This is a genomic window from Paenarthrobacter sp. YIM B13468 (assembly GCF_042788025.1).
Lineage (GTDB): Bacteria > Actinomycetota > Actinomycetes > Actinomycetales > Micrococcaceae > Arthrobacter > Arthrobacter aromaticivorans.
The window spans coordinates 1-45,023 of the sequence record NZ_JBHZPI010000034.1 but is presented as its reverse complement, the minus strand read 5'-3'; the positions used below and the strand labels follow the sequence as shown (position 1 = coordinate 45,023).

Sequence of the window (45,023 nt, the reverse complement as noted above, 5' to 3'; positions counted from 1 at the left end):
AAACCTACGTAGGAATCAACCTCCCCGAACCAAACAAACAACCAACCCACTGACTCCACACAGCTTGACAGCCTGCGCCTTTCTGCGGATCCTCTCTCACATCCAATGGCCTTTCGGCTGACGTTCTCTCACATCCAACGGCCTTTCGCCTGACGTTCTCTCACATCCAACGGCCTTTCGCCTGACGTTCTCTCACATCCCGTCGCGTTTGGCACGGTCCTCTATCACGTCCGTCGCGTCGGCTGAATAGCTGTCCCGTACTAAAGGCTCGACGTCGGCACCCACCCCGGGTGCCGACGTCGGGCCTTTCTTCGTGAAAGTGAGAGAGCGTTCCGAAATGGGCCACACGATGTGAGAGAAGATCCGGGGAAAAGGGTTTGGATATGAGAGAGGATCGCGGTATTTCGGCGCTCAGTGCAACCGTGTATCGCCCATTGCAACAAGCGTAATCAGAGTCGCGCCCACCGTAGCCGCCCAGAAGCCGTCGAATTAGTTTCAAAAACACTCTTGACCGTGATGCGGCACACACGTAGTCTGATGCAACAGCGTTGCTTCTAATGCAACCCCAATTTTCTTGGTGGACACATGAGTAATGAACTTTCCTCTGTGGCAGCCGCGGGAGACCGGTCCAATGGCGGACGCAGTACCTCTCCCGAGTCAGGCCCCAATCACACAGTCAGCAAGGACACGCGCCGACGCGTCGTCACTGCAAGCTTCATCGGTAACTTCGTCGAGTGGTTCGACTACGCCGTCTATGGATACCTGGCCGGTATCATCTCCACGGTCTTCTTCCCCGAATCCGATCGTCAAACGGCTCTGCTTGCAACGTTCGGTGTTTTCGCCGTCAGTTTCTTCGTAAGGCCGCTTGGCGGATTCATCTGGGGCCATATCGGAGACAGGCTGGGCCGGAAGCAGGCGTTGTCGCTCTCGATCGTCCTGATGTCCGTGGCCACATTCTGCATCGCACTGATCCCCGGGTACGCCACTATCGGCGTCATGGCGCCGATCCTGCTATTGCTCGTCAGGGTTGTCCAAGGTTTCTCTGCTGCAGGCGAGTACGCCGGCGCGTCCGCCTTCCTGGTGGAGTACGCGCCGTCGAATCGCCGCGGGCTCTATGCCGCCGTCGTACCTGCCAGCACCGCAGCGGGACTCTTGCTGGGATCCTTGCTGGCCGCCCTGCTGAGTTCAGTCCTGACCGCAGAGCAGCTCAACGAATGGGGTTGGCGCCTGCCATTCCTGTTGGCGGCGCCTATGGGCTTAATAGGCAGATACATCCGGACCAAGCTCGAGGACACCCCTGCCTTCCGTGAACTGTCCGAGAAGGAGACTGTGAAGGCGCCGGCGCTGGCGATGTTCAAGACCTACCGGAAACAGCTCGTGATCGCTACGGGCGCAGTGCTGCTGAACGCGGTGGGCTTCTACGTGATCCTCAGTTACATGCCAACTTACCTGTCGGTTGAACTGGGCTTTGGGGCGGCGGAATCGTTCCTCGCTACAACGATCGCCCTGGCCAGTTACATCGGCTTCATCTTCCTGACCGGTATTGCGTCGGACAAATTCGGCCGCAAGCGCATGCTTATCACGGCATCTGTTCTGTTTGTGGTGCTGACCGTCCCTGCGTTTATGCTCCTGGATACGCGAAACTTCCTGGTCATCGTCCTCGTCCAGATCCTGCTGGGCGGAATGCTCACCCTCAACGACGGCACCCTGCCGAGCTTCCTGGCCGAACTCTTCCCAACGAAGGTCCGCTACACGGGATTCGCCGTCAGCTTCAATCTTTCCAACGCGTTGTTCGGCGGCACTGCTCCGTTCATGGCAACCCTCCTCATCGGCATGACCCACAACCAACTGGCCCCAGGCTGGTACCTCGTGGCTGCCGCCCTTGTTTCCCTCATCGCAGTCCTGTTCGCCGCCGAGACTTCCAAGAAGCCACTGCAGCAGGACTGAAACCAACCACCCATTGAAAGGAACCACCATGACCATCACCGAGAACGAGCCCATCAACGACGTAGCCAAGCTCGAGCGTCTCAAGGTCCTAAACAACGGCGAGAAGGTCTCCCTGACCTTCTCCGACGCAGAGTTTGAGCGTCGCCTTGCCGGACTTCGCAGGATCATGGCCGAGAAAGACCTCGACGCCGTCATCCTCACCAGCTACCACTCCATCAAGTACTACTCCGATTTCCTCTTCACCTACTTCGGCCGCTCCTACGGCATGGTGGTCACCAAGGATGACACGGTCACCATTACGGCAAATATCGACGCCGGTATGCCTTGGCGCCGCAGCTTCGGCGACAACCTCGTGTACACGGATTGGCGCCGTGACAACTACATCCACGCCATCCACGAAGTCCTGCGCACCCGCGGCATCAACCCCCGCCGCCTCGGCGTCGAAGACGACTCCCTGCCGCTGGACAACCGCAACAAGATCCAGGCCGCATTCTCCGGAGCAACGCTGGTGGATGTCGCCCAGGCTGCGATGCGCCAGCGAATGATCAAGTCGGACGAAGAAATCGCAGTCATCAAGCACGGCGCCCGCATCGGCGATCTTGGCGGCGAGGCCATCCGCAACGCCATCACGGCTGGAATCACGGAGTACGAGGTCGCCCTGATCGGCACCGAAGCCATGGTCCACGAAATTGCCCGGACCTTCCCGGACTCAGAAATCCGTGACACGTGGGTCTGGTTCCAGTCCGGCATCAACACCGACGGCGCCCACAACTGGGCAACCACGCGCAAGATCCAGGAACACGACATCCTGTCATTGAACTGCTTCCCGATGACCAGCGGTTACTACACGGCACTGGAGCGCACCCTGTTCTATGGCGAACCGGACGCGCGCTCATTGGAGCTGTGGAACATCAACGTGGAGGTTCACAAGCGCGGCCTGGAACTCATCAAGCCCGGCGCAGTCTGCAGGGACATCGCCGCCGAGCTCAACGAGATCTACGTTGGTCACGGGCTCCTGGCCAACCGCACGTTCGGCTATGGCCACTCGTTCGGCGTCTTGAGCCACTACTACGGACGCGAAGCAGGCCTTGAACTTCGCGAAGACATCGACACCGTGCTGGAACCGGGCATGGTGGTTTCCATGGAACCGATGATCACCGTCCTGGACGGCCAACCAGGCGCGGGCGGCTACCGCGAGCACGACATCCTTGTGGTGGGCGAAGACGGTGCGGAGAACATCACCAAGTTCCCCTTCGGCCCTGAGTACAACATCATCGGAGCCTAGGTGGCGCGGCCGGTGGACGCAGTGCACGGCGTCCACCGGCCCAGCCCTGTCCGTGTCCGCCACCTTCGGCCAAATATAGTGAACCCATGACTCCCACGGAATCCAACGACGTTTCAGGCAACGGCGAAGCCAAAGGTACCTCGGTCATTGTCAACGCCATCGCGGTCCTGCGGAGTTTCAGTGCCGAAGAGCCGCTATTGGGGGTCACTGAAATCGCAGGGCGAATTGGCCTGCACAAGAGCACAGTTTCCCGCATCCTGGCCACGTTGGAGCAGGAGCACTTGGTGGAGCGCGACGTCGATTCGCGCAGGTTCCGCTTGGGGCTGGGAATGATCGCCATGGCGGGCCCACTCCTGGCGGAACTCGAAGAGCGGCGCGTGGCGTATCCGGTGCTACGCGAATTGACCGAACGGACGGGGGAGACCAGCGCGCTCATGGTCTGGAACGGCACCGAATCCATGAGTGTGGAGCAGATTCCCAGTCGGCACCAGGTCAAGCATTTGGCTCCGTTGGGTGTCCGCTACAACGAGGCACTCAGTTCTTCTGTTCAGGTCTTCCTGGCCGCGGAGGACGAGGATCGCGTTCGCAATCTACTCCGGAGCGGCGCGATCACTCTTCCTGGCCTCGATGAGGAAGCCATGGAGGCGTACTTGCGGCGGCTGGAGGACTCCACGAAGCGCGGCTGGGCAGTGAACTTTGGCGAGACGTCCATCGAGGAAGTGGGTGTGGCCTCGCCTGTCTATGACCACAGGGGAAACATTGTGGCGTCCGTGCTCATCCCCGCACCAAAGTTCCGGGTCTCGCAGGACACGCTTACCAGTCTCGGCGAAGCTTGTGCCGACGCCGCGGCCAAGGTCACAACACGCCTTGGTGGCCGCGCCCCGCGCTGAGGCCCCCGCGCTGAGCCTCCCCCGCGCTGTGCCATCTCGCGAAAGCAGAACGGCGACCGTCCCCGCGAAGGGGACGACCGCCGTCGTTCGTTGAACCGACGTCCGCGAGGTTACATCCTCCGCCGTGCCGTCGTTGTCTCGTCCATGGCATCCCTGCCCAGCCAAGCACCGAGGCCGATCATGGCCACGCCAAGAACGAAGTGCAGCCAGTTGTCAGCGGTGTTGAACGGAACAAAGTTGGCGCCGGTTTCCTGGTTGATGATCAGGCCGTAGATCCAAAGAACGAGATATACGGCGCCGCCACCAATGAGGAACAGGCGAGCCATACGAGCTGTCCTGGCCATGGCCAAACCGGCTACGCCAAACAGCAGATGGACGATGTTGTGGAGAATGGATACTTGGAATACTCCAAGCAGCATGGCGCCGGATTCATGTCCCGCGAAGGTCATGGCGCCGTAATTGGTGGTGATACCCGGGATGAAGCCCAGGACACCCACCAGCAGAAATACAATGCCAACGCCCATGGCGGTGTTGTGAAGCGTCAACCCCATCGCATGATGGTGTTCGGTGGGGTGCGAAGCGGTGGTCATGAAGTCCTCCCTTTCACGCTGTTAAACGGCTCTTCTCATGGAGAACCGTCCCGCGGCAAGGGGTGTCGGAAAACCTTGCCGACGCCGCCATAATACTCCTGAAATGCCTCCAATTGCAGGGGAATGGCCAGTCAGCTGACAGTTAGCATGGGTTCATGAGCCAGGCTCCCAACGGCGATTTCCAATCGATCTTCCATGACACCCGGGATCTCACTCCCTTCCGCGATGGATACGTTCGCACACCCGTCCGCGGATTGGCCGACGGCGTGGGTGAAGTGCTGTCCGGTGTCCTGACTGGCCGGGATCCTGCCCGCCTTTCTGTGCTGGGCGATGTTCCCCGGTTGAAGCGCCTGTCCACCAAGCAGGCCAAGGCAATGCATGAGGCCGTCTTCACTTCTAGCGAGCCTGATCGGCTTATCTCCCTGGGTCGCGTCTACCCGGGGTGGGCGGGCTTGTGTTACGTGATGGCGGGACTATTGGCGTACAAGCACGGCGGTTATCTGCGGGCCTCCGAGTTGCTGCGGCGCGGCTTAACAACAAGGATCGACGACGACGCGAGCCAGTTCTCGGCCCTCTACCTCGGGCAGGTGGTCACCAGGGTTGAGGTGGCCGAACGCATTGAAGTTCCGGTTTTGTTCAGCGAGGAGTCCGTGTTCCTCGCGCTGGCCCATTGCCTTCGGGAGATGGGAATGATCGAGTCCGCGTTGGAAGCAGTGGTGGGTTTGCCGCCGTCGTTGCCTTCAGCCCTGGCACGCTGCACCGCAGCGTTTGCGCTGGACCGGCACAGGGACGTAGTGATGTGTACGGAGGGGTTGTTGAATACGGATGATCTCTCGGCAGCCTTGCTTCTGATCCGGGCTAGGTCGCAACGGGCTCGTGGCGATTTTGAATCGGCCCAGGCGGCGCTGAAGGAGGTCCTTCGCCGTAGGAAGACCAGCCTGGCCTTGCGAAATGACGCCCTGACCGATCGCGCCCTTCTCGCCTTGGACCAGGGGCGGCGCACGCTGACTCCGCGTTCGAAACGCCCCGCCCCGCCAGCAGAGCTGGAAGCCTTGGAAGTGATCCGCAAGGACGCCGAGATGCGTCGTTTGTGGGAGAACGACTTCAGGGAACTCAGCGGGGAATAAAGACCATTGTGGAGGAGCTGATGCAAGCGTAGCCTTGTAATCAACCAAGTGATTGATAAAGCATTTGGTTGACAACGAAAGGTCGCGCAGGGTTATGGATTCAGACGCTCTGGACAAGGCGTTCATGGCTCTTGCTGATCCCGTCAGACGGGGAATTGTTGCCCGGCTGTCCCGGGGAGACGCAACGGTCAATGAATTGGCGGAGCCCTTTGCGATCACCAAGCAGGCAGTTTCAAAACACATCCAGGTCCTGGAGCACGCAGGGCTGGTGACCCGGTCCCGTGACGCCCAACGCAGGCCGGTGCACTTGGATTCAGCCGCCCTCGAAGAGCTGACGGCATGGATAGACCAATATCGACTGATCGCCGAGCGTCGCTTCCGGCTGCTCGACGAAATCCTGGCCGAGTCCGGCCCCGGGGTCCTCCCAGGGCCACAACAACAAGATGAAGAGGAATTGAAATGAGCAATCCAACGGCAATCACTGCTGATGACGGCGTTCCGTTCGTCGATACTGTCCGCGAATTCGATGCACCGGTCAGCGCAGTGTTCAAGGCACACGTGGACCCGGATCTCCTGGCCAAGTGGCTTGGTCCGCGGGACGCGAGACTGAATGTCACCGAATACAACGCCACCACGGGCGGTAGCTGGCACTACGAAAGTGGCCACGAAAACGCGATGTACGGATTCCGTGGGGTCTTTCACACCGTAGACACCGACGAGCTGATCATCATGACCTTCGAATTCGACGGCGCCCCGGGCCAAGTGGGCATCAGCACCACCAGGTTCGAGGAAATTGACGGTCGCACCAGGATCGTCGTCCACGAGGTCTACCCATCGGTGGAAGCGCGTGACATGGCCCTCGCCACAGGCATGAATTACGGCGTGATCGAAGGGTACGAGCGACTGGATGAGGTACTTGCCGCCTAAGCCCGGCTCGCCACGAGGGGAAGGAGTTGCTCCGTCAACAACACTGCTCCCAGCCCAATCATGATGATTCCGCTGGCCAGCGTCACCACGCGCGCGGCGCCTGGACGTGAAGCGAGCAGCCTCCGCGAGGTCAACGCGACCCCGGTGTACACAAGCCCGGCGAGGATCACGAACGTTAGTCCCAGCAACCCGGACTGAACAGGAACAGGCAGTGCGGCTTCGGGGCTGACGAATTGCGGCACCAGCGCCACAAAGAACAGCAGGCCTTTGGGGTTGATGCCACTGGTGCCCATGCCTTGGAAGAACGTCCGGACCTGGTTTCCGGACTGCACGACGGCGCCTTCCGCACTAAAACTCGCACCTCGCCATGACCGGATGGTGGTGAAGCCGAGCCACAGCAGGTATGCAGCACCGGCAATCGTGAGCCAGCCCAGCAGGCCGGGTACTCCCGCCAGCAGGGCTGCCAGTCCGGCCGCCATCAGCACCGTGTGAATCACATATCCGCTGCAGAGTCCCGCTACGGCCGGCACGAAACTATGCTTCCTGAGTCCAGCTGAAATCGAGTAGGCCCAATCGACGCCGGGGGTGCAAGCCAAGGTGACTGACACAAGCAGGAAGGCGAAGAACAATTGCGGGTTCACGGTCTCTCCAGAGTTTTCGTTGGTAGGAAAACTCTAGGGAAAATCGCCTGATAAGTGTTCCCTGATTTATCCCAGAAACTGGGTATCTGGGTAAGATCATTGCGTGATTGACCACATTGACAGAAGTATTTTGCGCCACCTCCAAGAGGATGGTCGAATGACCGCCACTGCCTTGGCATCGAAGGTCGGATTAACAGTGGCTCCGTGCCATCGAAGACTCCGGGACCTGGAGTCTTCCGGGGTCATTCGGGGCTACCGTGCGGACATTGATCCAGCAGCGGTGGGGCTTGGTTTCGAGGCAATCGTGTTCGTCACGCTCCGTCAGGTGGAACGCACCATCATGGCGGAGTTCGAGGAACGTGTGGCTTCAAGCCCCAACATCGTTGAGGCGCAGCGGCTGTTCGGCTCTCCCGACTATTTGTTGAAGGTCATCGCGGCGGACCTTCCTGCCTACCAGCGCTTCTACGACGACGAACTCGCGGCCCTTCCGGCTGTTGAGCGTCTCACGTCCACCCTGGTGATGAAGAATCTGAAAACCAACGTAGGTCCACCGGTCTGATGGCAACACAGCGGATGGACTGCCTGTGAAACCGGCAGAGCGGCGACTCCGCAAAGTAAGCTTGGCCGCCGTCGCTGGGCGCGCTTGGACTTCTCCACTACCTGCGGCCGGGGAGCGGGTGTTTCCGCTGTATTCGTAAGGCCCCGCGTGCGGGCGTCCTAGCTAATACCAGTACCGGCGCCCAGCCAAGATGGGGCGATTGAGCGCGCCGAGAATAAGCAGGATGAGGCCGATGGCCAGCACAATCCAGCCTATGGTGACGAGGATGCCAATGTTGAGTAACCAGCCGGCAATCAGAAGAACAAGTCCCAGGACGATCATTTCTTTCCTTTCGCGTTGTCGAGCAGACTAGTCATTAAATAAGCACCCTGACTAAATCAAGATTACCTGAACCGGCAGGAAATGGGGATGCTGCTTTGTTTGCCGAGGCGGCAGGTGCCTTGGACAGGGTGGTGCGCTTCAGGCCGGTCTATTCCGTGATTTCGTGGATGCTTGCTCCCTTTGTCCTGGAGCGTGACAGCATGCTCGATCTTGGCTGGATCGACCACGGACGTGTTTGAAGGAGGTGCCATTCGCGTCGGTGCTGCACTTGAACGAAGGCTGTAGCTTTAGAGCCATGGAATGGTACGAGAACCGGCGGCAATTGCCACCGCCCTCAACGCACCAAGAGGTATGGTCGCCTGCCGCCCATCGCAGGGTTCATCCTCGACGCAGTAGCGCTTTTAGGCTGGGTTCTGCTGGTGCTGATCGTCGTCCAGCCTTGGGATTTCTCCGTCCCACCGCAGAAATGACTTCCAAAACTACCTGATAAGGAGACCAGCTACTAGGGCGATAGCCAAGGCTGCGATGACAGCAAGCGTGAAATACTTCATCGCTTCCATGGAGCTCTTTTTCACGGTGGCGCCGGCCAAAGGCAACGTCTCCTGCCACGCCTTGATTGCTTCGAGCCCCCGGTAGTAGGCGTATTCCATGGCGACACCTCCAGCGACGCCGGCGGCTGCTCCTATACCGTCCGCGGCGCTCATGGCCGCACCAGCAGAACCCAACCGACCCAGGTTGCTGTCATTACCGGAGTTCCCGCCTGAGGCCGTGCCAAGTTCAGCCAACTGTGCCCTGGAAGGACTGGGAGACATTGATGCTCCAACGCCGACAATGTCGTGTTGTTGGCCATGAGCCTGCACCACCATGGTTCCCCAACTGGTGAAGCGGACCGAAGCATGGCTTACCGGCAGAGCGAATATCGTCCGCAGCTCAGCGTTCTGCATACTCAAGACGCCGGAGGGATCCAGGCTCAAAATGACGGGAACTGTCGCAGCTCCATTCACCTTGCTCTTTCGCCAGTAAAGCAGCGACTTGACGGGTTGAACCGGGGATTGTGTCTGGGGACTATCCATGCTCTCCAGAATAGGGTCAGAGGTCTGGAGCCCGGACGCGCCCCACCGTGAACCCCTGGTTCAAAGGAATATGGTTGCAGTGATCCCCCCGCCATCGTGCATTTCACCGTGCGGGTCATACGTGCATCGTCCAAGTCGGCAACTGCAAGGAACGCGTAAGCACGTTTCGTGGGTACGGTGATCGACCGATGCTTACGGGCGCACTGGAGTTCAAATGGAAGAATTCGAGGATGACAAAGGCTGCTGCGACTATCCCTGGCCGACTTCGGCCCACCCTTGACGCCTTGGTGTCCGCGTGCAGGCACGACAACAGGGTGCGCTCAGCCTGGCTCGAAGGCTCGATCGCGCAAGGTGTGGCCGACGACTGGAGCGACATTGACCTGCATCTGTTGGTCGAGGAGTCGGAAGCGTTCGACGCACAAGTCTGGTTGAGCGCGATCGTTCCGCTTGTTCTGGCTGACGCGATCCCCGGGGTGCCAGGAGCGTTGATATGCCTCACGCCCGACTGGATCCACATCGACCTCGTTCTCCACTCAACCACTGAGAATCTGCCGGATTGCCAGCGTGAGGTGCTTTTGAATCGGGACGAGGAAAGGGTTACGAGCACGGTCGGGACCCTGGCCGGTCCTGCCGACCCCTACTTCCCTGAACAGCAAGTTCGGATCTTCCTGTACTTCATGGGGACAGCCATCGCTGCCCATCACCGCGACGACCTGATAGCCCTGCTCCATGTAACTACGATGATGCGAGATCGGCTCCTGATTCAGTTGATGCTTGCGGAAAACGGGGTAGAGGCAGAAGCGGGAGCCAAGAGGACTACGCGGCGTTTGAATGCCGAACAGATGGACTGTCTTCGTTCCCTGCCCTCCACCGCGGTCAGCGAGGCATCCTTGCTCCAGGCGCTGAAAGTGATCGCAGCCGAGTACCTAGGGCGGGCACATCGGCTGGCGCGCAATTGCCACGCTGTGTGGCCAGATGAGCTCGAACTCGCGACCAAGCGCTTGTGGGCCCGCGAGCTCGGCTTCATCCTCTAGCGGCTAGCCGAGCGTCTTTCCCTAAGTTGAACCAGTCCCATCCTTCCGCTGCAGGCATGTCCCTGTGAGGGATCCTTCACCGGGGAGCACCGCCGCAGTCCTGCAGTGGCTGGAGTGGGCAACCTTGTACCGGCACGAGCAAGCAGCCGCCGCCCAAAGTGAATTGAGCTGAGAGGATAGGGACCATGCGAGGAACTGTGTGGGCGTGGGCCAGTGCCCTGATTGGGGCTGCAATTCTGGTGTTGATCTTCTTCTACGGCACCGAATACGGAACATGGGTCGACGAGGCTGGCCCCCTTAGCGTTGAGCCCCCAACCTTCATCCTTCCGTTCGCCATCGGCGGACTTGGCTTTGTGCTCCTGATCGGTGGCGTCATCGCGGGCTCAACCGGAATGCTGAGCGCCGAACGTTCCGGCCGCAAAGCTAAACACTAACGCTAGCGGTCGCAACAGGGGCAATGCGCTCCTACTCCGTTGTAGAGCTCAGAAGTTAGAGCCTGTGCCCGCCAAGGGATCCTTGGGTTCTTGCGGACATCAGTCATGTGCGTGCCCAAGCAGGACCGGCGTGACGGCCTGATCCAAGACTGCCCACGACTGACTCGCTCAATCGTTCTTGGTCCCGGCCAGGGGAAACTGATCGCAACGGAGGTCAGGGCATGGCCACGAGGCATGCGGACCCAGGGTGGGCGCGTCGTCCCGCCGCTTCCGGTAGGGCTTCTTTTTGGGGAGCCATAATTGCCACATGGCTATAAGTACGGGCGGCATTGTTGAAGATTGGGGTCCGCCGCGCTTGGCGCTCGAGGAGGTTCGAAAGCAGGTGGCGAACTTCGCCCCTCGCCAATCGGACCAGGATTACGTCGTCGACATTGCATTTCGTTCATGGCACCTAAACAGAGAGCCCGAGTTCACCGGCGTTCAACCCGCCATGGTCGGGCGCAAGCAGCGGCGCTTTATTATCTGGCATTCAGTCCCCAAAGGATTGAATACTGCTGCAGCCGTTCGTACTTGGCTGGCCAGCGCGCTTCCTGAGACGACGCGGCTAGTCCGTGAGTATCTCCCTCAGAAGTCGAAGTCCTACCCTTCTGAGCAACTCGCAGCCGAGATCGACGGGTTGCGGGAGATGTTGCTAAGAACGGACTAGGTCGACCATTCCAGAAGTACATTCATGCGTACCTGCAGTTTCCGCCCTCGTGCACTGCAGTGCTGCAGGAGGGAATGGAGCGTCCGGTGAGGCATCGGCTTACGGCCGGTCGTTGTCGAGTTGATAGCACCGGGCAGGAAGTAGACAGGTAGCGCTAGAATCGCAGGTCCTTCTTCATACACTCTGGCCGCGAGTAGCATCTGGGCGATGAGCCGCCAGGAAGGTTCGTCGGGGACTGGCTCCCCCAGGTTTGCGAAGTAACCATCCATGTCACGCGTCCAAGCTGACAACGCCTCCAGGAAGCTTTCGAGGTCGTTATTCTCCCAGTTTCCAGGATCTTGTCTTAGTGAGTTTGCCTTTTCCTTCGATGGAGACTTCGAATCTGTCTCTGCTTCTATTTGCCCGAATCCAATAGGTGTTCCGGTCATGATCACGTCTCCCGGGAGCAGCGTAAATCCGTGCGATATGGCGGAGACCAGTTCGTAGACGTTGTGAACCATGAGCGCTGTAGTGGCGTTTTGCGCAGTTGGCCGTGGAACTGGACTTGAACAGGCAGGGCTGTGATGTCGAGATTGGTTTCGATCCAGGGACCTAGGGGTGAGGAGGTGTCGAAGCCTTTGGCCCTGGTCCATTGCCCGTCAGCGTTTTGGACGTCCTTGGCGGTGAGGTCGTTCCCGCAGGTAAAACCAAAGATGAAGTCCTTGGCGTCGTCAGGTTCCACTTCATTACAAGGCTCGCCTATGACGACGCAGAGCTCGGCTTCGAACGTTACGTGTGTAGGGAACTTCGGTAGTACGACGTCCTCGCCCGGCCCGACGACTGCGGTGTAGGGCTTCATGAAGAGCTAGCGGGTGACCTCGGTCGGCTGCTTGCTTGTCCAGGTCTTCCGCGGTGACGGCAAAGTTCTTGACGGCCCAGATGATCTTGCTGCGGGCCGTGATGGGTGCGAGCAGACGGACGTCGGCCAGGTTGTAGGTCTTGTTGGTGAGGCTGATGCCGTCAAGAAGCGGATCCCCGATGGCGGTGATTTTCTCGTGGCCGGGCTGGCCGGAATCGGGCGATGCGCATGGATGTCCTATGCGTCAGGGCCGGGCGGCTCGGGTGTGGTGCATCGGCGCCCCGCTGGATTGGCGGGGGATCAGGGTGGGCGTTGCACGCCGGATTCGCGGTTCTGTGCCGGGATTGACGATGAGATCTATGGCCGTGGCGGCGATCTGGTCCAGCGGGACGCTGACCGAACTGAGGGGTGTGGGCAGGCGCGCGGACAGCGGCGTGTCGTTGTAGCCAACCAGAGCGAGAGCATCGGGGATGGTGATGCCGTTGTGCTGGGCGGCTGCCATGATACCCATCGCGATGTTGTCGTTTGCGGCAAAGATGGCCGTTGGTCGGTTTCCGGGTCCTGCGGCGAGGAGGGTTTGTCCTGCGGTGTAGCCGTTTTCGATGCCGTACCCGGCGGCGACCATCCATTCCTCCCTTATTGAGATGCCTGCTTCCTCAAGTGCCCTCCGGGCACCTGCCAAGCGTGCCGTTCCGGTAGAAGTGAAGTCTGGGCCGGTGATTACGGCGATATCCTGGTGGCCCAAGTCAACCAAGTGCCGGACGGCGAGGTAGCCGCCGACCTCATCATCACCGATTGCGGACGGGCTTTCCCCGTCGGTACGAAGGACAAGCGCGTGTGCCACCTTGCGGTGACGCAGGAGTTTTGGCAGTTCATCGCCGAGCCGGGCGGTGGCGAGGATCAGCCCATCGACGTTCCGGTCCAGCAGTGTCTCGGCTGCACGGCGCTCATCTTCGGGATCATCGCCGCTGCTGGCCACCATGGCAAAGTAACCGCGCGCCGCTGCGGCGCGTTCCACCGCTTCGAACATCAGCGCCATGACCGTATCGCTAAGACGCGGTACCAGCACTCCGAGGGTGCGGGTTTCTCCCCGGCGAAGGCTGGAGGCAAACGAATTCCTGCGGTATCCGAGCTCCTCGGCGACTTTCCGCACATGGGCCGCGGCGGCCGACCGTGAGGTGGTGCGCTCGTCCAAGGCGCGGCTGGCCGTGGAGATGCTCACGCCGCTGGCTGCAGCGACGTCTTTGAGCGTGACGATAGCTCCAGGGGCCGGCTCCATTGCGGTTCTCCTCTTCAGCAGGGGCGTTATGGACACTCTATTCCTTCTTCTTGCAAACGTTCTCTTGACAGTGAGCTGCGACACGTGCAAACTTGAAAACGTTCCCGCAAACGTTTTCATTATAGCGGAACTACTGACCATCAAAGAAGACAAGAAGGTAGCTGCAAATGGCACTCGATCTCCGCGGACTCAGCCCCGCACCTGTCACCCCATTCACCGAAGATGGCGCTGTCGACTTCGCTGCGATCCAGCGTCTGGGTTCGTGGCTCGGATCGATTGAGGGCGTGAAGAGCCTCGTCGTCCTGGGGCATGCCGGCGAAGGTACGTTCCTCACCGAGGAAGAGCAGTTGGACGTTATCCGCGCATTCGTCGCATCCACCGACGGCCGCGTACCGGTCGTGGCCGGCATCACCAAGGAGGGCAACAAGACCGCGGCCCTCGAGGCCAAGAAGGCCGTCGAGGCCGGTGCATCCGCTGGCCTCGTTTACCCCTCGCATGGGTGGCTGCGCTTCGGATACCAAAAAGGCGCACCCCAGTCGCGTTACAAGGAGATCTACGAAGAGTCCGGCCTGCCGCTGATCCTCTTCCAGTACCCGGACAACACAAAAGCAACCTACGACCTCGACACTCAGCTGGAGATCGCAGGCCAGGAAGGCGTCTTTGCAACGAAGAACGGTGTCCGGAACATGCGCCGTTGGTACACCGAGATCCCCGCGCTGCGCGCCGCATACCCCGAGCTGCAGATCCTGTCCTGCCATGATGAGTACCTGCTGCCGACCATGTTCGATGTCGACGGTCTGCTCGTTGGCTACGGCAACATCGCCCCTGAGCTGCTCGTCGAACTGATCGAGGCCGGCAAGGCCCAGGACTACCCGCGTGCCCACGCCATTCATGAGCGGCTCCTCCCGGTGACCCGGAACGTTTACCACCGCGGCTCCCACATGGAGGGTACCGTCGCCTTGAAGTGGGGCCTCGTGAACCGCGGCATCCTGGACCACGCCACCGTGCGCACCCCGCTCCTGCCCCTGCCGGAGGGCGCCGATACGGAAATCGCAGCCGCCTTCGCCGAAGCCAACATCGGCAAGGTCACCACGGCCGCTGCCGTCTGATCCCGAGTTGCCCCACGGGGCAACGAGAGGTCCTAATGGGCGGCGGGTCCCTCGGCCCGCCGCCCGTGCCCCAGCTTTTGCTCTCCACCCCGGGCAATGACGCCCCCAGCAATGTCGCTGTATAAGGAGGACTCGCCGATGCGCGAGCAGAATAAGACCATCACCCGTTCAGCTCACAGGGAAGAACAGATGGCAACCCAGCAAGGAAACCAGCCAGCTACCGCTCCGAAGCGTCGCACTTTCCTGGGCTACCTGGCCCTGATGGGCCCGGCCTTCGTCGTCGGCGCCTGGCAGTTCGGCCCCGGCAACCTCACCACCGCTGTACAAGCCGGCAGCCGCTTCGACTACAGCCTCGTCTGGGTCATCGCAGTATCCACCGTCATGATGATTTTCTTCACCGACATGAGCGTCCGGCTCGGCATCGTCACACCGACTTCCTTGATCACCTCCATCAAAGACCACCTGGGCAAATGGGTCGGCGTGCTGGCCGGTTTCGGGGTCTTCGGCATCACCTTGATGTTCTCCGTCGGCAACGCCGTGGGCTCCGGCCTCGGCCTGTCCTTGGTCTTTGGAGGCTCTCCGGTTCTCTGGACGATCGTCTGCACAATCGCCGTAGGCATTGTCCTAGCCTTCAAAAACGTCTACGGCGTGGTTGAAAAAGCCCTTCTGGTAATCGTCGTGCTCATGGGGCTGGCCTTCATCGCCAGCACTGTTGTGGCACAACCGGACTGGTATCGCGCCCTCGAAGGCGCTGTTCCGACCCTGCCGGCAGGAAGTGAAATTCTGGTCGTCGCACTGGTCGGCACCAACTTCTCCATCAATGCCGCGTTCTACACCGCCTACGGCATCAAAGAACACAAGCGCACCCGAGCCGATTACCGCGACATCACTCTCGCGGACACCATCCCCGGTATCGTCGCACCCGGCATCATGACCGCACTGGTGATCATGGTTGCCGCCGCGGTCCTCGGCAGGACCGGCGGCGAAGCAGGCACGATCAATGCCCTCGCCTCCATCTTCACGCCCCTCGCCGGTCCCGTGGGATCCATGGTCTTCGCTCTCGGACTCTCCGGTGCGGCGTTCTCCTCCATGATCGCCAACGCCACTGCCGGCGGCACGATGGTCTCGGACGCGCTCGGCCGCGGCGCGAAAGCCGGGTCCCCCATGGCCCGGATCTTCACGGGCATGATCCTGGCCTTCGGCCTGATCAGCACTCTGTTGTTCCAGTCCTCTCCCGTTGGCCTGATCGTCATCGCCCAGTCCCTCACAGTCCTCATCGCACCCCTGCTGGGCGTCCTCATAGTCGTCATGGCCAACAAGGCCTCCGTCATGGGAGACCTGCGCAACAAATGGTGGCAGAACCTCTTCGCCGCCATCGGCATGATAGCCATCATCGCCTCCTCTATCCGCCTCATCACCACACTCATCGGCTAAGACGCCCCCACCAAAAGTAGTGCCCCTGAGAACTACAGGGGCACTACTTTTGTTGCTACCTAAACGCTGCGGCGATCAGGGGGCAGATCTATGGCGTGCGATTCAAACGGATCGCGCGGAAGCCGGTGGTTCACCGAACACGAAAGGCTTCCGACCCGGTCTCCACCGGTTATGCGGCATGGCCGACGCAGTAGTAAGTGCCGGCGACGACTGCGGTTGTTTTAGGTGTTGGTTCCGTGGTTCGCAATAGGCGGGACATAGACTCCCTTTCATGCGCGTGTTCGACATCACCTTCAACTACAAGGTCGACAGCCCTCCAGGAAAGGACCCGGATTCCCATAGTCCGCTGCTCAAGGCTGACCATCAGTTGCTCTGGACTAAGGAGCTATGCGACGGGGAGCTGTTCAACGTGCAGGTCCCGGCGGACCCAAAGGAGCGTCGTAAGAACTACCTAATGTTCGAGCAGACCCCCGACAAAAGGTTCACGTTCGGGAGTGATGCCGTCACGAACTCCTACACCAAGTGGGGGAAGCCGAGGAAGTTGGTTGAAGCTAAGGCCGAGTTGAGCGAGGAGCAGCAGCACCGCTATTTCAACCCGCCGTACACGATCGGCAGTGCCATGATCTGGCCCGTCAGGAAAATACACCGGCCCACCCTGAACACCGCCAGGGGAATGAGACTACGGATCGCGGACCGGATGGACCTAACTCTGGAATGCATCCGGCGCCACTACGCTGCCGAGCCAGGCAGTCCCCTCGCCGATGTCACCACTAAGTACGCGGACTTCTTCAAACTCTTCTGCACGTTCAAGCAGTTCGTGGAGTTCTTCCACTTCCAGGACCTCGTGACGCCGGAGGGAAAGATCGACTTCTTCCTAGAGGGGGACGAGAACTTCAACCGTCCCGGAGTCCCGACGACGAAGGACGAGTACATCAGAGTGCGGGAAGCCTCGCTGAAGTTCATAGCGCTGCGGGGCAACCGGATGGCCGACTGGGTCGAGAAGAACCACCCCGACATTAAGGTCCGCTGGCGGTAAACAACGCTTACCCAGCCGCTGACGACGTTGCGAGGAAGAGGCGCAGACCCCGGACACTCAGGCGATCCCACTAACGGGCCGATGCGGCAGCCCGACGGTGCATCGTGTCTAGACCCTCACCCGATATTGTTGCGGAAACCGAAAAGGATCCTGTGGACCACAGCGGTAAGTGGCGCGGTTTCCGCAGCACTTTATGGCTGGCGGACGCACGCAAGCGGATCCACACCTGGACACCTGGGCAGGTGCACGAGCACAGTCGAAGTGTTCCCGATTCCTCGTATATGGTCGCGAAGAGTGAAGCGCCCGCCACTGTTCCCCCAGAAGTTGTAAGCCATTGATCTGCCCTCATCCTAGGTGGGTGCCGTAGGTGCTCCCTATGTGCATAACTTCGATACATCCAGGGGCCTACGCTGGGTCCTCTTTCAGCAGCCCGGTAGTCCGGTAAGGAATCACTTCGCGCAGGAACATGCTGGTGGACGTACGCACGATTCCCGGGCAGAGCCTGATTTCCTCCGAGACGCGGTACAGGTCATCCGGGCTCTTGGCTACCACCCTGATGATGAGGTCGGTATCGCCCGCGGGAGCGTGGCATTCGAGTACCTCAGGGATCTCCCGTAGCGCGGCAATGGCTTCATTGAGGTGGCTTTGATCGAGTTCGGCGCTGACAGCAGCGGCCACACCCCGGCCAAGTGACGAGGGCAGCACGCGGCTGCTGTTGGGGCGCAATGCTCCCGATGCCGTCATCCGCTCCAGTCGGGACTGGACGGTGCCGCGTGCCAGGTGCAGCTTCTGGGCCAGAACCATGATGGGGACGCGGGGATCCTCATCAAGTGCGGCAATGATCCTGCGGTCCGTCGCGTCGAGTTCCTGCAAAATGACCACTTCCTGACTGCGATTTCAACTCTGATTAGTCAGATCGACTACTCAATGCCATGTCTATTGCACCTACTGTATGCGTACTGCTGAAATGGTGACAACGAAGCAGGGCGAGGCTACCGCCGGATCCCGCAGGCAGCAGGCACCTGGAACACCACCCGGACCCCTGTACAGGTTTCCCGCAAGGAAGCAGCCGCTGATTGACTCTTGTTCACAGCATTGTCATTCTGCACCCGCCTGTCCTAACGGGCAGCACAGCAAGAGCCCCTGAGCCACCGGATCGTTGCGGTAGCTGAGGGGCTCTTGTGGTGTGCGGGCACATAGGCTTGGACCATGACGTCTGCAGGCCGCTTCGCCCCGAGCCCTTCCGGGGAACTGCATGTAGGCAATCTCCGGACGGCGATCCTCGCCTGGCTCTTCGCCAAATCGACTAGCCGCGACTTCCTGCTCCGCGTTGAGGACCTGGACCGGGCCCGGTCCGGCGCGGAGGCTGAGCAGCTCCGCGACCTGGAGGCCGTCGGCGTCAGTTGGGACGCCGCCGTCGTACGTCAGACTGAGCGCGGGCCGCTGTACGAGGACGCAATTGGGCGCCTTACTGCCGAGGGCCGCACCTACGAATGCTTCTGCACCCGCCGGGAAATCCAGGAAGCGCCGTCTGCGCCGCACTCTCCACAAGGCGCGTATCCGGGCACGTGCCGCACGCTGTCCGAGGCCGAGCGCGAGATCCGCCGGGCGTCGCGTCCGGCCGCGATCCGCCTCCGATCGGAGGTCGCTGAGTGGGCTGTGGAGGACCAGTTGCATGGCAACTATGTGGGCGCGGTGGACGACTTTGTGCTGCGCCGCAACGATGGCGTCACGGCCTACAACCTGGCAGTCGTAGTAGACGATGCCGCCCAGGGAATCGACCAGGTGGTCAGGGGCGATGACCTCCTTCCGTCCACTCCGCGCCAGGCTTATCTAGCCACCCTGTTGGGCTTGCCAGTGCCGGAATATGCCCACGTTCCGCTGGTTGTAAACCACGACGGCGTGAGGCTGGCGAAGCGCGACGGTGCGGTAACCTTGCGCGACCTCGCCGCCGTCGGAGTAACAGCGGTGAGGGTGCGCGATCTCCTCCTCGAGTCGTTGGGATTACCGGCTGGTTCCTTGCAGTATGCCGTGCCGGAATTCGACCCCCGAAGGCTGCCGATGCAGCCCTGGGTGTGGAAAACGCCCAGGGGCTGAGTACAGGCCAAGTAGGCTGTCTGGATGCATTCACAGGTGATCGCCCCAGGTTTCGAATCCGTAGCCGAGCTCTTCCATAGTTTCCTCGAACGAGACCCTGAATATTCCGCCCAACTGGCGGCGTACCATCGGGGCGTCAAAGTGCTGGACATCAGCGGCGGGCCCCACATTCGTTCGGATTCGGTGACAGGTGTTTTCTCGTGCTCCAAAGGCATGGCAGGCCTTGTCATGGCTCTGCTCGTTCAAGACGGCGAACTGGATCTCGACGCGGAAGTGGCCAAATACTGGCCGGAGTTCGGTGTTGAAGGGAAGGCCTCCATCACTGTTTCCCAACTCCTTTCGCACCAGGCCGGGCTATTGGGCGTCGAGGGAGGCGTGCGCCTTGAGGAAGTCAACAACTCCGGACTCGCTGCTGCGAAGCTCGCCAAACTTCCGCCCCTGTGGAAGCCCGGCGCGGCATTCGGTTACCACGCCCTGACAATTGGCATTTTCATGGAGGAGCTGTGCCGTCGAATCACGGGATCCACTCTCCAGGAGGTCTTCGAACAGCGGATTCGATCCGTGACGGGTGCCCACTTCTACCTTGGCCTACCGGATGCTGAGGAAGACCGCTTCGCACCTTTCCGCTGGGCCGCCGACCCCACCTTGCCCTGGGTAGACCCCGCCAGCCACTTCGGTTTGGCGGCCAATGCTGCAGAGGGCGACATCCTGGATCTTCCGAACATCCGCGAGGTCCGCGCCGCGGGTATGAGTTCGGTAGCGGGCGTTTCCAGCGCTGAGGGGATGGCCAGGATCTACGCTGCAGCGGTGACGGGGTTGGCGGCAGGCGGTCAGGCCGCCGTCGCACCCTTCCTGACGGAGGAGACCATCCGCAGGGTTTCCGCTGAGCAGGTGTTTGGGATCGATCGCGTCTTCGGCGAGACCGGTTGCTTTGCCACTGTTTTCATGAAGTCGCACAGCCGCATGCCGTTCGGCAGCTACCGCGCGTTCGGGCACGACGGCGCCAGCGCGTCTTTGGGGTTCGCGGACCCGGTGTATGAACTTGGCTTTGGATACGTCCCGCAACAGGCCGAGCCCGGAGGAATTGGATGCCGCAATCTCCTGCTCAGTTCAGCCGTCCGGGAGGCAATTGCAGGGCTTTCGTAGTCCCGCCAGTGCCCTTTCGACCAGCCCTCAGGCTGGTCAGGAGCCCGCTGTCTGTGAGAGTTGCGCGGCTGGAACCCCCGCTGCCATGCCGGCCCACAGGGTGTCAGTGGTGGCAGCGACAACGTCCTCAACACTGTTGCCGTCCAGCTGCTTGCCTGCCGCCAGGAGCGCGGCGCCATGCAAGCTCACGAAGCACACCATGGCCAGGGTTTCCGTGTCGCCCGGGGCCAGGGCTCCACTATCCTGTGCCTCCGAAATGAGGGCGCGGGCCACGTGGATCCCTTGCTCGCCGATGTCCCGCAACTCAGTGCTGGAACCGGGGTGATGCTTGGTGGAGTACATGACGGTCAGGAGCGCCGGGTGGGAGACCGCGAAGTCCACATAGGCGTTGGCCATGCTTGCAAAGCGCTGACGAAGGTCATCTCCACTGCCGGCCGCAACTATGCGCTGGTTCATCATCTCAAAGCCAGCCAATGCCAAGGCATCGATGAGGGATTGCTTGTCGCGGAAGTGTTTGGCCGGCGCCCCATGGCTGACGTTGAGGTCCCGGGCCAACTGCCTCAGGGAGAGGCCGTCGACGCCGGCTTGCTCAATGGTTTCCATGGCACGCTCCAGCAGAGCCTCTCGCAGCTTGCCGTGGTGGTAGGGCTGATCCGTCATATCGATAGTCTAGCGGAGAAGTAGTCATTGACAACAATGTAGTCAGTGCCTACGATGTTGGCATTGACTACATTGAGCGGGCTTCACCGGAGCCGGCGCTTACAGATTGGAATTGCCATGACCATGACCTATTCGGGTACGACTGCATTGATCACCGGCGCCAGCTCCGGGCTTGGCGCTGAATTCGCAAGCCGCTTGGCCGCTCGAGGTTCCAACCTGGTCCTCGTAGCCCGCCGCGCAGACCGTCTTGAAGAACTGGCCAGGAAATTGCGGGCCGAGCACGGCGTAGCCGTTACCGTGCTTCCCATGGACCTGGGCCGTGCTGGTGTGGGCAAGGAACTCTTGGAGGAAATGGCCACGCGCGGAATCACCGTGGACACCCTAATCAACAATGCAGGCTTTGGAACCCGCGCTCCGTTGGTTGAGGAAGACCCGGAAGTCATCGCTTCCGAGATCGCACTCAATGTGGCTGCATTGGTGGATATCACCCGGGCATTCATGCCGGGCATGCTCTCCTCGGGCAAGGGCGCCCCGGTGAATGTCGCCAGCACCGCAGCGTTCCAGCCCATCCCCGGAATGGCCGTATACGGGGCAACCAAGGCGTTCGTCCTCAGCTTTACCGAGGCCGTTGCCCACGAGGCCAAGAGCTCGGGACTTCGTGTGCTTGCCCTCTGCCCGGGCGCCACCCGCACCGAGTTCTTCGATGTCCTCGGCAGCGAATCCGCGGCAGTCGGACGGATGCAGACCTCAGCGCAGGTTGTGGAAACAGCCCTCAAAGCGCTGGGCCGCCCCGGAACTCCGGCAAGCGTTGTGTCCGGTTGGGCCAACCGGATCGCAGCAGGTCTCGCGCAGCGCTTGCCCAGGGCGCTCGTAGTGGGCATCGCCGCCCGCGCTGTGCAGGAGTAGTGCCAGGGCAGGACTAGTGCACGGCAGCGCGGCGGGGTAGTGCCAGCACTTGGGTAGGCGCCGTGCGGGACTTTACGGATAGCCTGAAGAAAGGTCCGATCCCTGTTCGGTGCCTACATCAATCCGGAGGCCAGCATGACCGAACCACGCTTCACCGTTGAGACGGCGAAGATACTCGCCGAGGTGGCCCACAACCGCCAAAAGGACAAACTCAAGCGCCCTTATCGGGAGCATGTCTTGGCGGTGGGGGACGCGCTCGCCGACTTCGACGAGGACATCCAGATTGCGGGCTACCTTCACGACATCGCCGAGGATACTCCCATCACGCGGCAAGCCCTGTTGGATATGGGGGTCTCCGAGCGCGCCCTCGCAATCATCGAACGTGTCACGCGCCGCTTCCACGATGACCCTGACGATTATGAAGCAGGGATCCGGTTTGTGGCCGAAGACCACGATGCCACCTTGGTCAAAATTGCCGATAATGCCCACAATTCCCTCCCGGAGCGAGTCCAAGCGCTGGCAGAGAAATGGCCCGACAAGCCGCCCACGACCCGCTATGCCGACGCCCGTCCGGTGCTCTACACGGCCGTGCCGCGGGAAGAAGTGGAGTTGATCCTGCAAAGGGTCAACCCGTACCTGCTCCCGGAGCTTGACGAAATCGTTCCTGACTAACCGCGGGGTCAGCCCTCCATGAGGCGCCGACGATGCTTGAGCTCCTTGGTCCATTCCTTGGTTTGCCTCGCCGCGAAGGGAGAGGCGCCGCCGTCGAGGTCGATGATCAACGAGCCGGTTGCTTTGAGGGCGATGTCCACGGAATGTTGTGCCGCCCGTTCGGTCAGTCCAAGCTTCGCGGCCCAGGCGAGGAAGTGCTTGCGGGAGATACCCGTCTTCTTCCCGCCGACGGCCAGCGCCAGCGTCTTGTCGCCGTAAACCACCGTGGAGGGAATGTCGTAGACCGGGGCGATGGTGAATTCGCGCGCGCCAAGAACGCCAGGCGCCTCCACCATGGAAACGTTCTTGGCGTGCAGATCCCCGTTCCCTGTCAGCCAGGCAAACGCGAGTTGGATGACCAGATTCCGGAGTGCCGGAAGGCGTGCAGGGCAATGCCCGGCCAGTGCCGCACAGACTTCGCTGAACGGAACGCTGTACTTGTCCGCGGGGTACAGCCCCAGGATCTGGGCCCCGTCCTCCACCGCCAGTCGCAGAGGCGAGCCGTCAGCAGCGGTGATCCGATCAAAACGCTCCACCAAAAGGCCCGCCCTGCCGCCGACGTCGTGCACCAACTGCACGTTGCTTACAGGAATCCGCAGCCGACGCGCATAACGGAACATCAGGAACTCGTTTTCCACCACGGAGGGGAACTCCGGGGCGTTGAGCTTAAGGATGTATCGCTTGCCCGCCTGCGCCACGGGCAGTGAAATCATCCCCGCAGATAACTTGTCCTGCACACCCGCCAGCGCTACGGGATCGATCAATCCGGAATCGCCCAGCAACGCATCGAAGTCCAGCGGCAGTTTTGAATCAAGCACGACGGCGGCACCCCCTTCCGCCAGTGCCTCGCCGTGGGGGACCGTCTGGACATCGCCCACTGCGTCGCCGCCCGCTGCCATGAGGAGAGCGAGTTCGTCGTCGGCGCTCGCCTTGACGCTGCGTCGCAGCGAGTTGAGCCGCCGCCCCTCAGGCAGCAGTCCGGTGAAGTAGGGCGGTACTGCGCCGCTGGGTGTAAAAACAGGCGCGGCACTCACAGGGAGCGTCGTTGCCACGGCGGGTAGGCCGGCGTCGAGGTACTTCGGAAGGTAGCTGAACTTGGTGCCGCCCTCATGCCGTTCGAGGCGCGCCGCAAGGATGCCTTGTTTGTAGACGTCGGCGATGCGGTGGAAGGTCATTGTGCTGTCTCAGAGGCTGCCTCAGAAGCGGTAGGCCTGCCGGCTTGGCGGAGCGAAAGCTCCAGGCCGAGGGTGTCCAGCACCGCCAAAAGGGGCTCAAGCTGGACTGTGCTCTTGCCAGTTTCCACGAACCGGACGAACCGTTCGGAGACGCCCGCGAGATCGGCGAGGTCCTGTTGGCTCAGGCTCAACGAGGCACGGCGGGCGCGTACTTCAGAGCCCAGAGTTGCCATGAGGCTGTTGGCTGGCATGAGGCCCTCCCACTTCGCGAATCGGTACGAACGTGCCGATTCCCTTAGTGTGCCCCCATAAGGAGTGAGAAAACAAGGCGCTCCATCGAAAAACCGGCACGAACGTACCGGCTCTCTTAGTGCCCATTAGCCCGCCGCGGCCTCCAGCCGACGCAGCGCCGCTGCCCGTCCCTTGTGGCCAGAGCGTTCGTCCAGGGCGATGGAGACGCCCAGGGCCAGGACCATGACCAGCATGCACAGTGGTACGGAAACGCCCGCTGCGGCCAACGCCACGCTTCCCGCGAGGACGGCCGCCACCATGCCGGTGCTCCACAGGACGTGCTTGTCCGGCCCCAGCATTGCCGTATAGAGCAGTGTCAGTGAGACCTTGAATATTGCCACCGGCACCGCGATCCAGGCGATCGTTGCCGCCGCGCTGATGTGAGCTTCATGGTCTATGAAGTAAGCCGCCACGTGGAGTCCGGCCCCCGTGGCAGCGATGGCGGCGAAGATGATCATGTGGCCGTAGCCGAACAGGTAGGAACGATGCCGCTGCAGGTGCAGCGACTTCCCTGACGGGAGGATGAAGTAGATCCACCACATGCCGAATGCCAAACCGGTTCCTCCAAGGCCCACCACGGCAGCTTCGAGGGACCAGCCGTGAAGCGCCACGATTGCTCGGAGAGTTTCGATGGCTCCGATGAGGCATTCGCCCAAGGCAATGATCGCCAGCAGCCCGTATCGTTCGGCAATGTGGTGTGCATGCCACGGTGTTGACGCTTTCCGCTCCGCAAGCTTGGGCACGGACATCTCCAGGACGAACAGCGGCGCAGCAAGCAGGAACGTAGTGAGGACATCGGTATCGACCACCAACGCCAAAATCCAGCCCACCTGAACCACCGCCAGGTACCGGGCGTAGCGCAGGCAAATTTCCCTGCGCCCGGGATCCTGGCGGGCCGCCCGCAGCCACTGGAACACCAGCGCCAGCCTCATCACGATGTAACCGATCAGGATCGCAACATTGTTGACGTGATCGCCCTCCAGCAGGGAATGGAACATCGGTTCGATGCCCATCGCCAGAATGAGGACGCCCAGCATCTGGACCATGGTGACTACCCTGAACACCCAGTCGTCGGTGTCGTAGGCGCTTGCGAACCACGTGAAGTTCACCCAAGCCCAGATAACGGCAAACATGGCGTAGCAGAAACCAAGAAGACCCGCTCCAAAGTGCGCTTCAGCTACATTGTGGGCCAACTGATTGGCAGCAACGCTGAACGCTATGACAAACGTCAGGTCGAAGAACAGCTCCAGTGGAGTGGCCGTGCGGTGCTTCTCGTGGGGATCGCGGCCGCCCATGCGGGACAAGGCATGGCGAAGGGGATTCGTGGACATGGGTCAAAGATTACCGGTGCCACACCCGCACACCGAGTTCGCGGGAAAACGCCCACATCGCCCGGAACCTTGCGGCGAGCTCACACCGTTCCAGCGAGCTCGGGGCGGACGGGGACTACACGCGCCCCAGCACATCGATGTCTTCGAGGAACTCTTGGTACACCTCGTCGCTCACAGTTGTGCGGGTATCGGCGATGGCGTCGAGGTAGTCCTGTGTAACCGGGCCCTTCCGTCCGTTCGACGAGACTGTGGACGCCGCGCCCGAAGTAGCGGCGTCGTCGTACACGGCCTTTTCCAAGGCGCGCTGGGAGGCGCTGCGTGCTGCGAACTCGATGTCCGCCGGCGAGAAGCCTTGGGTGCGTTCCACCAACTGGGCAATGTCGACGTCGTCCACCACGGTGGCGGGGATGAACCGCTGCCACATTGCCTCGCGGGCGTGGACGTCCGGCAGGCCAATGGGTATGACGTAATCGAACCGGCCGTGGCGCAGGAACGCGGTGTCCAGGGCGCGGATGAAGTTGGTGGCGCAGACCAGGAGTCGGCCGGGCTGTTCCCGGAATGCAGGGATGATCTTGAGGAGCTCGTTGGTGACGCCCTGCAGCGGCGACGGCGGATCGCCCGCCCGCTGCGAGGCGATCTCTTCCACTTCGTCGATGAACACTACGGCGTGTTCCAGCTCGGCGATTTCAAGGAACGTTTCCCGCAGCGCCCCGGCCAGGCCCTTGGGGTCAGACGCAAGGCGGGACGGGAACACCTCCACGAACGGCCACTCGAGCCGGGACGCGATGGCCTTGGCGAACGTGGTCTTGCCGGTACCTGGGGGACCAAAAAGCACGACGGCGCGCGGCGGCACTACACCGTACTCGTCGGCGAGGTCGGCCTCAGCCAGCGGGAGAACCAGACGGCGTTCCAACAGTTCCTTCTCGCGCTTCATGCCCGCCACGTTTTCCCACAGGTCACGGGCCAGGATCCGGCCACCCAACAGACTTAGAGGTTCCAGCTCTTGGCGTTGCACAGGGATGGTCCGTTCGAAGTAGCGCAGGTTCTTCTTCACCACGAAGCCGCGGCCCAGGAACGCTTCCACCCGGGTCTCGGTTTCCGGCATGAGCGCGGACAGCTTGTTGAGGCCGTGCGGAGCCATGCGGTTCTCGACGGCGGACAGCAGCGAAGTGCCGATGCCCTTGCCACGGAACTCCGTTAGCGTGGCGAGGAAAACGACCCAGCCTTGGTCATGCGCTGCCCGTCCGACCGCGGCGCCAACCACCTGATCGCCCTGGACCGCCACCACTGCATGATCCTTTTCGCACGAGGCAAGGACCTCAGAGAGTGCGTACACGGGCTCTACACCATCAGCCTTGAGTGACTCCCAGAGGTGCAGGATCCCATCAAGATCGGACGAGTGGAAGTCCCTGATACGCCAGTTGGTCATGGGGTTTCTCCTGGGTGTGCTTGGTGGATCGCCGTTGATTCCTTGGAGTTGAGCATAGGGGAAGCATCCGCACTGGGACGTTGCAGGTCCGTTGCGTTACGGAGGAAACCCACGACGGCGGCCTGTCGGCACCGGGTTTCGTCCCGGCGTCGTTTCCCGCACCTAAGATAAGCGCAACACCTAGCTGGACCACGCCGGAAGAGGGGGATCCGTGGGTTTGTTTTCCAGGACGGCCATGGCCGGTGGCAGCATGGCGGGGCTGCTGTGTGCGCTGCTGATTGGTGGGGGACTGGCACCCGCCGCAGAGGCGGTGGACGCGGACGAGCTCGTCATCAACGGCCCCAGCATTGTTGGTGGCGTGCTGTACGTCTCAGGCGATTACGACTACTTCATCGCATGCGACCCGAATCTGCGGGTGGACTACTCGATCCAGTGGCTGCGGAACGGCGAACCCGTGGAATCGTCGCCCGGGTATTCCCCACAGCTCCATGCCCTGACAGCTGATGATCTGGGAAGCAAGTTCTCCGCGGTGCTCACCGGCGTCCCGGAATGTCCACCTGTTCGAGTCGACGATCCGCGGGTAATACGCAAGGAGCCAGCACGGGCAGAAGGATTTACCGGCCGTAAGGTCTTTGAATTGGACGCCCGTCGGTCTGACGGCGTCATGCTTTCCTACCAGGGACAAGACGCGAATCAAGGCTGGAAACAGGTTCAGCGCGTAGGGTCGGGCTGGGGATCGTTTACCAGAATCATCACTCCTGGCGATTTCACTGTTGATGGCCGGAACGACATCCTGGCGACTGACTCCTGGGGAGCGCTTCTTCTTTACGAGGGATACAGTGATGGCGCATTCACCACCCAGTACCGCAGTCAGATTGGCTCGGGGTGGAACACCATGGACAAAGTCATCGGGCCGGGGGATTTTGACGGCAACGGATTGAACGACCTTTTGGCCACTCAACCCAACGGCGATCTTTACCTTTACCCGAGAGTTGGACGAGGCTCATGGAGTCCCAAGGTAAAAGTCGGCCAAGGGTGGGCTGGCATGGACACTCTTTTCGCGCCGGGTGATTTCGACGGTGATGGCAACGTCGATGTCATGGCCAAGGACAAAGAAGGCCGGCTGTTCCTGTATGGCGGCAATGGTCTTGGCGGATGGGCCAGCGCCCGACAGATCGGCCAAGACTGGAACGCCCTGACCAAGATCGGGAGCGTTGGTGACTTCAACCGCGACGGGTTCAACGACGTCCATGGCGTCAACGCAGCGGGGGACCTGGTGATGTACTACGGTGACGGCCGCGGTGGCTGGAAAGGCGTCGAGACAGTGGGTTGGGGATGGAGTGGTTTCAATGGGCTTTACTAGAGGGCTGCGCCGGACCCACGCTGCTGGGCTGTTGACGTTGTTGATGTCGGTGCCGGCGTTGGTCCCGGCTGCCGGGGCAATCGATGCGGACGATGTTCGGATCACTGGCCAAACCATCGTTGGCGCCACTCTGTCCCTGGAGGCAGCTCATTTCTTTTTTGAAGGCTGCAGCGGCAGTTGGAAACCGAACCACACCGTCCAATGGCTCAGGGATGGTGTGCCTGTTTCCATAGGTCCGCCGTACAACGAATACCTCTATGAGGTGAAGACTGTTGATCTCGGTCACCGCATTTCCGCCATAGCTACGGCATCCCCCGTAAATTGTGCCGGCCGAACGCTGACCACGCCAGAAACCGACGTCATTCGGAAGGAGCCCCCTCGGGCAGAGGGTTTCACGGGCCGGGGCGCCTTCGAACTCATGGCCCGCAGGCATGATGGAACGCTGATGTTGTATCTCGGCCAGGACAATTCGAAAGGCTGGAAGGAAGTGCGGCAGGTGGGTCCGGGGTGGGCCGGGTTCACGAAAATCATCGCGGCCGGCGACTTCGGGAGCGACGGCATCAACGACCTCCTGACATCCAACAGTGACGGCTGGATGTTCCAGTTCAATGGAACCGGTGACGGCGGCCTCCAAACGTACGAGGATCCCGGGATCGACTTTGGTTTTGGGCCTGGATGGACTGCCTTCGACAAAGCGATCGGGCCGGGCGACTTCGATGGGGACGGACTGAATGACCTGCTCGTCAGTGAACCCAACGGCGAGCTTTACCTTTATGCTTCAGGGTTCGAGCGTGAAATCAAGCCCGGAGTCCAGATCGGCCGCGGTTGGGATGTGATGGATTTGCTTATTGGTCCAGGTGACTGGGACGGCGACGGGAACGTGGATGTCCTGGCCAAGGATAAGTTGGGCCGGCTCTACCTGTATGGCGGGAATGGCCACGGCGGGTGGACCACCGCGCGCCAGATCGGCCAGGGGTGGAACGCCTTGAGCATGGTTGGCAGTGCCGGTGATTTCAATCGTGACGGCTTCAACGATGTCCACGGCGTGAACGCTGCCGGTGATTTGTTGATGTACTACGGCGACGGGCGTGGCGGCTGGAAAGGTGTCGAGACCGTGGGTTGGGGCTGGAACATTTTCAACGGGCTCTACTGAGGGGGAGGGCGGCCATGTCACCAAAGAACTCGATCGTCAAAAGCATTGTGGCGTTGTTGTTCGGTCCTGCGCTCGCTATTTCGGGGTTCGTGCCGGCCGCCCACGCTGCTGACGCGTCTGGCGTGAAGATCTCCGGTGCACCTATTGTCGGCTCGGGGCTGTTCGTTCAGGGTGCCCAGGACTACTTTTCGGGCTGCGGAGGGAACGGGGATCCTGGTTACTCCGTCCAATGGCTCCGCGACGGAAGGCCCGTAGACGGGAACCCACTCTATGACCCGAAACTCTACGTCCTGGAGAAAGACGACATCGGCGGGCGGATCTCGGCGATAGTCAACGCTTCGCCCGGCAAGTGCCCCGGCCAGGAACTGGTCACGGAAGCAACACCGGCCGTAGCGCAGGGACCGGTGCGTGCGGCTGGCTTCACCGGCCGTGGGGTCTTTGAACTGATCGGCCGCAACAACGACGGCGCACTCATTTTGTACCTCGGGAAGGACAACGTCAAAGGGTGGAAGGAATCCCGCTATGTAGGTCCGGGGTGGGGCTTCTTCACCACGATCATCGCCCCGGGCGACGTCACCCACGACGGCATCGCCGACCTCATGGCGGAGAAGAGTTCTACGATGCTCTACCGCTACCCGGGAACGGGCGACGGAGGGTTCCATACGCTGTACCCGCAAGCCACCTGGGAGTGGCAGCCGACCGTTCTTGCGATTGGACCAGGGGACTTCGACGGGGACGGAATGAACGATCTCCTCAGCGCAGAGACGAACGGCGACCTTTACATCTACCCGTCCAAGCCCTTCGGCAGCTGGAATCCACGCGTGAAAGTCGGCCAAGGCTGGGACGTCATGGACCTGCTCATCGGGCCTGGTGACTGGGACGGCGACGGGAACGTGGACGTCCTGGCGAAAGACAAAGCCGGACGCCTGTATTCATATGGCGGCGACGGCCACGGTGGCTGGACCACGGTGCGTCAGATCGGCCAGGGGTGGAACGCCTTGAGCATGGTTGGCAGTGCGGGTGATTTCAATCGTGATGGCTTCAACGATGTCCATGGCGTCAACTCTGCCGGTGATCTGCTGATGTACTACGGCGACGGCCACGGTGGGTGGAAGGGCGTCGAGACCGTGGGTTGGGGCTGGAATATCTTCAACGGGCTCTACTGACCCGACGTTCAAAGCCAGCCCTAACCAAAGCGGCCATTACTAAAGCACCCCCTACTGAACGGGCCTTAGCCGCAGACCCTGCATGCCGCCGTCGACGGCCAGGGAGGTTCCCGACGTCGAGCCGGACAGCGGGCTCGCGAGGTAGGCGACGGCGCCTGCAACCTCGGCCGGGTCCACCATCCTGCCATGCGGCTGACGAGCGTTAAGCGCTGCCCGTTCGGCAGAAGGATCAGCGGCGGAATCCAGGAGGCGTCCCACCCAGGGTGTGTCCACAGTGCCTGGGTTTACGCAGTTCACGCGGATGCCCTCGCGAACGTGGTCGGCAGCCATGGCAAGCGTCAAGGAGAGCACGGCGCCCTTGGACGCCGAGTACAGCGCCCGCTGGGGTAGCCCCGCGGTTGCGGCAATCGAGCACGTGTTCACGATGGCCGCGGACGGCGACTCGCGCAGGTACGGCAGGGCCGCACGGCTGACGCGCGCAATTCCTACGACGTTGATGTTCAGGACCCGGAGCCACTCGTCGTCGTCGTTTGCGGCGATGTCACCTTGGGCGCCTATGCCGGCGTTGTTGACCACGATGTCCAGGCGGCCAAACTGCTTGGCAACGGTCTCGACGGCGGTTCGCACCGAGGCGTCATCGGCCACGTTACATTCCACGCCGAAGTGCGGGCTCGCTTCCGGTGCCAGGTCCAGGACGGCAACCCGTGCGCCACCGGCGGCGAGCCGCTCTGCGATGGCTGCTCCAATGCCGGAGGCTCCGCCGGTTACGAGTGCTGCCAGGCCTTCGAATTCCTGGCCCATAGGGGTTGCCATCAGGCGCTGATGTGGGCAGGGATGGCGGAAACGGTGCCGGCCTGCGCGCGGTAGTATTCCTGGCGTTGCCGGCCCAAGCCGTCGATCTCGAGTTCCACAACGTCGCCGGGCTGGATATAGGGGAACCGACCGGAGAGGGCCACGCCTTCGGGTGTGCCGGTGATGATGACATCGCCTGGCTCCAGAACCATGTACTGGCTGAGGTGGTGGACGATCGTGGCGGGATCGAAAATCATGTCCGAAGTGTTCGAGTCCTGGCGGGCTTCGCCGTTGACCAGGGTCCTCAGCCGGAGGTTGTTGGCATCAACGTCAGCTGCGGGTACAAGCCATGGGCCCAGGGGAGTGGAGGCGGGGAGCGACTTGCCCTTGGTCCACTGTCCGGCGGCTCCGGGGATCTGGTAGTCGCGCTCGGACAGGTCGTTGGCCACTGCGTAGCCCGCGATGCATGCTTCGGCGTCGTCCAGGGAGGAAAGGTAGGACGCTTCCTTGCCGATCACGATTGCCAATTCCACTTCCCAGTCGTACTTTTCCGACGACGGCGGGATGGGCGCGGCGTCGAAAGGTCCGCTGATGGTGTTGGACGGCTTCAGGAAAACCACTGGGACCTCGGGCGGCGTTGCCCCGGATTCGGCGGCGTGCGCGGTGTAGTTGAGGCCAATTGCCACCACGGATCCTGGGCGCGCAACGGGAGCACCCACGCGCAAGCCCTCCGCGGAAATCTCAGATAGTTCCCCGGATTGGAGGGCTGCGCGGGTCCGGGTGAAACCGTCTGAGGCGAGGAAAACGCCGTCGATGTCTTTGGTCAGCGGCGTGAGATCGAAGTACTTCTCTGTGCCGTCGGCGTCCTGGGCGATGACGGCCGGTTGTTCGTTTCCGGCCGTACCCAGCCTGGCGAATTTCAAGGTCATGGCTTCCTCCGTGCGTTTGGGACTAACATCCGAGCTCTAGTGTGCTGTTTCACTACATAATACGGAAATGTGACCCATTGACAAGGTAGACATCGGATGTTTAGCTCTACCTAAGATCAACCGACAGCTGCCAAGCAAGGAGCGCAATGAGCGTCATCACCGCAGTGGACACTTTCGATATCCGCTTCCCCACCTCACAGGACCTCGACGGCTCTGATGCCATGAACCCGGACCCCGACTATTCAGCCGCATACCTGATCATTCGCACCGATGCCGGTGACGGTCATGAAGGCCACGGATTCGTGTTCACGATCGGGCGCGGAAACGAGGTTGAGACGGCAGCCCTCGACGCACTTCGGGACCATATTCTGGGCCGCAACGTGGAAGACCTCCTGGCAGACATGGGCGCCACCTGGAAGCTGATGGCCCACGATTCCCAACTCCGCTGGCTTGGCCCGGAGAAGGGCGTCATGCATATGGCCATAGGCGCGGTGGTGAACGCCCTCTGGGATCTGAAGGCCAAGAGGGCCGGCTTGCCGCTCTGGGAACTGCTCGCAGACATGAGTCCCGAGGAACTCGTGGCATTGGTGGACTTCAGATACCTCACCGACGCCCTCACGCCGGATGAAGCGCTGGCGATCCTCCGGGCAGCGGAGCCGGGCAGGGAAGTACGCAAAGTGGCGCTGCGCGCTGAAGGCTACCCCGCTTACACCACGACGCCGGGCTGGCTGGGTTACAGCGACGAGAAACTGACTCGCCTGGCCAAGGAAGCCGTGGCCGATGGGTTTGCGCAGATCAAGCTCAAGGTGGGCGCCTCCTTGGAGGACGATATCCGCCGCGTTGGAATTGCCCGTGCGGCGGTGGGGCCGGACATCAGGATTGCGGTGGACGCCAACCAGCGCTGGGATGTCCAGGAAGCAATCGACTGGATGGCCCACCTGGCTCCCTATGACATCGCCTGGATCGAGGAACCCACCAGCCCCGATGACGTCCTGGGGCACGCGGCCATTGCCCGAGGGGTGGACCCTATCCCTGTGGCTACAGGGGAGCACGTCCAGAACCGGGTGGTGTTCAAGCAAATGCTCCAAGCTGGTTCCCTCCAAGTCCTGCAGATTGATGCAGCCCGGGTTGCAGGGGTCAACGAGAACATCGCCATCCTGCTCCTTGCTGCCAAATTCGGTGTGCCGGTGTGCCCTCATGCCGGTGGCGTGGGCCTGTGCGAGGCCGTCCAGCACTTGTCCATGTTCGACTTCGTTGCCGTTTCAGGGACAAAGGAAGGCAGGACGATCGAGTTCGTGGACCATCTGCACCAGCACTTCACCACACCCGTGGACGTCCGAAGCGGCGCCTACTGGCCGCCGTCGGCTCCTGGTGCGGGCAACGAAATGGTGCGTGAAACACTGGCCGAATACGCCTTCCCCGACGGACCCGTCTGGGCCGGGACGGGCGCGGCAGGAAACGCACCCGATCCGAGCAGGAAGGTATCCCGTTGATCCAGCACGCACCTTGGTTCGAAGAGTCACGCTTTGGCATGTTTGTCCATTGGGGCCTCTACGCCCTACCGGCACGCCATGAGTGGGTGATGAACCGGGAAGAAACCACGGTGGAGGAGTACTCCAAGTACTTCCGGCGCTTTGACCCCGATCTCTACGACCCAAACGAGTGGGCGCGGGCCGCGCGCAGGGCCGGCATGAAGTACGTGGTCCTCACTACCAAGCATCACGACGGTTTCTGCCTGTGGGACTCAGCCCTAACTGACTACAAAGCCACCAACACGCCAGTCGGCCGTGACCTGATCGCACCCTATGTGGACGCGCTTCGGGCTGAAGGGCTCAAAGTCGGTTTCTACCATTCGCTGATCGACTGGCACCACCCCGACTTCACCATCGATGGCGTGCACCCGCAACGCAACGCTACCGACGTCGAAAGCCTCAACGCAGGGCGCGATATGGGACGCTACCGCGAGTACCTGCATGGCCAGGTTCGTGAGCTCCTCAGTAACTACGGCACCATCGACTACCTGTTCTTCGATTTCTCCCACGCAGAAACCGGACACGCAGAGTTCTGGGGCGGCAAGGGCGCCAAGGACTGGGACTCCGAAACCCTGCTTGCCATGGTGCGGGAACTCCAGCCGGGCATCGTGGTCAACGATCGCCTCGGTATCCCCGGAGACTTTGTCACTCCCGAGCAATACCAGCCAGCAGGTCCCATGATGGTGGATGGCGCACCGGTCAGTTGGGAGGCCTGCCAGACGTTGAACGGCAGCTGGGGTTACGACCGTGACAACCTCAACTACAAGTCCGTGGACCTGCTCATCCGAATGCTGGTGGATGGCGTCTCCAAGGGCGGAAACCTGCTGCTCAACGTAGGCCCAACAGGCCGCGGCAGCATCGACCCCCGGGCTCTCGCCTCCCTCGAGGGGATCGGCGCATGGATGCAACTGCACTCCCGGTCTATATACGGTGCAGGAACATCACAGTTCACAGCACCTCGAGATACCCGCTACACCCAGCGTGGGGGCCGGCTGTACGTACACCTCTTTGCCTGGCCCTTTGAATACGTCCATCTCCCGGACCTGGCAGGCAAGGTGGAGTATGCCCAACTCCTCAACGACGCTTCCGAGGTCTTCCTCCAAGAGGTGGACCCCGGGCAGCAAGCCATGAACATGACACCCGGCGGCCAGCCGGCGGGCACCCTGACCATCAAGCTCCCGGTCCAGCGGCCCGACGTCGCTGTACCCGTGCTGGAACTGTTCCTGAAGCCGGAGGATGTCAATGACTGAAAGCATCGCCCTCCACACCCGTCTCAAGCCTGGAACCGAAGAGGCATACGCCCATGCCCACGCGAACATCCCGCCCGAACTCGTTGAAGCCCTCAAAGGAGCCGGCGTACGGAATTGGCGGATCTGGCGCAGCGGGCTGGACCTTTTCCACGTGGTGGACGTCGAAGACTACCAAGCCATGCGGCGTGCGCTCGCGGATCATCCGGCAAATATCCCTTGGCAGGCTCGGATGGCCAAACTCCTTGAGGTTCAGGACGATTACTCCGGGAACGATTCGGGTATCCAGAAAGTATGGGAACTGCCATGAACTCCGAACCACTCAACCTCGGCAAGCTCGGATTCGGCGGCGCCGGCATCGGGAACCTGTACAAGGCCATCCCTGATGGGGAAGCCTTGGCCACTGTCCTGGCAGCCTGGGATTCAGGGGTTCGCTATTTCGACACCGCACCCCACTACGGCCTGGGCTTGTCCGAGCAGAGATTGGGCGCTGTCCTCCGGGACAAACCACGGGAAGAGTTCATCATCTCCACCAAGGTGGGCCGCTTGCTGGAAGCCAACCCGGATGCCGGCTCGGCAGCAGCCGGCTCGGCAACGGCTGGCTCGGTAACCGACGACGAGGGCTTCGACGTCCCCGCCACCAGCAGGCGCGTTTGGGATTTCACCGAAGCCGGCATCCGACGCAGCATAGAGGATTCCCTAGAACGCCTGGGCCTAGATCATGTGGATATCGCGTACCTCCACGATCCCGATGTCCACGATCTCCACAAGGGCATCTCCCAGGCCCTTCCAGCGCTGGAGAAACTGCGCCAGGAAGGGGTGGTCAAAGCCATCGGTGTCGGCACCAACTCCGCGGAGGCAGCCTTGGAATGTGTCGAGGCCGCGAACCTGGACCTCGTCATGCTCGCAGGACGCTACACGTTGCTTGAGCAGCCCAGCGTCCCGCTGCTTGACCGGTGCGTGGAGCACCGCACCGGCGTCGTGAATGTTGGCGTCTACAACTCCGGGCTGCTGGCCCGTCCCGAAGTCCCTGACGACGCGCATTACAACTACGACCGCGCCCCGCGTGCAGTGGTTGAGCGTGCTCGGGCACTTGCGGCGGTCTGCCGGGATTTCGGTGTTGAACTTCCGACGGCGGCACTCCAGTTTCCGTTGCGGCATCCGGCTGTGGTGAATGTGACTGTCGGGGCGAGCAGACCCGAACAAGTCACCTCGAACGCGAACCGTATGCAGGAATCGGTGCCGGAAGAACTGTGGGATGCGTTGGAGGGTCTGGGGCGTGATTGACGCACATCTGCACCTCTGGGATCTGGATGCCTTTGTAAGTGGAGGCGTCCGGCCCTACTCATGGCTGGGTCCGCAGCACGGTGTGCTGTTCCGCAGCTTCGGGGAGGACGAGGCTGGAGAGGTCTTGGCCGAAGCGGGGATGAGGGGAGCGGTGCTGGTCCAGGCCGACGACACGGTTGCTGACACCGAGAGGATGCTGGGGGCGGCCGCCCGCCATCCGTGGGTGCTCGGCGTCGTGGGGTGGGTCCAGCTGGATTCGCCAACACAAGCCGCGGAACAGTTGGACGCGTTCGCCGCTCATTCTGATTTCAGGGGAGTCCGGCACCTGGTACACGATGATCCCCGCGACGACTTCCTCGACCTGCCCCCGGTGCGGGAATCCCTGGCCTTGGTTGCCGCGCACGGCCTGGCCTTCGACGTCCCCGATGCCTTCCCACGTCACCTGGGAGCCACCGTGCGGCTCGCCCGGGAACTTCCTGAGCTGACCGTGGTCCTGGATCACCTCGGCAAGCCACCCCTTGCGGACGCGACTGCGATGAAGGCTTGGAGCTCTGATTTTCGAGAACTGGGGCGTCTGCCCAACACGGTGGCCAAATTGTCCGGCCTGCACTTGCCCGACGTGGAGTATTCGGCAGATTCGTTGCGGCCACTGTTCGAGGAAGCGTTGGAAGCCTTCGGGCCCGATCGCTTGATGATCGGCAGCGACTGGCCAGTCAGCACACTGGGTGCGCCTTATGGCAGGACTTTGGATGTGTTGTTGGAACTCGTGTCTTCACTGAGCGTCCCTGAACAGGATGCCGTGCTCGAGGCGACAGCAATCCGCGCCTACGGGCTGCCGGTTACGCCGATTCCACAGGACTAGCGCTTTCCAAGGATTAGAGCGCCTGCCGCAGCCAGTTCTCCACGCCACTGATGTGGACAGTCACGAGGGCCCGGACCAGTTCGGCATCGCCGCGTTCCAAGGCGTCGGCGATCGCGTGGTGCTCGGCAAGGGTATGTGCCACGGCCTTTTCCTGCGTCAGGCCTCGCCAGATCCGGGCACGAACCGTGCTGCTGGACAGGGCCTCCAACAGGCTGCCAAGGTAATCGTTTCCCGCAGCTTTGGTAATGATGCTGTGGAACTCGAGGTCGTGGGCTACGAGTTCTTCGACGTCGGTGTTTTCATCGATGCCGTCCATGGTGGCCCGGAGTGCCGTGAGTTCATCTGGACTGATCTTGCTCGCAGCGAGGTGGGCGGTGGCAGGTTCCAGGATTCGTCGGACCTCAAAGAGTTCCAGGATGGACCGGTCCTGATGCAGGTCGACCACAAATGCCACGGCTTCGTTGAGCAGCTTGGCATCGAGACTGGTGACATAGGTTCCATCGCCGCGGCGCACGTCGAGCACGCGGATCAGCTCCAGCGCCTTCACCGCCTCGCGCAGTGAACTGCGCGAAAGGCCCAGCCGCTCGCTAAGTTCCTTCTCCGGCGGAAGCCGATCGCCGGCCTTGAGTTCCCCGCGGATCAGCATGTCCTTGATCTTGCCAATCGCCTCATCTGTCACAGCCATGGATCCATAGTAGTGGCGAGTCATCGGATGTTTGGCTTAGGCGCGCTCTCACCCAACTGGGTAGCAGCAGATGCCCTTTTGAGCGCTCAAAACGGCGTCTGCTGCTACTTACTTGGGTTCGTTAACCGACGACGACGGCACCCAGGTTCCGTTGTTACGGAACCCCGGTGCCGCCGTCGGGCGTTGTTTGGGGCCTGTTAGGAGTCGCCGCCGCGCATTGGGCGGTTGGCGACCACCGGGGCGCTGCCGGTGTAGCCGTCGCGGGTCGCAGCAAGCTCGTGGATCTGCTTGCGGCAGAGGTACCAGCCGACCACCATCAGTGCGCAGGCGATCGCGGTGACCAGCATGGTAAGCGGGGAGTCGATGAAGACCATCACCAGCACGCCCACCAGGAACAGCAGCGAGAGGTAGCCGGTGTACGGCGCGCCAAACATCCGGAAGGACGGACGCTTCAGCCAGCCCTTGTCTGCCCAGCGCTTGAGCTGCATCTGGCAGAGGACGATGGTGGCCCAGGTGACGATGATGCCCACGGAGGCAACGTTCAGGACGATTTCGAAGGCCTGCGCCGGGACGAGGTAGTTCAGCGGAACGCCGAGGAGCGAGACGCCTGCCGTGATCGCAATGCCGCCGTAGGGGACACCAGCCTTGTTCATGCGCTGGGCAAACTTCGGGGCGGAACCGGCAACGGACATCGAGCGCAGGATGCGGCCCGTGGAGTACAGGCCTGCGTTCAGCGAGGACAGCGCGGCGGTCAGAACCACGAGGTTCATGATGACGTCCACGCCCTGGATGCCGATGGAACCGAAGAACGTCACGAACGGGCTGACGCCCTTCTCGTATGAGGTGTAGGGGAGCAGCAGTGCCAGCAGGATGACCGAGCCAACGTAGAACACTGCGATACGGAAGACCACGGAGTTGATGGCCTTGGGCATGATCTTCTCGGGGTTGGGAGTCTCGCCCGCGGCCGTGCCCACGAGTTCGATCGAGGCGTATGCGAACAGCACACCCTGCATGAGGATGATCATGGGGAGCAGGCCGTTGGGGAAGATACCGCCATTGTCCGTGATGAGGCTGAAGCCGACTTCCTGGCCCTCAACTGGAGTGCCGAAGATGACGAAGTATGTGCCCACGAGCAGGAATGCCACGAGTGCGGCCACCTTGATGATGGCGAACCAGAACTCAAGCTCGCCGAAGACCTTGACCGATACGAGGTTCAGGCTGAGGACCACGACCAGAGCGATAAGGGCCCAGGCCCACTGTGGAACGGCACCCATCCAAGGGACGTATTTGCCGAAGAAGTTCATGTACAGCGCCGCTGCTGTGATGTCCACGATGGTGGTGGTGGCCCAGTTGATCCAGTAGAACCAGCCGGAAACGAAGGCTGCCTTCTCACCGAAGAACTCACGGGCGTAAGAGACGAAGGATCCCGAGGACGGGCGGTGGAGAACGAGTTCACCGAGCGCGCGGAGGATCAGGAACGCGAAGAAGCCACAAACGGCATACGCGATGACCAGGGAAGGGCCAGCTGCGTTGAGGCGGCCGCCTGCGCCGAGGAACAGGCCGGTGCCGATTGCACCGCCGATCGCGATCATCTGGATCTGGCGGGGCTTGAGATCCTTGTGGTAGCCCTTGTCCTCCGTATGGAGGGCTTTCTCGCTGGCGTGCGCCTGGGGCGGGACCGTGTGGTCCGTGATGGGTGGGTTGGTCATTGGAATCCTTAGGGGTGTCCTGTTGGGGTGTCCTGCACGAGGCCGGTCGGGGGCCGGAGCGCAGGACAGGGCCTCGTGGGGGTGTGCCTCATTGGGCGGAAATGGCTCGCTTGAGCCGCTGGGCTTACTGGCCGGTTTCGGCTTACTTGCTCAGGTTTGCCAGACGTTCCGGGCTGAGCAGTTCCTCAAGCTGGGCGGCGGTCAGCAGACCGTGCTCCAGGACGAGTTCTGCAACACCCTTGCCGGTAACCAACGCTTCTTGGGCGATGGCCGTGGCGGAGGCATAACCGATGTGGGGGTTCAATGCCGTGACGAGACCGATCGACTGCTCCACGGTAAGCCGTAGCCGTTCGGTGTTTGCTGTGATGCCCCGGACGCAGCGTGCCGTAAGGGTGCGGCACGCTGCTTCCAGGTGGGAGATGCTCTTGTGCAGGCTGTGCACAATGATCGGTTCGAAGGCGTTCAGCTGAAGCTGGCCCGCCTCCGCGGCCATGGTGACTGTGACATCGTTACCGATGACTTCGTACGCCACTTGGCTGACCACTTCCGGGATCACCGGATTGATCTTGCCGGGCATGATCGACGAGCCGGACTGTACCGCCGGCAGGTTGATCTCACCCAAACCCGCACGCGGTCCGGAGGACAGCAGGCGGAGGTCGTTACAAATCTTGGAGAGCTTCACTGCCACGCGCTTGAGGACGCCGGACAGGTGCACGAAGGCGCCAACGTCCTGGGTGGCCTCGATGAGGTCGGCGGCAGTGAGGAGCGGAAGGCCCGTGATTTCGGCTAGGTGCCGGCACGCGGCATCGGCGTATCCGGCTGGGGCGTTGAGCCCTGTGCCGATGGCGGTGGCCCCGAGGTTGATCTCGTGGATCAGCATGTGGGACTCGTCCAGTCGCGCCCGGTCTTCGCCGATGGTCACGGCATATCCGCCGAACTCCTGGCCCAGGGTCATGGGCACTGCATCCTGAAGCTGGGTGCGGCCCATCTTCACAACGGTGCGGAATTCCTTGCCCTTTTCAGCAAACGCGAGCTCCAGCTCTTCCAGCGCGAGGAGGAGTTCCTTCACCGAGAAGATCGTGGCGAGGTTCACCGCCGTCGGGTAGACATCGTTGGTGGACTGACTCAGGTTGACGTGGTCATTCGGGTGCAGCTTTGAGTAGTCGCCCTTGGGGTGGCCGAGGATTTCCAAAGCACGGTTGGCGATGACCTCGTTGGCGTTCATGTTGGAGCTGGTGCCCGCGCCGCCCTGGATCACGTCCACCATGAACTGCTCCTGGAGCTTGCCGTCCATGACGTCCTGGCAGGCCTGCTCGATGGCTCCGGCGCGCTCTGCGTCCAGAAGGCCGAGCTCGTGGTTGGTCCGGGCTGCAGCCATCTTGACTGCGGCCAAGCCACGTACCAGGTGACGGTTGGTGGAGAGGGGCTGCCCAGTGATGGGGAAGTTCTCGATTGCCCTGAGGGTGTGAACCCCCCAGTAGGCGGTTGCCGGGACATCCCGGTCACCCAGGAGGTCATGTTCGGAACGGATGGGGATCGCCTGATCGACGGTGGTCATAGCTGTCCTTGGTTTAGTTCTTGCTGAAAAATTGCGCTGCACGGAGCTCGCCGACTGGAAGGCCGCCACCCAGCACCGGTGGGCTTTGAAGCGTGTCCAGGCTGCCGCCGTCGACGCCCAACTGGCGGAGGACCTCAACGGTGACGGGCATGCGTGCGCGGTCACCGCCGTCGGAAATCTTCACGGCGACGCCGCGGCCGTCCGGCAACCCCACCAGCTGGAGGCCTTCAAAACCGTCCTTGGCGAGGAGTCCGGGGACGGCGCGCATCAGCGCAGTGACGTCGCGGCCTTCGCCGGCCACCATCTCGGGGAAGCGGCGCATCGCGTGGGCAACCTTGCCTTCATCGGTGCTTTGGTCGGCGGCGGCCAGACGGCCATAAGCGCGGGCCATGCCGTGCAGCGAGTGGGCAAAGAGCGGTGTTCCGCAGCCATCGGTGCTTACTGCGGCTGCGTCCTCGCCGGTCAGTTCGGTGATGGTGTCGCGAACCAGGACCTGCAGTGGGTGCTCCGGGTTTAGGTACCCCTCCACGGGCCAGCCGTTGATGACACAGACTGCAGTCATTGAGGCGTGTTTGCCGGAGCAGTTCTGGGCAAGTTGGGTGGGGCCGTTGCCGGCGCGGAGCCACTCTTCGCGCTCAACGACGCCGTACGGCAGGTCCGTGCTGTTGCCCAGAGCCGCTTCGGTCAGGCCGTGAAGCGCCAGGATCTCGGCGGCGCCGTCGCGATGCGCTTTGCTGCCCGAGTGGCTGGCCGCCGTCAGGGCGAGGAGGTTCTGGGGGATGTCCAAGCCTGCGCGGAGGAGGGCTACGGCCTGCAGCGGCTTAAGGGACGAGCGCGGGTACATGGGTGCGTCCGGCTCGCCGGCTTCGATGGCACTGCTGCCATCGGCGTTCAGGGCGATCAGCGATCCATAGTGGATGCTCTCCACCAGGCCGTCGCGGGTCTGTTCGACGAGCGGGACGTGGTTGGGCGTTCTCTGTGCTGTTTGGGCCGCTGCTGCCGCGGTCACTTGGGGCATGGTGTCCTTTGGATGGTTCATTTGCTGAGGATCGTGTCCAGTGCGACGCTGACGGCCTGAAGGTGATCGGCCATCGCTTTGCTCGCTGCTTCGGCGTCACCTGCTTCGATTGCGTTCAGCACGGCAACGTGTTCCTCGTCCGAGCGGTGTTGCCGGTCGGCGACGAGGTTGAGGGTTTCAGACTGGTGGGCCAAGGCATCGCGGATATCGGAAACGACGCTGGCGAACACCCTGTTGCCACTGGCCCGGGCGACGGCGGAATGGAAGCTGGCGTCCAGGTTCACCCAGGCTTCGGGATCGTTCTCGTTGAGCATTTCCTGGACGATGTCCTTCAGGTGCTCAAGTTCTTCTTCGGTGCGGCGCAGGGCTGCCAGTCCGGCCGCGGGAATCTCAATGTGCGGACGTGCCTCGTTCAGATCACGCGCACTGTACTGGCCCAAGGTAAGGTCGTTGGCGACCTTGTTGGCCACAATGAACGTGCCCTTGCCGGTCTTGGTCATGGTGAGGCCCAAGGTGTTGCAGGACCGCAGCGCTTCTCTAATGACCGAGCGGCTCACGCCATACTGGGCCGCCAGCGTTGCTTCAGAGCTCAACTTGGTGCCGATATCGAACTGGCCGCCCTCGATAGCCCTTCTGAGTGCCGCGAAGACAGCCTCAGCCGCGGAAATGCGCGAGATCGGCGTATGCCCAGCGGAAGAGCCCTGAGGGGCCGGCTGTCCGGCTGTCCGGCTGTCTGACAGGTTCACGTTATCGAATATGGCACGGGTCACAAGGCCGTGTCAACGCTGAAAGATTCGCTTCACGCTTTGGGTGTTCAGGGTGCTGCGTTGCTCCCGCACAATGGAGCATGCTATTCACCAAAAAGTCGCTCACCGCGGACGGTTTCACGGGCTTCCGGGCCCTGGACGAGCTCGAGGTCATGCGGATCCCCCAGGGGCCGGGAATCTTTGCCCTCCTTTGCCCCGCGGGTTTCGATCCCGTGTTCCTCACCAAGAGCACTGCCGGCACCTTCAAGAAAAAGGACCCGTCGCTTAAACGTGAAGCTTTGGAAGCGGAGTGGGTTCCGGACGTTTCGCTGTTGTACCTGGGCAAAGCCAGCGCCGGAAGCCAGGGAAACCGGGGGCTTCGGAAGCAGATCCAGGAGTTCATGGATTACGGCCGCGGACGGCCCACGGTCGTCTGGGACGCTCGCCTCATCTGGCAGCTCCGGGACGCCTTGGACCTGATCATTGCGTGGAAGGAACTCCCTCCTTCCGAGGTGAATGCAGCAGAGGCCGCCTACCACGCTGATTTCGTTGCCACATATGGCCGCCTGCCGTTCGCGAATCTGGTTCAGGCTCGCACCAAAAAGTAGGGCGTTGAGTACGACGGCGGCACTGGGTTTCTGTTGGGGGCCTGCCATGGGACCCGCGCGCGGCGCATAATGTCATGCATGACGGCCAGTAACCCCGCTGGAGGCAAACCGCATGGATCCCGGATCACCGTCGAGGCGCCTGTCCTCCGCATCGGTGCCGGGCAATCCGACTACGAGGGACTAAGCCGTTACGTCGATTTCCTCCGGAAGCCGCGAGGACTCCACATGACATTGCTGCACGTGGGAATCCTCGATGATTTGGTCCAGGATATTGAAGCCTGGACCAAAGGAATGTCCAGGTCAGAGAACGTACTTCCGGAGATTGTGGGTTGGTTGACGGAGTTGCCTGTACTGCAGGGGTTCCTGGGAAAGTCGGACAAACTGGTCCCTCTGGGCGGTGGCCGCCTTATGGGGTTGGAAGTGGACGTTCCTCAAGAGGTGCACGATTATCAGGCCCTACTGGTTCAGGGGCTTCATGTGCTTTTGGATGACCTGGGCCTGGATAACATCGACGACTTCATCCTGAGCTCACCTGCCCTGGGCTACAGGTCACCCCGTTGGTTGCCTCATATCGCCGTTGGCAAGGCCCGGACCCGGCATGACCCGCCGATGGAGATCGCTCCAGTGCCCGTTGAATTCGGGGACTCACAGATCCGGAACCGGGACTCGCTGCCACTGCCGGGGTGAACGTGTTTGTCCTGTCACGGTAAATTGGACGGGACTCCCGTTTCCCAGCCCAAGGACTTTCATGCAGCCCCGCACCCTGTTTCGTACCGTAGCTTTTGCCGAAGCTGTGACGTGGACGCTGTTGCTGATTGGGCTGTTCCTTAAGTACGTCACGCACACCACGGAGATGGGCGTGAGCGTAGCCGGAGGTATCCACGGCTTTGTCTTCCTTTGCTACGCAGCGACAGCCGCCTTCACGTGGATCAACCAAAAATGGACTACCCGTACGGGACTGCTTGCCATCGTTTCGGCGGTAATTCCCTATGCGACCATCCCAGTGGAGAGGTCGCTTGATCGGCGGGGATTGCTCGACGGCGGGTGGCGGCTGGCCGCTGGCGGCGAGAAGCCCCGCGGCGCCCTCGAAAAGGCGCAGGCATGGGTGCTGGGCAATCCCATTCTGGCGGTTGTTCTGGTTTTGGTGGGCGTCGGCGCAGTATTCAGCTTCCTGCTTTTCATGGGCCCGCCGGACACCTGGTTCTCCTGATCACTATCGCTCTGTGGCTCCCTGACCTTGTTTGGAGCCCAAAGCTGCACTTTTCCGGCGATTTGGGTCTCTTTTTGTCTCAATGAAGGTCAGGAAGCCACGGGCTCAGTCATTTTTCGGCGTTGGGGCAGCCCCAGGATGTGGGGTTTTCCTGGCAGGTGTCGGCGACGAGTGCTTTTTCT

At 61.7% G+C, this 45,023-nt stretch carries 48 protein-coding genes and 1 pseudogene; 29 read left to right on the top strand and 20 right to left on the bottom strand.

Annotation, left to right across the window (positions count from 1 at the left end):
- Positions 1–585: 585 nt before the first annotated feature.
- The 3 genes from ACFX4T_RS23975 to ACFX4T_RS23965 all read left to right on the top strand — a co-directional run bounded on the left by ACFX4T_RS23975 (position 586) and on the right by ACFX4T_RS23965 (position 4,122).
- Positions 586–1,947, top strand: coding sequence for an MFS transporter (locus ACFX4T_RS23975; protein WP_216926324.1), 1,362 nt, complete (start codon positions 586–588; stop codon positions 1,945–1,947).
- 28 nt (positions 1,948–1,975) lie between these two features.
- Positions 1,976–3,232 (top strand): aminopeptidase P family protein, encoded by a 1,257-nt coding sequence (locus tag ACFX4T_RS23970; protein ID WP_377654735.1) that lies wholly within the window; start codon positions 1,976–1,978, stop codon positions 3,230–3,232.
- Between the two features lie 86 nt (positions 3,233–3,318).
- Positions 3,319–4,122 carry an IclR family transcriptional regulator gene (locus ACFX4T_RS23965; RefSeq protein ID WP_377654733.1) on the top strand — a complete coding sequence of 268 codons (804 nt, stop codon included), beginning with the start codon at positions 3,319–3,321 and terminating at the stop codon, positions 4,120–4,122.
- A gap of 110 nt (positions 4,123–4,232) precedes the next feature.
- Here the strand turns inward: ACFX4T_RS23965 and ACFX4T_RS23960 are convergent, their stop codons facing one another.
- On the bottom strand, positions 4,233–4,712 hold the full coding sequence (locus ACFX4T_RS23960; protein WP_216926327.1) for a DUF4383 domain-containing protein: 480 nt from the start codon (positions 4,710–4,712) through the stop codon (positions 4,233–4,235).
- Between the two features lie 155 nt (positions 4,713–4,867).
- Here ACFX4T_RS23960 and ACFX4T_RS23955 point away from each other — a divergent pair, with 155 nt between their 5' ends.
- The 3 genes from ACFX4T_RS23955 (at position 4,868) to ACFX4T_RS23945 (ending at position 6,766) form a co-directional block, all read left to right on the top strand.
- The gene (locus ACFX4T_RS23955; RefSeq protein ID WP_377654730.1) at positions 4,868–5,839 is read left to right on the top strand and encodes a hypothetical protein; all 972 of its coding nucleotides are present in this window, start codon (positions 4,868–4,870) and stop codon (positions 5,837–5,839) included.
- Between the two features lie 94 nt (positions 5,840–5,933).
- Positions 5,934–6,302 (top strand): ArsR/SmtB family transcription factor, encoded by a 369-nt coding sequence (locus tag ACFX4T_RS23950; protein WP_377654728.1) that lies wholly within the window; start codon positions 5,934–5,936, stop codon positions 6,300–6,302.
- A complete protein-coding gene (locus ACFX4T_RS23945; protein WP_377654726.1) occupies positions 6,299–6,766 on the top strand; it encodes an SRPBCC family protein in 468 nt (155 codons plus the stop codon). The genes ACFX4T_RS23950 and ACFX4T_RS23945 overlap by 4 nt, the downstream gene beginning before the upstream one ends.
- Here ACFX4T_RS23945 and ACFX4T_RS23940 read toward each other — a convergent pair.
- Positions 6,763–7,407, bottom strand: a complete 645-nt coding sequence (locus ACFX4T_RS23940) for a LysE family translocator (protein ID WP_377654724.1) — start codon at positions 7,405–7,407, stop codon at positions 6,763–6,765. The genes ACFX4T_RS23945 and ACFX4T_RS23940 overlap by 4 nt on opposite strands.
- Positions 7,408–7,510: 103 nt before the next feature.
- Between ACFX4T_RS23940 and ACFX4T_RS23935 the strand changes: the two genes are divergently transcribed.
- A complete protein-coding gene (locus ACFX4T_RS23935) occupies positions 7,511–7,966 on the top strand; it encodes an Lrp/AsnC family transcriptional regulator (RefSeq protein WP_216926332.1) in 456 nt (151 codons plus the stop codon).
- 162 nt (positions 7,967–8,128) lie between these two features.
- Here ACFX4T_RS23935 and ACFX4T_RS23930 read toward each other — a convergent pair whose 3' ends face one another.
- On the bottom strand, positions 8,129–8,287 hold the full coding sequence (locus ACFX4T_RS23930; RefSeq protein WP_216926333.1) for a hypothetical protein: 159 nt from the start codon (positions 8,285–8,287) through the stop codon (positions 8,129–8,131).
- 95 nt (positions 8,288–8,382) lie between these two features.
- On the opposite strand from ACFX4T_RS23930, the gene ACFX4T_RS23925 reads away from it, so the two are divergent.
- The gene (locus tag ACFX4T_RS23925) at positions 8,383–8,526 is read left to right on the top strand and encodes a hypothetical protein (protein ID WP_216926334.1); all 144 of its coding nucleotides are present in this window, start codon (positions 8,383–8,385) and stop codon (positions 8,524–8,526) included.
- A 240-nt stretch (positions 8,527–8,766) separates the two neighbouring features.
- Here the strand turns inward: ACFX4T_RS23925 and ACFX4T_RS23920 are convergent, their stop codons facing one another.
- A complete protein-coding gene (locus ACFX4T_RS23920) occupies positions 8,767–9,360 on the bottom strand; it encodes a hypothetical protein (RefSeq protein ID WP_377654722.1) in 594 nt (197 codons plus the stop codon).
- A 230-nt stretch (positions 9,361–9,590) separates the two neighbouring features.
- Here ACFX4T_RS23920 and ACFX4T_RS23915 point away from each other — a divergent pair, with 230 nt between their 5' ends.
- The 3 genes from ACFX4T_RS23915 (at position 9,591) to ACFX4T_RS23905 (ending at position 11,534) form a co-directional block, all read left to right on the top strand.
- Entirely contained in the window at positions 9,591–10,394 is an 804-nt protein-coding gene (locus ACFX4T_RS23915; protein ID WP_377654720.1) for a hypothetical protein, read from the top strand.
- A 185-nt stretch (positions 10,395–10,579) separates the two neighbouring features.
- Positions 10,580–10,828, top strand: a complete 249-nt coding sequence (locus ACFX4T_RS23910) for a hypothetical protein (RefSeq protein ID WP_223947169.1) — start codon at positions 10,580–10,582, stop codon at positions 10,826–10,828.
- A 307-nt stretch (positions 10,829–11,135) separates the two neighbouring features.
- Complete coding sequence (locus ACFX4T_RS23905) at positions 11,136–11,534, top strand: hypothetical protein (protein WP_377654718.1); 399 nt, start codon at positions 11,136–11,138, stop codon at positions 11,532–11,534.
- Here ACFX4T_RS23905 and ACFX4T_RS23900 read toward each other — a convergent pair.
- From ACFX4T_RS23900 to ACFX4T_RS23890, 3 genes and pseudogenes are all read right to left on the bottom strand, one after another.
- A pseudogene (locus ACFX4T_RS23900) lies at positions 11,531–12,372 on the bottom strand (fumarylacetoacetate hydrolase family protein). The gene ACFX4T_RS23905 and the pseudogene ACFX4T_RS23900 overlap by 4 nt on opposite strands.
- Positions 12,260–12,529 (bottom strand): hypothetical protein, encoded by a 270-nt coding sequence (locus ACFX4T_RS23895; protein ID WP_377654739.1) that lies wholly within the window; start codon positions 12,527–12,529, stop codon positions 12,260–12,262. The pseudogene ACFX4T_RS23900 and the gene ACFX4T_RS23895 overlap by 113 nt, the downstream one beginning before the upstream one ends.
- A gap of 87 nt (positions 12,530–12,616) precedes the next feature.
- Positions 12,617–13,651, bottom strand: a complete 1,035-nt coding sequence (locus ACFX4T_RS23890) for a LacI family DNA-binding transcriptional regulator (protein WP_223947167.1) — start codon at positions 13,649–13,651, stop codon at positions 12,617–12,619.
- Positions 13,652–13,818: 167 nt separating this feature from the next.
- Between ACFX4T_RS23890 and ACFX4T_RS23885 the strand changes: the two genes are divergently transcribed.
- From ACFX4T_RS23885 to ACFX4T_RS23875, 3 genes are all read left to right on the top strand, one after another.
- Positions 13,819–14,760: a dihydrodipicolinate synthase family protein gene (locus ACFX4T_RS23885; protein WP_377654716.1), complete on the top strand. Its 942-nt coding sequence runs from the start codon at positions 13,819–13,821 to the stop codon at positions 14,758–14,760.
- Positions 14,761–14,898: 138 nt separating this feature from the next.
- The gene (locus ACFX4T_RS23880; protein ID WP_377654714.1) at positions 14,899–16,194 is read left to right on the top strand and encodes an Nramp family divalent metal transporter; all 1,296 of its coding nucleotides are present in this window, start codon (positions 14,899–14,901) and stop codon (positions 16,192–16,194) included.
- Positions 16,195–16,465: 271 nt separating this feature from the next.
- Positions 16,466–17,230: a DUF6994 family protein gene (locus ACFX4T_RS23875; protein WP_377654712.1), complete on the top strand. Its 765-nt coding sequence runs from the start codon at positions 16,466–16,468 to the stop codon at positions 17,228–17,230.
- Positions 17,231–17,635: 405 nt separating this feature from the next.
- On the opposite strand, the gene ACFX4T_RS23870 is transcribed toward ACFX4T_RS23875, so the two are convergent.
- Complete coding sequence (locus ACFX4T_RS23870; RefSeq protein ID WP_377654737.1) at positions 17,636–18,103, bottom strand: Lrp/AsnC family transcriptional regulator; 468 nt, start codon at positions 18,101–18,103, stop codon at positions 17,636–17,638.
- A 336-nt stretch (positions 18,104–18,439) separates the two neighbouring features.
- Here ACFX4T_RS23870 and gluQRS point away from each other — a divergent pair, with 336 nt between their 5' ends.
- Both gluQRS and ACFX4T_RS23860 read left to right on the top strand, forming a co-directional pair.
- On the top strand, positions 18,440–19,327 hold the full coding sequence (gluQRS, locus tag ACFX4T_RS23865) for a tRNA glutamyl-Q(34) synthetase GluQRS (RefSeq protein ID WP_377654710.1): 888 nt from the start codon (positions 18,440–18,442) through the stop codon (positions 19,325–19,327).
- Between the two features lie 24 nt (positions 19,328–19,351).
- Complete coding sequence (locus ACFX4T_RS23860) at positions 19,352–20,473, top strand: serine hydrolase domain-containing protein (RefSeq protein ID WP_377654708.1); 1,122 nt, start codon at positions 19,352–19,354, stop codon at positions 20,471–20,473.
- Positions 20,474–20,509: 36 nt separating this feature from the next.
- On the opposite strand, the gene ACFX4T_RS23855 is transcribed toward ACFX4T_RS23860, so the two are convergent.
- Positions 20,510–21,133, bottom strand: coding sequence for a TetR/AcrR family transcriptional regulator (locus tag ACFX4T_RS23855; RefSeq protein WP_377654706.1), 624 nt, complete (start codon positions 21,131–21,133; stop codon positions 20,510–20,512).
- A gap of 117 nt (positions 21,134–21,250) precedes the next feature.
- Between ACFX4T_RS23855 and ACFX4T_RS23850 the strand changes: the two genes are divergently transcribed.
- Complete coding sequence (locus ACFX4T_RS23850) at positions 21,251–22,039, top strand: SDR family NAD(P)-dependent oxidoreductase (protein WP_377654704.1); 789 nt, start codon at positions 21,251–21,253, stop codon at positions 22,037–22,039.
- 135 nt (positions 22,040–22,174) lie between these two features.
- Positions 22,175–22,711, top strand: a complete 537-nt coding sequence (locus ACFX4T_RS23845; protein WP_223947159.1) for a phosphohydrolase — start codon at positions 22,175–22,177, stop codon at positions 22,709–22,711.
- A gap of 8 nt (positions 22,712–22,719) precedes the next feature.
- On the opposite strand, the gene ACFX4T_RS23840 is transcribed toward ACFX4T_RS23845, so the two are convergent.
- The 4 genes from ACFX4T_RS23840 to ACFX4T_RS23825 form a co-directional block, all read right to left on the bottom strand.
- The gene (locus tag ACFX4T_RS23840; protein WP_377654702.1) at positions 22,720–23,925 is read right to left on the bottom strand and encodes a type II toxin-antitoxin system HipA family toxin; all 1,206 of its coding nucleotides are present in this window, start codon (positions 23,923–23,925) and stop codon (positions 22,720–22,722) included.
- Positions 23,922–24,176, bottom strand: a complete 255-nt coding sequence (locus tag ACFX4T_RS23835; protein WP_254186659.1) for a helix-turn-helix transcriptional regulator — start codon at positions 24,174–24,176, stop codon at positions 23,922–23,924. The genes ACFX4T_RS23840 and ACFX4T_RS23835 overlap by 4 nt, the downstream gene beginning before the upstream one ends.
- Before the next feature lie 126 nt (positions 24,177–24,302).
- Positions 24,303–25,547, bottom strand: coding sequence for a low temperature requirement protein A (locus ACFX4T_RS23830; protein WP_377654700.1), 1,245 nt, complete (start codon positions 25,545–25,547; stop codon positions 24,303–24,305).
- A 115-nt stretch (positions 25,548–25,662) separates the two neighbouring features.
- A complete protein-coding gene (locus ACFX4T_RS23825) occupies positions 25,663–26,976 on the bottom strand; it encodes an ATP-binding protein (RefSeq protein ID WP_223947155.1) in 1,314 nt (437 codons plus the stop codon).
- Positions 26,977–27,187: 211 nt separating this feature from the next.
- Here ACFX4T_RS23825 and ACFX4T_RS23820 point away from each other — a divergent pair, with 211 nt between their 5' ends.
- Genes ACFX4T_RS23820 through ACFX4T_RS23810 form a run of 3 tightly spaced genes read left to right on the top strand, consistent with a single transcriptional unit; the run spans position 27,188 to position 30,658 of the window.
- The gene (locus ACFX4T_RS23820; protein ID WP_308169469.1) at positions 27,188–28,339 is read left to right on the top strand and encodes a VCBS repeat-containing protein; all 1,152 of its coding nucleotides are present in this window, start codon (positions 27,188–27,190) and stop codon (positions 28,337–28,339) included.
- The gene (locus tag ACFX4T_RS23815; RefSeq protein WP_254186842.1) at positions 28,326–29,492 is read left to right on the top strand and encodes a VCBS repeat-containing protein; all 1,167 of its coding nucleotides are present in this window, start codon (positions 28,326–28,328) and stop codon (positions 29,490–29,492) included. The genes ACFX4T_RS23820 and ACFX4T_RS23815 overlap by 14 nt, the downstream gene beginning before the upstream one ends.
- A gap of 14 nt (positions 29,493–29,506) precedes the next feature.
- Positions 29,507–30,658, top strand: a complete 1,152-nt coding sequence (locus tag ACFX4T_RS23810; protein WP_377654696.1) for an FG-GAP repeat domain-containing protein — start codon at positions 29,507–29,509, stop codon at positions 30,656–30,658.
- A gap of 51 nt (positions 30,659–30,709) precedes the next feature.
- On the opposite strand, the gene ACFX4T_RS23805 is transcribed toward ACFX4T_RS23810, so the two are convergent.
- Together ACFX4T_RS23805 and ACFX4T_RS23800 are read right to left on the bottom strand one after the other, a co-directional pair.
- Positions 30,710–31,471: an SDR family NAD(P)-dependent oxidoreductase gene (locus ACFX4T_RS23805; protein ID WP_377654694.1), complete on the bottom strand. Its 762-nt coding sequence runs from the start codon at positions 31,469–31,471 to the stop codon at positions 30,710–30,712.
- Positions 31,471–32,379, bottom strand: coding sequence for a fumarylacetoacetate hydrolase family protein (locus ACFX4T_RS23800; protein WP_377654692.1), 909 nt, complete (start codon positions 32,377–32,379; stop codon positions 31,471–31,473). The genes ACFX4T_RS23805 and ACFX4T_RS23800 overlap by 1 nt, the downstream gene beginning before the upstream one ends.
- 146 nt (positions 32,380–32,525) lie before the next feature.
- On the opposite strand from ACFX4T_RS23800, the gene ACFX4T_RS23795 reads away from it, so the two are divergent.
- From ACFX4T_RS23795 to ACFX4T_RS23775, 5 genes are read left to right on the top strand one after another with little or no spacing between them, the layout of a single operon-like run.
- Positions 32,526–33,872 carry an L-fuconate dehydratase gene (locus ACFX4T_RS23795; RefSeq protein ID WP_377654690.1) on the top strand — a complete coding sequence of 449 codons (1,347 nt, stop codon included), beginning with the start codon at positions 32,526–32,528 and terminating at the stop codon, positions 33,870–33,872.
- The gene (locus ACFX4T_RS23790; protein ID WP_377654688.1) at positions 33,869–35,161 is read left to right on the top strand and encodes an alpha-L-fucosidase; all 1,293 of its coding nucleotides are present in this window, start codon (positions 33,869–33,871) and stop codon (positions 35,159–35,161) included. Before ACFX4T_RS23795 ends, ACFX4T_RS23790 begins: the two co-directional genes overlap by 4 nt.
- Complete coding sequence (locus ACFX4T_RS23785; protein WP_377654686.1) at positions 35,154–35,468, top strand: L-rhamnose mutarotase; 315 nt, start codon at positions 35,154–35,156, stop codon at positions 35,466–35,468. Before ACFX4T_RS23790 ends, ACFX4T_RS23785 begins: the two co-directional genes overlap by 8 nt.
- Entirely contained in the window at positions 35,465–36,445 is a 981-nt protein-coding gene (locus tag ACFX4T_RS23780) for an aldo/keto reductase (protein ID WP_377654684.1), read from the top strand. The genes ACFX4T_RS23785 and ACFX4T_RS23780 overlap by 4 nt, the downstream gene beginning before the upstream one ends.
- Positions 36,438–37,307 (top strand): amidohydrolase family protein, encoded by an 870-nt coding sequence (locus ACFX4T_RS23775; RefSeq protein WP_377654682.1) that lies wholly within the window; start codon positions 36,438–36,440, stop codon positions 37,305–37,307. Before ACFX4T_RS23780 ends, ACFX4T_RS23775 begins: the two co-directional genes overlap by 8 nt.
- 13 nt (positions 37,308–37,320) lie before the next feature.
- On the opposite strand, the gene ACFX4T_RS23770 is transcribed toward ACFX4T_RS23775, so the two are convergent.
- From ACFX4T_RS23770 to ACFX4T_RS23750, 5 genes are all read right to left on the bottom strand, one after another.
- Positions 37,321–37,992 carry a FadR/GntR family transcriptional regulator gene (locus ACFX4T_RS23770; RefSeq protein ID WP_377654680.1) on the bottom strand — a complete coding sequence of 224 codons (672 nt, stop codon included), beginning with the start codon at positions 37,990–37,992 and terminating at the stop codon, positions 37,321–37,323.
- A 197-nt stretch (positions 37,993–38,189) separates the two neighbouring features.
- Complete coding sequence (locus ACFX4T_RS23765; RefSeq protein WP_216927544.1) at positions 38,190–39,701, bottom strand: amino acid permease; 1,512 nt, start codon at positions 39,699–39,701, stop codon at positions 38,190–38,192.
- Between the two features lie 142 nt (positions 39,702–39,843).
- Positions 39,844–41,259, bottom strand: a complete 1,416-nt coding sequence (locus ACFX4T_RS23760) for an aspartate ammonia-lyase (protein WP_377654677.1) — start codon at positions 41,257–41,259, stop codon at positions 39,844–39,846.
- A gap of 13 nt (positions 41,260–41,272) precedes the next feature.
- Entirely contained in the window at positions 41,273–42,298 is a 1,026-nt protein-coding gene (locus tag ACFX4T_RS23755; RefSeq protein WP_377654675.1) for an asparaginase, read from the bottom strand.
- Positions 42,295–43,023 (bottom strand): FadR/GntR family transcriptional regulator, encoded by a 729-nt coding sequence (locus ACFX4T_RS23750; protein ID WP_216927540.1) that lies wholly within the window; start codon positions 43,021–43,023, stop codon positions 42,295–42,297. The genes ACFX4T_RS23755 and ACFX4T_RS23750 overlap by 4 nt, the downstream gene beginning before the upstream one ends.
- A 101-nt stretch (positions 43,024–43,124) precedes the next feature.
- Here ACFX4T_RS23750 and ACFX4T_RS23745 point away from each other — a divergent pair, with 101 nt between their 5' ends.
- The 3 genes from ACFX4T_RS23745 to ACFX4T_RS23735 all read left to right on the top strand — a co-directional run bounded on the left by ACFX4T_RS23745 (position 43,125) and on the right by ACFX4T_RS23735 (position 44,841).
- Positions 43,125–43,631: a hypothetical protein gene (locus tag ACFX4T_RS23745; RefSeq protein WP_377654673.1), complete on the top strand. Its 507-nt coding sequence runs from the start codon at positions 43,125–43,127 to the stop codon at positions 43,629–43,631.
- Between the two features lie 78 nt (positions 43,632–43,709).
- A complete protein-coding gene (locus tag ACFX4T_RS23740) occupies positions 43,710–44,318 on the top strand; it encodes a hypothetical protein (protein ID WP_377654671.1) in 609 nt (202 codons plus the stop codon).
- A gap of 61 nt (positions 44,319–44,379) precedes the next feature.
- A complete protein-coding gene (locus ACFX4T_RS23735; RefSeq protein WP_223947142.1) occupies positions 44,380–44,841 on the top strand; it encodes a DUF3817 domain-containing protein in 462 nt (153 codons plus the stop codon).
- Positions 44,842–45,023 lie beyond the last annotated feature (182 nt).

Coding starts and splice junctions, on each gene's coding strand:
- ACFX4T_RS23975 (WP_216926324.1), top strand. CDS start 586: ATGAGTAATGAACTTTCCTCTGTGGCAGCCGCGGGAGACCGGTCCAAT.
- ACFX4T_RS23970 (WP_377654735.1), top strand. CDS start 1,976: ATGACCATCACCGAGAACGAGCCCATCAACGACGTAGCCAAGCTCGAG.
- ACFX4T_RS23965 (WP_377654733.1), top strand. CDS start 3,319: ATGACTCCCACGGAATCCAACGACGTTTCAGGCAACGGCGAAGCCAAA.
- ACFX4T_RS23960 (WP_216926327.1), bottom strand. CDS start 4,712: ATGACCACCGCTTCGCACCCCACCGAACACCATCATGCGATGGGGTTG.
- ACFX4T_RS23955 (WP_377654730.1), top strand. CDS start 4,868: ATGAGCCAGGCTCCCAACGGCGATTTCCAATCGATCTTCCATGACACC.
- ACFX4T_RS23950 (WP_377654728.1), top strand. CDS start 5,934: ATGGATTCAGACGCTCTGGACAAGGCGTTCATGGCTCTTGCTGATCCC.
- ACFX4T_RS23945 (WP_377654726.1), top strand. CDS start 6,299: ATGAGCAATCCAACGGCAATCACTGCTGATGACGGCGTTCCGTTCGTC.
- ACFX4T_RS23930 (WP_216926333.1), bottom strand. CDS start 8,287: ATGATCGTCCTGGGACTTGTTCTTCTGATTGCCGGCTGGTTACTCAAC.
- ACFX4T_RS23920 (WP_377654722.1), bottom strand. CDS start 9,360: ATGGATAGTCCCCAGACACAATCCCCGGTTCAACCCGTCAAGTCGCTG.
- ACFX4T_RS23915 (WP_377654720.1), top strand. CDS start 9,591: ATGACAAAGGCTGCTGCGACTATCCCTGGCCGACTTCGGCCCACCCTT.
- ACFX4T_RS23910 (WP_223947169.1), top strand. CDS start 10,580: ATGCGAGGAACTGTGTGGGCGTGGGCCAGTGCCCTGATTGGGGCTGCA.
- ACFX4T_RS23905 (WP_377654718.1), top strand. CDS start 11,136: ATGGCTATAAGTACGGGCGGCATTGTTGAAGATTGGGGTCCGCCGCGC.
- ACFX4T_RS23890 (WP_223947167.1), bottom strand. CDS start 13,651: ATGGAGCCGGCCCCTGGAGCTATCGTCACGCTCAAAGACGTCGCTGCA.
- ACFX4T_RS23885 (WP_377654716.1), top strand. CDS start 13,819: ATGGCACTCGATCTCCGCGGACTCAGCCCCGCACCTGTCACCCCATTC.
- ACFX4T_RS23880 (WP_377654714.1), top strand. CDS start 14,899: ATGCGCGAGCAGAATAAGACCATCACCCGTTCAGCTCACAGGGAAGAA.
- ACFX4T_RS23875 (WP_377654712.1), top strand. CDS start 16,466: ATGCGCGTGTTCGACATCACCTTCAACTACAAGGTCGACAGCCCTCCA.
- gluQRS (WP_377654710.1), top strand. CDS start 18,440: ATGACGTCTGCAGGCCGCTTCGCCCCGAGCCCTTCCGGGGAACTGCAT.
- ACFX4T_RS23860 (WP_377654708.1), top strand. CDS start 19,352: ATGCATTCACAGGTGATCGCCCCAGGTTTCGAATCCGTAGCCGAGCTC.
- ACFX4T_RS23855 (WP_377654706.1), bottom strand. CDS start 21,133: ATGACGGATCAGCCCTACCACCACGGCAAGCTGCGAGAGGCTCTGCTG.
- ACFX4T_RS23850 (WP_377654704.1), top strand. CDS start 21,251: ATGACCATGACCTATTCGGGTACGACTGCATTGATCACCGGCGCCAGC.
- ACFX4T_RS23845 (WP_223947159.1), top strand. CDS start 22,175: ATGACCGAACCACGCTTCACCGTTGAGACGGCGAAGATACTCGCCGAG.
- ACFX4T_RS23840 (WP_377654702.1), bottom strand. CDS start 23,925: ATGACCTTCCACCGCATCGCCGACGTCTACAAACAAGGCATCCTTGCG.
- ACFX4T_RS23835 (WP_254186659.1), bottom strand. CDS start 24,176: ATGCCAGCCAACAGCCTCATGGCAACTCTGGGCTCTGAAGTACGCGCC.
- ACFX4T_RS23830 (WP_377654700.1), bottom strand. CDS start 25,547: ATGTCCACGAATCCCCTTCGCCATGCCTTGTCCCGCATGGGCGGCCGC.
- ACFX4T_RS23825 (WP_223947155.1), bottom strand. CDS start 26,976: ATGACCAACTGGCGTATCAGGGACTTCCACTCGTCCGATCTTGATGGG.
- ACFX4T_RS23815 (WP_254186842.1), top strand. CDS start 28,326: ATGGGCTTTACTAGAGGGCTGCGCCGGACCCACGCTGCTGGGCTGTTG.
- ACFX4T_RS23810 (WP_377654696.1), top strand. CDS start 29,507: ATGTCACCAAAGAACTCGATCGTCAAAAGCATTGTGGCGTTGTTGTTC.
- ACFX4T_RS23805 (WP_377654694.1), bottom strand. CDS start 31,471: ATGGCAACCCCTATGGGCCAGGAATTCGAAGGCCTGGCAGCACTCGTA.
- ACFX4T_RS23800 (WP_377654692.1), bottom strand. CDS start 32,379: ATGACCTTGAAATTCGCCAGGCTGGGTACGGCCGGAAACGAACAACCG.
- ACFX4T_RS23795 (WP_377654690.1), top strand. CDS start 32,526: ATGAGCGTCATCACCGCAGTGGACACTTTCGATATCCGCTTCCCCACC.
- ACFX4T_RS23785 (WP_377654686.1), top strand. CDS start 35,154: ATGACTGAAAGCATCGCCCTCCACACCCGTCTCAAGCCTGGAACCGAA.
- ACFX4T_RS23780 (WP_377654684.1), top strand. CDS start 35,465: ATGAACTCCGAACCACTCAACCTCGGCAAGCTCGGATTCGGCGGCGCC.
- ACFX4T_RS23770 (WP_377654680.1), bottom strand. CDS start 37,992: ATGGCTGTGACAGATGAGGCGATTGGCAAGATCAAGGACATGCTGATC.
- ACFX4T_RS23765 (WP_216927544.1), bottom strand. CDS start 39,701: ATGACCAACCCACCCATCACGGACCACACGGTCCCGCCCCAGGCGCAC.
- ACFX4T_RS23760 (WP_377654677.1), bottom strand. CDS start 41,259: ATGACCACCGTCGATCAGGCGATCCCCATCCGTTCCGAACATGACCTC.
- ACFX4T_RS23755 (WP_377654675.1), bottom strand. CDS start 42,298: ATGAACCATCCAAAGGACACCATGCCCCAAGTGACCGCGGCAGCAGCG.
- ACFX4T_RS23745 (WP_377654673.1), top strand. CDS start 43,125: ATGCTATTCACCAAAAAGTCGCTCACCGCGGACGGTTTCACGGGCTTC.
- ACFX4T_RS23740 (WP_377654671.1), top strand. CDS start 43,710: ATGACGGCCAGTAACCCCGCTGGAGGCAAACCGCATGGATCCCGGATC.
- ACFX4T_RS23735 (WP_223947142.1), top strand. CDS start 44,380: ATGCAGCCCCGCACCCTGTTTCGTACCGTAGCTTTTGCCGAAGCTGTG.